The organism is Nostoc sp. CCY0012, assembly GCF_963920855.1.
Classification (GTDB): domain Bacteria; phylum Cyanobacteriota; class Cyanobacteriia; order Cyanobacteriales; family Nostocaceae; genus Cyanocohniella.
Window position 1 is genome coordinate 1 of the sequence record NZ_CAWUDM010000033.1, and the last position, 57,671, is coordinate 57,671.

General features: G+C 40.0%; 48 protein-coding genes and 1 pseudogene (1 of these 49 running past the window's edge). 19 read left to right on the forward strand and 30 right to left on the reverse strand.

Annotation, left to right across the window (positions count from 1 at the left end; genetic code table 11):
* Nucleotides 1-42 precede the first annotated feature (42 nt).
* Complete coding sequence (locus tag ACM0OS_RS11630; RefSeq protein ID WP_414543344.1) at nt 43-1,410, reverse strand: NAD-dependent succinate-semialdehyde dehydrogenase; 1,368 nt, start codon at nt 1,408-1,410, stop codon at nt 43-45.
* A 222-nt stretch (nt 1,411-1,632) separates the two neighbouring features.
* Nucleotides 1,633-1,728 carry a cytochrome b6-f complex subunit PetL gene (gene petL, locus ACM0OS_RS11635; RefSeq protein ID WP_414543345.1) on the reverse strand — a complete coding sequence of 32 codons (96 nt, stop codon included), beginning with the start codon at nt 1,726-1,728 and terminating at the stop codon, nt 1,633-1,635.
* A gap of 200 nt (nt 1,729-1,928) precedes the next feature.
* Here petL and aroB point away from each other — a divergent pair, with 200 nt between their 5' ends.
* From aroB to ACM0OS_RS11655, 4 genes are all read left to right on the forward strand, one after another.
* On the forward strand, nt 1,929-3,026 hold the full coding sequence (gene aroB / locus ACM0OS_RS11640; RefSeq protein ID WP_414543346.1) for a 3-dehydroquinate synthase: 1,098 nt from the start codon (nt 1,929-1,931) through the stop codon (nt 3,024-3,026).
* A gap of 265 nt (nt 3,027-3,291) precedes the next feature.
* Nucleotides 3,292-4,359, forward strand: coding sequence for an NADPH dehydrogenase NamA (gene namA / locus ACM0OS_RS11645; RefSeq protein ID WP_414543347.1), 1,068 nt, complete (start codon nt 3,292-3,294; stop codon nt 4,357-4,359).
* Between the two features lie 156 nt (nt 4,360-4,515).
* On the forward strand, nt 4,516-4,734 hold the full coding sequence (psb35, locus tag ACM0OS_RS11650) for a photosystem II assembly protein Psb35 (RefSeq protein ID WP_414543348.1): 219 nt from the start codon (nt 4,516-4,518) through the stop codon (nt 4,732-4,734).
* A 313-nt stretch (nt 4,735-5,047) separates the two neighbouring features.
* Complete coding sequence (locus ACM0OS_RS11655; protein WP_414542875.1) at nt 5,048-5,350, forward strand: hypothetical protein; 303 nt, start codon at nt 5,048-5,050, stop codon at nt 5,348-5,350.
* Nucleotides 5,351-5,524: 174 nt separating this feature from the next.
* On the opposite strand, the gene ACM0OS_RS11660 is transcribed toward ACM0OS_RS11655, so the two are convergent.
* From ACM0OS_RS11660 to ACM0OS_RS11705, 10 genes and pseudogenes are all read right to left on the reverse strand, one after another.
* A complete protein-coding gene (locus tag ACM0OS_RS11660; RefSeq protein ID WP_414543349.1) occupies nt 5,525-5,947 on the reverse strand; it encodes a TerB family tellurite resistance protein in 423 nt (140 codons plus the stop codon).
* Nucleotides 5,948-6,005: 58 nt separating this feature from the next.
* Nucleotides 6,006-7,355: a 16S rRNA (cytosine(967)-C(5))-methyltransferase gene (locus tag ACM0OS_RS11665; protein ID WP_414543350.1), complete on the reverse strand. Its 1,350-nt coding sequence runs from the start codon at nt 7,353-7,355 to the stop codon at nt 6,006-6,008.
* A 141-nt stretch (nt 7,356-7,496) separates the two neighbouring features.
* Nucleotides 7,497-9,089 carry an HlyD family efflux transporter periplasmic adaptor subunit gene (locus ACM0OS_RS11670; protein ID WP_414543351.1) on the reverse strand — a complete coding sequence of 531 codons (1,593 nt, stop codon included), beginning with the start codon at nt 9,087-9,089 and terminating at the stop codon, nt 7,497-7,499.
* A 36-nt stretch (nt 9,090-9,125) separates the two neighbouring features.
* Entirely contained in the window at nt 9,126-12,119 is a 2,994-nt protein-coding gene (locus ACM0OS_RS11675) for a peptidase domain-containing ABC transporter (RefSeq protein WP_414543352.1), read from the reverse strand.
* Nucleotides 12,120-12,178: 59 nt separating this feature from the next.
* Entirely contained in the window at nt 12,179-12,925 is a 747-nt protein-coding gene (locus ACM0OS_RS11680; protein WP_414543390.1) for a peptidylprolyl isomerase, read from the reverse strand.
* Nucleotides 12,926-13,403: 478 nt separating this feature from the next.
* Complete coding sequence (locus ACM0OS_RS11685) at nt 13,404-13,589, reverse strand: hypothetical protein (protein ID WP_414543353.1); 186 nt, start codon at nt 13,587-13,589, stop codon at nt 13,404-13,406.
* 91 nt (nt 13,590-13,680) lie between these two features.
* Nucleotides 13,681-14,013 (reverse strand): DUF5615 family PIN-like protein, encoded by a 333-nt coding sequence (locus ACM0OS_RS11690; protein ID WP_414543354.1) that lies wholly within the window; start codon nt 14,011-14,013, stop codon nt 13,681-13,683.
* Nucleotides 14,010-14,234 (reverse strand): DUF433 domain-containing protein, encoded by a 225-nt coding sequence (locus tag ACM0OS_RS11695; protein WP_193908933.1) that lies wholly within the window; start codon nt 14,232-14,234, stop codon nt 14,010-14,012. The genes ACM0OS_RS11690 and ACM0OS_RS11695 overlap by 4 nt, the downstream gene beginning before the upstream one ends.
* Before the next feature lie 201 nt (nt 14,235-14,435).
* Nucleotides 14,436-23,762 carry a phytase gene (locus ACM0OS_RS11700; protein ID WP_414543355.1) on the reverse strand — a complete coding sequence of 3,109 codons (9,327 nt, stop codon included), beginning with the start codon at nt 23,760-23,762 and terminating at the stop codon, nt 14,436-14,438.
* 248 nt (nt 23,763-24,010) lie between these two features.
* Nucleotides 24,011-24,190, reverse strand: a pseudogene (locus tag ACM0OS_RS11705) (DUF4114 domain-containing protein); the annotation flags it as partial.
* Nucleotides 24,191-24,859: 669 nt separating this feature from the next.
* Here ACM0OS_RS11705 and ACM0OS_RS11710 point away from each other — a divergent pair.
* From ACM0OS_RS11710 to ACM0OS_RS11720, 3 genes are all read left to right on the forward strand, one after another.
* The gene (locus tag ACM0OS_RS11710) at nt 24,860-25,399 is read left to right on the forward strand and encodes a Dps family protein (RefSeq protein WP_414543356.1); all 540 of its coding nucleotides are present in this window, start codon (nt 24,860-24,862) and stop codon (nt 25,397-25,399) included.
* Between the two features lie 120 nt (nt 25,400-25,519).
* The gene (locus ACM0OS_RS11715; protein ID WP_414543357.1) at nt 25,520-26,287 is read left to right on the forward strand and encodes a ChaB family protein; all 768 of its coding nucleotides are present in this window, start codon (nt 25,520-25,522) and stop codon (nt 26,285-26,287) included.
* Nucleotides 26,288-26,447: 160 nt separating this feature from the next.
* On the forward strand, nt 26,448-26,630 hold the full coding sequence (locus ACM0OS_RS11720) for a CsbD family protein (RefSeq protein ID WP_414543358.1): 183 nt from the start codon (nt 26,448-26,450) through the stop codon (nt 26,628-26,630).
* A 148-nt stretch (nt 26,631-26,778) separates the two neighbouring features.
* Here the strand turns inward: ACM0OS_RS11720 and ACM0OS_RS11725 are convergent, their stop codons facing one another.
* On the reverse strand, nt 26,779-27,051 hold the full coding sequence (locus ACM0OS_RS11725; protein WP_414543359.1) for a GlsB/YeaQ/YmgE family stress response membrane protein: 273 nt from the start codon (nt 27,049-27,051) through the stop codon (nt 26,779-26,781).
* 653 nt (nt 27,052-27,704) lie between these two features.
* On the opposite strand from ACM0OS_RS11725, the gene ACM0OS_RS11730 reads away from it, so the two are divergent.
* Nucleotides 27,705-28,031 (forward strand): STAS domain-containing protein, encoded by a 327-nt coding sequence (locus tag ACM0OS_RS11730; protein ID WP_414543360.1) that lies wholly within the window; start codon nt 27,705-27,707, stop codon nt 28,029-28,031.
* On the opposite strand, the gene ACM0OS_RS11735 is transcribed toward ACM0OS_RS11730, so the two are convergent.
* From ACM0OS_RS11735 to ACM0OS_RS11750, 4 genes are all read right to left on the reverse strand, one after another.
* The gene (locus ACM0OS_RS11735; RefSeq protein ID WP_414543361.1) at nt 28,032-29,168 is read right to left on the reverse strand and encodes a PP2C family protein-serine/threonine phosphatase; all 1,137 of its coding nucleotides are present in this window, start codon (nt 29,166-29,168) and stop codon (nt 28,032-28,034) included. It abuts the gene before it with no gap.
* A 68-nt stretch (nt 29,169-29,236) separates the two neighbouring features.
* Nucleotides 29,237-30,004: a DUF1350 family protein gene (locus ACM0OS_RS11740; protein ID WP_414543362.1), complete on the reverse strand. Its 768-nt coding sequence runs from the start codon at nt 30,002-30,004 to the stop codon at nt 29,237-29,239.
* A gap of 138 nt (nt 30,005-30,142) precedes the next feature.
* The gene (locus ACM0OS_RS11745; protein ID WP_414543363.1) at nt 30,143-30,862 is read right to left on the reverse strand and encodes a hypothetical protein; all 720 of its coding nucleotides are present in this window, start codon (nt 30,860-30,862) and stop codon (nt 30,143-30,145) included.
* A gap of 252 nt (nt 30,863-31,114) precedes the next feature.
* The gene (locus ACM0OS_RS11750; protein WP_414543364.1) at nt 31,115-31,930 is read right to left on the reverse strand and encodes an MlaE family ABC transporter permease; all 816 of its coding nucleotides are present in this window, start codon (nt 31,928-31,930) and stop codon (nt 31,115-31,117) included.
* An 836-nt stretch (nt 31,931-32,766) separates the two neighbouring features.
* On the opposite strand from ACM0OS_RS11750, the gene ACM0OS_RS11755 reads away from it, so the two are divergent.
* Nucleotides 32,767-34,425 carry a fasciclin domain-containing protein gene (locus tag ACM0OS_RS11755; protein ID WP_414543365.1) on the forward strand — a complete coding sequence of 553 codons (1,659 nt, stop codon included), beginning with the start codon at nt 32,767-32,769 and terminating at the stop codon, nt 34,423-34,425.
* A gap of 76 nt (nt 34,426-34,501) precedes the next feature.
* Here the strand turns inward: ACM0OS_RS11755 and ACM0OS_RS11760 are convergent, their stop codons facing one another.
* Both ACM0OS_RS11760 and ACM0OS_RS11765 read right to left on the reverse strand, forming a co-directional pair.
* Nucleotides 34,502-34,798, reverse strand: a complete 297-nt coding sequence (locus tag ACM0OS_RS11760; RefSeq protein WP_414543366.1) for a hypothetical protein — start codon at nt 34,796-34,798, stop codon at nt 34,502-34,504.
* Between the two features lie 41 nt (nt 34,799-34,839).
* Nucleotides 34,840-35,106, reverse strand: a complete 267-nt coding sequence (locus ACM0OS_RS11765) for a hypothetical protein (RefSeq protein WP_414543367.1) — start codon at nt 35,104-35,106, stop codon at nt 34,840-34,842.
* Nucleotides 35,107-35,203: 97 nt separating this feature from the next.
* Between ACM0OS_RS11765 and ACM0OS_RS11770 the strand changes: the two genes are divergently transcribed.
* The gene (locus tag ACM0OS_RS11770) at nt 35,204-35,419 is read left to right on the forward strand and encodes a DUF2281 domain-containing protein (protein WP_414543391.1); all 216 of its coding nucleotides are present in this window, start codon (nt 35,204-35,206) and stop codon (nt 35,417-35,419) included.
* Between the two features lie 104 nt (nt 35,420-35,523).
* Here the strand turns inward: ACM0OS_RS11770 and ACM0OS_RS11775 are convergent, their stop codons facing one another.
* The 3 genes from ACM0OS_RS11775 to ACM0OS_RS11785 form a co-directional block, all read right to left on the reverse strand.
* On the reverse strand, nt 35,524-35,784 hold the full coding sequence (locus tag ACM0OS_RS11775) for a DUF2281 domain-containing protein (RefSeq protein WP_414543368.1): 261 nt from the start codon (nt 35,782-35,784) through the stop codon (nt 35,524-35,526).
* Nucleotides 35,785-36,022: 238 nt separating this feature from the next.
* Complete coding sequence (locus ACM0OS_RS11780) at nt 36,023-36,340, reverse strand: type II toxin-antitoxin system RelE/ParE family toxin (RefSeq protein WP_414543369.1); 318 nt, start codon at nt 36,338-36,340, stop codon at nt 36,023-36,025.
* Nucleotides 36,341-36,345: 5 nt separating this feature from the next.
* A complete protein-coding gene (locus tag ACM0OS_RS11785) occupies nt 36,346-36,609 on the reverse strand; it encodes a type II toxin-antitoxin system ParD family antitoxin (RefSeq protein ID WP_063872038.1) in 264 nt (87 codons plus the stop codon).
* Nucleotides 36,610-36,826: 217 nt separating this feature from the next.
* Here ACM0OS_RS11785 and ACM0OS_RS11790 point away from each other — a divergent pair, with 217 nt between their 5' ends.
* Nucleotides 36,827-37,042: an addiction module protein gene (locus ACM0OS_RS11790; RefSeq protein WP_414543370.1), complete on the forward strand. Its 216-nt coding sequence runs from the start codon at nt 36,827-36,829 to the stop codon at nt 37,040-37,042.
* A 275-nt stretch (nt 37,043-37,317) separates the two neighbouring features.
* On the opposite strand, the gene ACM0OS_RS11795 is transcribed toward ACM0OS_RS11790, so the two are convergent.
* Both ACM0OS_RS11795 and ACM0OS_RS11800 read right to left on the reverse strand, forming a co-directional pair.
* A complete protein-coding gene (locus tag ACM0OS_RS11795) occupies nt 37,318-38,223 on the reverse strand; it encodes a hypothetical protein (protein ID WP_414543371.1) in 906 nt (301 codons plus the stop codon).
* A 120-nt stretch (nt 38,224-38,343) separates the two neighbouring features.
* Entirely contained in the window at nt 38,344-40,557 is a 2,214-nt protein-coding gene (locus ACM0OS_RS11800; protein WP_414543372.1) for a phosphoketolase, read from the reverse strand.
* Nucleotides 40,558-40,862: 305 nt separating this feature from the next.
* On the opposite strand from ACM0OS_RS11800, the gene ACM0OS_RS11805 reads away from it, so the two are divergent.
* Together ACM0OS_RS11805 and ACM0OS_RS11810 are read left to right on the forward strand one after the other, a co-directional pair.
* Nucleotides 40,863-41,072, forward strand: coding sequence for a hypothetical protein (locus ACM0OS_RS11805; RefSeq protein ID WP_414543373.1), 210 nt, complete (start codon nt 40,863-40,865; stop codon nt 41,070-41,072).
* A gap of 367 nt (nt 41,073-41,439) precedes the next feature.
* Nucleotides 41,440-43,050, forward strand: a complete 1,611-nt coding sequence (locus ACM0OS_RS11810) for an FkbM family methyltransferase (protein WP_414543374.1) — start codon at nt 41,440-41,442, stop codon at nt 43,048-43,050.
* Between the two features lie 138 nt (nt 43,051-43,188).
* Here ACM0OS_RS11810 and ACM0OS_RS11815 read toward each other — a convergent pair whose 3' ends face one another.
* Nucleotides 43,189-43,647, reverse strand: a complete 459-nt coding sequence (locus ACM0OS_RS11815) for a DUF29 domain-containing protein (protein ID WP_414543375.1) — start codon at nt 43,645-43,647, stop codon at nt 43,189-43,191.
* Between the two features lie 229 nt (nt 43,648-43,876).
* Here ACM0OS_RS11815 and ACM0OS_RS11820 point away from each other — a divergent pair, with 229 nt between their 5' ends.
* Nucleotides 43,877-44,113, forward strand: coding sequence for a hypothetical protein (locus tag ACM0OS_RS11820; RefSeq protein WP_414543376.1), 237 nt, complete (start codon nt 43,877-43,879; stop codon nt 44,111-44,113).
* Nucleotides 44,110-44,865, forward strand: a complete 756-nt coding sequence (locus tag ACM0OS_RS11825) for a nucleotidyl transferase AbiEii/AbiGii toxin family protein (protein WP_414543377.1) — start codon at nt 44,110-44,112, stop codon at nt 44,863-44,865. Before ACM0OS_RS11820 ends, ACM0OS_RS11825 begins: the two co-directional genes overlap by 4 nt.
* A 195-nt stretch (nt 44,866-45,060) precedes the next feature.
* Here ACM0OS_RS11825 and ACM0OS_RS11830 read toward each other — a convergent pair whose 3' ends face one another.
* From ACM0OS_RS11830 to ACM0OS_RS11840, 3 genes are all read right to left on the reverse strand, one after another.
* Complete coding sequence (locus ACM0OS_RS11830) at nt 45,061-47,271, reverse strand: O-linked N-acetylglucosamine transferase, SPINDLY family protein (protein ID WP_414543378.1); 2,211 nt, start codon at nt 47,269-47,271, stop codon at nt 45,061-45,063.
* A 195-nt stretch (nt 47,272-47,466) separates the two neighbouring features.
* Nucleotides 47,467-48,060, reverse strand: a complete 594-nt coding sequence (locus tag ACM0OS_RS11835) for a type IV pilin-like G/H family protein (RefSeq protein WP_414543379.1) — start codon at nt 48,058-48,060, stop codon at nt 47,467-47,469.
* 98 nt (nt 48,061-48,158) lie between these two features.
* The gene (locus ACM0OS_RS11840) at nt 48,159-49,493 is read right to left on the reverse strand and encodes a class I SAM-dependent methyltransferase (RefSeq protein WP_414543380.1); all 1,335 of its coding nucleotides are present in this window, start codon (nt 49,491-49,493) and stop codon (nt 48,159-48,161) included.
* Nucleotides 49,494-50,276: 783 nt separating this feature from the next.
* Between ACM0OS_RS11840 and trxB the strand changes: the two genes are divergently transcribed.
* The 3 genes from trxB (at nt 50,277) to ACM0OS_RS11855 (ending at nt 52,210) form a co-directional block, all read left to right on the forward strand.
* The gene (gene trxB / locus ACM0OS_RS11845; protein ID WP_414543381.1) at nt 50,277-51,647 is read left to right on the forward strand and encodes a thioredoxin-disulfide reductase; all 1,371 of its coding nucleotides are present in this window, start codon (nt 50,277-50,279) and stop codon (nt 51,645-51,647) included.
* A gap of 186 nt (nt 51,648-51,833) precedes the next feature.
* Nucleotides 51,834-52,073 carry a type II toxin-antitoxin system HicB family antitoxin gene (locus tag ACM0OS_RS11850; protein WP_414543382.1) on the forward strand — a complete coding sequence of 80 codons (240 nt, stop codon included), beginning with the start codon at nt 51,834-51,836 and terminating at the stop codon, nt 52,071-52,073.
* A complete protein-coding gene (locus tag ACM0OS_RS11855; protein ID WP_414543383.1) occupies nt 52,070-52,210 on the forward strand; it encodes a type II toxin-antitoxin system HicA family toxin in 141 nt (46 codons plus the stop codon). The genes ACM0OS_RS11850 and ACM0OS_RS11855 overlap by 4 nt, the downstream gene beginning before the upstream one ends.
* Nucleotides 52,211-52,484: 274 nt before the next feature.
* Here ACM0OS_RS11855 and ACM0OS_RS11860 read toward each other — a convergent pair whose 3' ends face one another.
* Together ACM0OS_RS11860 and ACM0OS_RS11865 are read right to left on the reverse strand one after the other, a co-directional pair.
* Entirely contained in the window at nt 52,485-53,627 is a 1,143-nt protein-coding gene (locus ACM0OS_RS11860) for a glycosyltransferase (RefSeq protein WP_414543384.1), read from the reverse strand.
* A gap of 118 nt (nt 53,628-53,745) precedes the next feature.
* Nucleotides 53,746-54,915: a glycosyltransferase family 4 protein gene (locus ACM0OS_RS11865; protein ID WP_414543385.1), complete on the reverse strand. Its 1,170-nt coding sequence runs from the start codon at nt 54,913-54,915 to the stop codon at nt 53,746-53,748.
* A gap of 683 nt (nt 54,916-55,598) precedes the next feature.
* Between ACM0OS_RS11865 and ACM0OS_RS11870 the strand changes: the two genes are divergently transcribed.
* Nucleotides 55,599-57,671 carry the 5' portion of a hypothetical protein gene (locus ACM0OS_RS11870; protein ID WP_414543386.1) on the forward strand. The gene runs 162 nt beyond the window's last position, so the window shows 2,073 of its 2,235 coding nt (coding positions 1-2,073); its start codon is at nt 55,599-55,601; the stop codon falls past the right edge of the window.

Consider the following 57,671-nt stretch of genomic DNA (forward strand, 5'->3'; position numbering starts at 1 on the left):
CTCCCCATCTCCCCATCTCCCCATCCCCCCATCTCTTCCGCATTACTTCACCCAAACAGTTTTCACATTGACAAACTCATGTATGCCTTGAATACTCAGTTCTCTGCCGTATCCAGAACGTTTGATGCCACCAAAGGGTAGGCGGGGGTCAGATTTAACCATGCTGTTGATAAATACAGCACCGGCTTCGATTTCTGTTGTTAGGCGATCGCATTCTTGGTTATTGGTTGTCCAAGCACTAGCACCTAAACCAAATGGTGTAGCATTGGCAAGTTCAATAGCTGCATCAATATCCGGTACGCGGAATAATAATGCTACCGGGCCAAAAAATTCTTCTTGGGCAATTGGTTTGTCTAGGGGTATATCTGTGATGATCGTCGGTGGATAAAAGTTTCCTGGGCCATCGCTTAAAGGTTTTCCACCAGTGAGAACTTTACCGCCACTATTAACGGCGCTTTGTACTTGTTGGTGTAAATCTTGCAAAATATCAGAGGTTGCCAGTGGCCCTAAATCAATGTCTGGTTGCATAGGATCGCCGACTTTCAGCGCCAAAAATTTATCTAAAAGCAATTTTTCAAATTTGTCTGCGATCGCCTCAGCAATAATAAAGCGTTTCGCTGCTATACATGATTGCCCGTTATTTAACATCCGTGCTGTAGTCGCGGCGACAACTGCCGTCTCTATATCAGCACTTGGTAACACAATAAATGGGTCACTTCCTCCCAATTCCAAAACGGTTTTTTTAAGTTGTTTACCGGCGGCGGCGGCTAGAGAAGCACCGGCGGGTTCACTTCCAGTTAAGGTAGCGGCTTTTACTCGGTCATCGGCCATTAAATCAGCAACTTGAGCTGCACCAATTAACAGAGTTTGAAATGCACCTTGGGGAAAACCTGCACGATGCAGAATATCTTCAATTGCCAAAGCGCACTGCGGCACATTAGAAGCGTGTTTGAGTAAACCCACATTTCCTGCCATCAGCGCAGGTGCAGCGAACCGAAATACTTGCCAGAAAGGGAAATTCCACGGCATCACCGCGAGAATTGCCCCCAAAGGTTGGTAGCGCACAAAACTATGGCTGGCATCGGTTTTTACATCGACATCAGCCAAAAAACTAGGTGCGTATTCAGCGTAGTAGTTACAAACTAAGGCGCATTTTTCGACTTCTGCGATCGCAGCTTTGTAAGGCTTACCCATTTCCAGGGTCATTGTCTTAGCAAAGTCCGCTTTTTCTTGCTGTAATATAGTCGCAGCTTGTTTTAGCCATTGCGATCGCTCCGAAAAACTGGTCTTGCGGTAATTTGGAAAAACCCGACCTGCCAAATCAAGTTTAGCCGCAATTTCTGAATCATTAAGTGGCTCAAAAATTTTGAGCGTCTCCCCAGTGGCAGGATTAATACTGGCGATAGCCATTGCCTGACCTCCCGTGAAAAAATAGCTTGAGGTAGCTTCCTAGTGTTACACAGATCAATTGCGGACGCTACCATCCAAATTCTAGACTTTTGCTCAAAGTTAGGGAGAAGTTAGGGAGTGGGGAGTAGGGAGTGGGGAGTGGGGAATTAGGAAATAAATCGACATATTAATAGGGGTGCAAAACTTTACACCCCTACTTAAAACAGAACTGAGAAAGCTAAATTAAATCAGCTTAACGGCACGCAGACCAAATAGCAGACCTACAGCGACACCCATAAACAAACCCAAGAAGCCAATATAAGCTATTACTCCAAACATTGATTTTTCTCCATACTTCACTACATATATTGAATCATGGTCATTAGATTAAAGGGAACAGGGCAATAGGCAATGACACAGCCAAAAATATTTCCCCTCTGCACCCTGCACCCTGCCCCCCTGCCTCTTCTTCCCCCCCTACTCCCCACTCGTCAGATTGCGATAGAATACGACCCACGGCGCTTGTTGGGGTTTGGGATATGACTTCTGTAATTAATGTAAATCTACCGCAGCAGTCCTATGAGATTGCGATCGCACTTGGCAATTTAGATCAACTCGGTCAAAAGATGGCTGGTTTGCAGCTGGGTAAGAAGGTATTGGTGGTTTCTAATCCCACTATTTTTAAGCATTATGGGGAAAGAGCGATCGCATCGCTGGAATCTGCGGGATTTGTTGTATCTAGCTATTGTCTACCGGCTGGGGAACGCTATAAAACTCTCAACTCTATCCAGAAACTCTACGATATTGCCTTAGAAAACCGCCTAGAACGTTCTTCGACAATGGTGGCGTTGGGAGGAGGTGTGATTGGTGATATGACTGGCTTTGCTGCTGCTACCTGGCTACGGGGGATTAATGTTGTGCAAGTGCCTACCACTCTGTTAGCAATGGTAGACTCGGCAATTGGCGGCAAAACTGGCGTGAATCATCCCCACGGAAAAAATCTCATTGGTGCCTTTCATCAGCCGCGGTTGGTGTTAATTGACCCAGAGGTTTTGAAAACCTTACCCATGCGGGAATTTCGCGCAGGTATGGCAGAAGTAATTAAGTATGGTGTGAATTGGGATGCTGAATTATTTGCCCAAATGGAAGCGAGTAAACATCTCAATCAACTTCGTTATATTAAACCAGAACTAATTGACTACATATTAACGCGTTCTTGTCAAGCTAAAGCCGAAGTAGTCAGCAAAGACGAGAAAGAAGCCGGACTACGGGCGATTCTCAATTATGGACACACCATTGGTCATGCAGTGGAAAGCCTGACTGGTTATCGTTTACTGACACATGGTGAAGGAGTGGCTATTGGGATGGTGGCGGCTGGACAAATAGCTGTAGAACTGGGAATGTGGCAAAAAGAAGATAGCGATCGTCAAGATGCTTTAATTGAAAAAGCTGGTTTACCGACAAAGTTACCAGAAGGCGTTGATATTGAGGCGATTATTGAGGCACTGCAACTAGATAAGAAAGTCAAAGCCGGTAAGGTGAGGTTTGTTTTGCCAACACAAATTGGTGTAGTGACTGTGACTGATGAAGTACCCTCAGATACTATCAGGCAAGTCTTACAAAGAATGCAAGGCTAAACTACGCCTACTAGATGGGCTTTGCTCAAGTGGAGCGACTGCGGGCGAAAATCCAACTACAGCAGAAGGAAAGATTTTAAGATTCCATTTTCAGGGAATACGAGAAAATAAGTTATCCCCTCTTGTGAATGTCATGGGTAATTAGCAAGCAAAATGCCCGCACCACAAGAAATTTTGGGATATTTTTTGATTTGCCAGGTTCGTAATCCAGCTTGTAAATCCATCTCAGATTTATTTGACTTTGCAAGAGAAGGAATTAATCCCAATGGCACACTTGTTTGAAGCATTCACGATTCGTGAAGTTACCTTTCGCAACCGCATCGCTGTTTCACCCATGTGTCAATATTCCAGTACAGATGGATATGCTAACGACTGGCATTTGGTTCATCTGGCTTCGCGGGCTGTTGGTGGTGCTGGTTTAGTCATCACAGAAGCTGCGGCTGTAGAACCACGAGGACGCATTACTCCCCAAGATTTAGGTATTTGGTCAGACGCACACATAGAAACTTTAGCCAAAATCGTGTCGCTAATTCATCAATTTGGTAGTGTTGCAGGAATTCAACTGGCCCATGCAGGGAGAAAAGCCAGCACAGCCAAACCGAGTAAGGGAGGAAAAGTGTTGAATGAATCTCAAGAAGGTTGGCGGCCTGTGGTTTCTAGTAGTGCGATCGCCTTCAGTAAAGAAAGTCCAGTACCCCAAGCCTTAAGTATTGCCGAAATTCAACAAGTTATTCAAGCCTTTGTTCAAGCTACCAAACGTTCCTTACAAGCAGGTTTTAAAGTCATTGAGATTCATGCAGCTCATGGCTATCTCATACATCAGTTTCTTTCACCCCTGGCTAACCATCGTCAAGATGATTACGGCGGTAGCTTTGCCAACCGGATTCGTCTATTAATAGAAATTGTGGAGCAAGTACGAGAAGTATGGCCCCAAAAATACCCTTTATTTGTCCGCATCTCTGCTACTGATTGGGTAGATAAAGGATGGAACATTGAGGAAAGTATAGCTTTAAGCAAGCAACTCAAGTTACTGGGTGTAGATTTAATTGATAGCTCCTCCGGAGGGATTATACCAGGCATCAATATCCCAGTGAAACTCGGTTATCAAACTCAGTTTGCCGAACGTATTCGCCAGGAAGCAAATATTCCTACAGGCGCAGTGGGTTTAATTAAATCTCCAGAACAAGCTGACCAAATTATTAGCTCAGGAGTAGCCGATTTAGTTTTATTAGGGCGTGAATTACTCCGCAATCCTTACTGGCCACACCAAGCAGCCAAACAACTAGGACACGATAAAATTTGGCCAATTCAATATGACCGAGCTTGGCTTTAATAGTAACAACCAAGTTTCTCTGCTGTTTAAATTAGGTGTTCTTATTCCTGATCTCCTCTAAATATCAACAACTAGTTCAAACTTGGGGTGGATGTAAGTGATACGCTCTTTTTATAGTGTCTTAAGTAGTGTTGGTTAAATTAGGAGAATATACTCATGAATTTATTAATGCAAACAGCAACAGGAGAAGCCTCCCATTTTCCTTTAGCTTTTACTTTGGTGTATGTAGTTGGTTTTATTGCTGCTGTCACCATTGGTTCCATCGCTTGGTACAACTCTAAACGTCCCGCTGGTTGGGAAAGCAAAGAGCGTCCTGACTTTGTACCTAAAGTAGACAAAGAAGAAACCCCCGGTGTGGGTGAACCAAAGTCCTAAGGAATATGAATTAAATAATATGCAAGTCTAGTTTTTGACCTCACCCCGCCTTTGACTTGCGTCAAAGTCTCCCCTCTCCTTGGTAAGGAGAGGGGTTGGGGGTGAGGTTCTGTATTTTATTAAATCCACATTCCTAATTGTTGGAGTTTAGACTAAACGGGCAACAAACCCAGAAAAATAGAGGGTGTGCTTGAACACAGACCCCCTATTAGCAGAACCTGAGAGAAGAACGACCAACTCTCATCTGCCAATATGAAACGTGCCTTATTAGAAGAATTTCGTCAAGCAGCGTACAGATATCTAGGTAGAGCGCATGACGCAACTTTTGAACTGTGACCTGATGCCTCTAATGACTTGGGAATTGTGGTTAGCCCGTGATATCGTTGCGGATAACCCTCTCCCTTGGCAAAAGTCCCTGGATAAATTGACCCCTGGAAGAGTCGCCCAAGCTATGGGAGGAGTTTTTGCGGCGATTGGTACTCCAGCCCAACCACCCAAACCTCGCGGAAAGTCTCCAGGCTGGAAGGCTGATCAACCACGTAAACGTAGAATTCGCTATCCCATAGTTAAAAAAACTACAACGAAGCCCCGCAAAGAGCAATCAAAATCTGCTTAGTACTATAGATTTTCATATCTGAACTCTGTTTCTTTTCAACTCAGCGTTGCTGAGTCTTTTCTTGCTGCCTAGTCTAAACTCCAGTAATTGGTTTTGAGTCGAATTACCAGACGCTATTTATCGCGTCTGGTCAACTTATTAATTATCTCCACTATCTGGGAGTGCAACTAAATATTAATTTTGCACCTCAACCCAGCGACGATAAAGCTTTTGAATTTGTTTGAGCAAAGCCTGATAAGCAGGTTGCGGAGAATCATTAAGTTTTGTTATTTCCTGTAATTTGGTCAGAAGTCGTGCTTCTTCTACAGCCACTTCCCCATCGCTATAAATCAAGCCACTAATGGCTTCAATGAGATTTTCACAATCTTCCAGACTGGGGCGATCGCCTAAATAGTCTTGCACCCAGTTATAACATTCTTGCGGTTGCACAGGAACGAGTTCATACAGCCAAGGCTTAATTTCTGGATCGGTAGCCAAACCTTTTGCTTGAGCTATTTCCCGCAGATATTGCCGTTCTTCTGGCTGGATTTTGCCATCGATCCAGGCAGCTCCAATCAGGATTTTAACTAAATTTTTCACATGAGAATCAGTAACCATCGCTGCCTCCTCCGGTAGATTCGGGGCCTCCACAAAATAGTACAATCCCAAACAGTATTCATTCGGAATCGTTGGTTTTTCTTAAGCGCACCATGAAAAAGCCATCCATATGTTGTCGATGAGGCCAGACTTTAAGCCAGCCTTGGGGTGTGGAATCGGCAAAATAAGGGGAATCCATGCTGGGAGCCTCAATTTGCCAATGGGGATGATTAGCTAAGAAAGCAGAAATCACACCTTCATTTTCGGCTGGATGCAGGGTACAGGTAGCATAAACCAGTACACCACCGAATTTGACAAATTTAGATGTTTGTGCTAATAGTTCTGATTGCAATATTGAAAGTTGCTGGACAGATTCTGGTGTTTGTCGCCAGCGCGCATCAGCGTGACGGTGCAAAGTTCCCAAACCAGAGCATGGTGCATCTAGTAAGACGCGATCGCCTGTATGATGAAATTGCGGTAAATTGCGGCTATCACCCGTGTAAATTTGAATAGATTGTAAATGTAGCCGTTGAGCATTTTCTTTGAGTTTACGCAATCGGGAAGGAGTGCGATCGCCAGCCCAGATTGTTCCTGTATCGCCCATCAACTCAGCAATATGAGTTGTTTTCCCCCCTGGTGCAGCACAAGCATCAATTATCTCCTCACCCGGTTGGGGGTCGAGTAAATGACTCACAAGTTGGGCGCTACTATCTTGTACAGACCACCAGCCCTCACTGAAACCGGGGAGATTTTGGATTGCACCGACACTACCAATTAATCGTAAAGCTTGGGGTAAATTAGGAATCCGCTTCACCAACACACCAGCCGCATCAAAAGCCGTCTCCACCTCCTCAATTGTCGTCAGCAGCGGATTAATTCGCAGGTCAATTGTCGGTGTTTGGTTCATCCAATCACACAGTAGTTCTGTCTCCGCCAAACCCAATTCATCGAACCACACCTGAATAATCCAATCAGGGAAACTGTGTAAAATTCCCAAACGTTCCACCGGATTTTCTGGTAGTAATAAAGGCTCTGGTGATTTGTCCGCCAGACGGATATATTGCCGTAATAGACCATTGACGAACCCCGTCAAACCAGAAAAGCCATTTTCCTTAGCCAGTTGGACAGTGGTATTCACAGCCGCCGAAGCCGGAATCCGTTCTTGATAACGCAGTTGGTATAAACCCAGATGTAGAATGCTGCGGAGGTCTTTAGGTTGTTGGTGAGATTTCTTGGTGGCCAGTTGATCTATCAAAGCGTCAAGGGTACGTTGCCTTCTGACACTGCCATATACTAATTCTGTCAACAAACGGCGGTCATTACCTGGTAAATTAACCTTTTGTAGCACTCGGTCTAAAGCGACATCAGCATAAGCCCCTTTGTGAACATCTCGCAAAGCGACAACAGCTATTTGACGGGGGTTTGTCATCGAAAAATTTAAATCAGGGATGGGCAATATTTACCATTATCGCTTTATCGCTAGCTCTTGTTTGAGGACTAAAGTCCTCACTACAAACCTTTAATTATTTACCAGCCAGTGCGTTGGGGAGACAGCGCCGTGACACCATAGCTAACGTACCTCTTTCAAACTGTCTACTTGCTTGGTAAACATCTCAGTGAATAAACTCATAACTGTACGTTCTTCACGTATCTTAATATTGGCAACAATTGACATTCCTGACTGCAAAGAGATATTTCTTCCCTGAATATCTAGGTGTTGTTTATCCAAACTAATGGTAGCGGGGAAGCGATAAAACTTATGTGTTTCATCTGGTGGTAATGCGTCTGAGCCGATGCTGATTACTTGTCCTTTAATATCTCCAAATTGGCTAAAAGGAAAAGAATCAATTCTCACATCAGTTTTCATACCTTCACGAACAAAACCAATATCTTTATTGGTAATAAATACTTCAGCAATGAATTTATCGTGGGGGACAATTTGTAGCAGTTTTTGACTAGAGTTGGCCACAAATCCACTATGTCTGGCTTGTAAATCAAATATCACTCCCGCCACAGGAGCATGAATTTCTTGATATTGTAAATTCAATTGAGCTTGAGAAATTTTACTATTTAAATCTGCTAAATTTTGCTCGTTGTTCAGCACAATTTTCATAAATTGGCTATCAATTTCGGCAATACGTCTTTTATTATCAGATATCCTTTCTAAGATATTTTTACCGGAAACAGCCACTGTATTTTTTAATTCCTGCTGTCCTTTTTCAATATCCAATTGTAGACGCTGATGTTCTTCATCTAATTGTGCTATTTCGGCCGCGAGATTTTGTACCTGTTGTTGCTGATTAAGATATTGAAGTTGAGAAATACCACCTTCTTCAGCTAAAACGGTGAGTTTATCTAAAATGTGCTGCTGAATAGCTAAACTCGCTTTGGTATCATTACTTTTTACCTGGGCTTGAGCCAGTTGTTTTTTGGTTTTTTCTACTTCTAACTGAGCCGCAGCAGACCGAGAATCTAATTCATTTTTAGCTATTTGCAGACGTTGTTGTTCGTCAATTCCTAAATTTAAAGCTTGATTAGAGTTTTTTAATTCGGCACGTAACAATTCATTTTCTTGAATTAATGCCGTTCTACTTCTTAAAAGAAAGCTGGCATCTGGTGGTAATTGATTTGCCAAAAATCTCACTTCTGATGCTGTAGTAGAATTATCTGCCATGATTCGCCGATAAATCTGGTTTTCTTCACTTAATGCGGCGCGAATTTTGTTTAAGGAATCTAGTTGAGCATTGCTAGCAACGGTTTCAAATGTTAGCAACAAATCTCCCGGTTGGACTTGTTGACCATCTTTAACGTGAATTGTTTTCACAACTCCACTAACTGGTGCTTGAACTTCTTTGATTGTTCCTTCGGGCTTTAATTGACCAGTAGCCGGGACAACTTGCTCAATTTTCGCAAAACAAGCCCAAGTAATGCCAAAACAAGCCAAGCCAACTAAGGTCATCATAATTGTGCGTGACCAAATGGGAGATTGGCGGAGTACAACTGATTGATCAAAATTAGTATAGTTAGCACGATTGAAAGAGGCTGGAGAAGTTTTGGCAGCAGATGACAGTGTTTGTGCATCTACTGTTGTGATTTTTTGATCATGCTTACCGTTACCGTTACCGTTATGGCCATTGCGGCTATTGCCATTAAGTAGAGTCATAATAATTGATGTTAGGGATAAAAAATTACGTATCAGTTACAAACTAACTTCTTGTTGTTGATACAGATAAAAATAATGACCTTTGGCAGCCATTAATTCTTGATGACTTCCTTGTTCTATGACTCTGCCACCATCCATGACAACAATCATATCTGCATGGCTGACAGTGTTGAGTCGGTGGGTAATAAAGAAGACTGTATTGCCTTGAAAACCTTTAGCTAAGTTCAAACAAACTTGTCTTTCTGTAGGATAGTCTAAGGCGCTGGTGGCTTCGTCCAAAACTAATAACTTTGGTCGTTGTAAAACAGAACGGGCGATGGCAATTCTTTGTCTTTGTCCACCTGAAAGCGCTGCACCCCGTTCTCCTACCCTAGTATTGTAGCCGTTGGGTAAGGACATAATAAACTCGTGAGCCGCCGCAATACGAGCAGCTTCGATAATTTCGTCGGTGGTAGCGTCAGGATTTGTCAGGGCAATATTTTCCTGAACAGTACCGTCAAATAATAAGGTTTCTTGGGGAACTACACCCACCTGTCGCCGCAGCGAATATAGTTCAACTTTGGCAATATCGTAACCATCAATTAAAATTCTGCCTGACTCGACTTCGTAAAGTCTCAGCAGTAACTTCATCATGGTACTTTTACCTGATCCACTTTGTCCCACAATGCCAATAAATTTTCCAGGAGCAAAATCCAGGTTGACATTAGAAAGTTGCAAGGGGCCACTAGCAGCAAATCTAAAGGAAACATTGTCAAACTTAACTGCGCCGTCAATTGCAGGTAAGGGAATATTTTGACGGTCAATTTCTGCTTCTTGTGGTGTATCGACAATATCGCTTAAACGTTCTAACGATAAAGCTGTTTCTTGGAAGCTTTGCCAAAGTTGTGCCAAGCGTAATATGGGACTAGTAACGTAACCGGAAATAATTCTAAAGGCAATCAATTCACCTAAAGTTAGTTCTCCTTGCAGTACTAAATAAGAACCCAGCCACAAAACTAACAAACTACTGAGTTTATTCAAAAAGTTACTTGTAGAGTTAGCCAGGGTGGAAGTAATCACGGTTTTAAAACCAGCCGCTACATACCGAGAATAACGCTCTTGCCAGGAAAAACGCGATTGCAGTTCAATATTTTGCGCTTTTACTGTTTGAATACCCGACATCACTTCAACTAAATATGATTGAGTATGGGAATTACGTTCGGCTTTGGTTCGTAATTGTTTGCTAATAGTTGGAGAAGCAATTAAGGTAATAACAACAAATATAGGAATTGTGCCTAAACCTACTAAAGTTAGCTGCCAACTATAAAACAGCATGACAACAATATAGATTACCGAAAATACTGCATCTAATACTACTGTTAAGGCAGTACCAGTCAGAAACTGACGGATATTTTCTAATTCGTTGATGCGAGTAGCCAATTCACCCACTGGTCGGCGTTCAAAATATCGCAGTGGCAGACGTAGTAAGTGGTCGATAATTTTTGACCCCAAACTCATATCAATGCGGTTGGTGGTATCAACAAACAAGTAAGTTCGTAATGTAGTCAGTAAAGCTTCAAATATACCTACTGCTAATAGCAAAACTCCTAAAACATTCAGAGTACTAATGCTATTTTGGACGATAACTTTATCAATAATTAACTGAATGACTAGGGGGTTAGCTAGCTGGGCTAACTGCACAAAAAACGAAGCGATAAAAACTTCTATTAAAACTCGGCGATGCTGGGATAGATAGGGAACAAACCATTGGATACCAAAGCGTTCTTGTGGTGTTTCTTTGGTAGTGTTTAGTAATAATACCTTGATTTGTGGCGGCAGATTATTTTCATCAACATCTAATCGAGCAACAAATTCCCCTGGTTTACAGCGAATAATTCCTTGGGATGGAACGCCGGCAACAATAGTATGAGCATCGGCTGCATATAAAACTGCATAACTATCACCATAGTGAATGAGTGCCGGTGTAGGAATGCGTGTGATAGCCGCAGCAGGTAAATCTACTAACTGAGTTTTGAGTCCGATTAACTCTCCTATATAAGCACAAGCGGGGAAAGATATAGTACCCTGGCGTTTAATTTGCTCATTTAATATGCGTCGAACTACCTCTCGCCGAAAGGGAATTTGCAGATGTTTTGCTACCATTTGCAAACAAGCAAAGGTTGAGTTTACTTCCCCTTTCCCACGAAAAAATGGGTAGTTTTGATGTTTATATTGGTTTTTTGGTGTGGGACTTTCGGAGGGAAAAACTTCTGTCTCAGATGCGTAGGGAATCTCTAACTCATCTGTAAAAGTTGTTTGATGATTTACAGCAGGCGGCTCTGGCTGAGTATCTAAAAAGCATAAATCTGCTGGAGATAAACCAAGCAAACGAGCAGGCTTTGTACCCTTAACCTCAAACGATTCACCCAATATTAAACGAGAACCAGGGGCAAAATTTTTGACTGTACCACCGCCACTAACAAACCAAATACTTTGATTATCCAGTTGATTATATGAGGTGATGCCTGGATTGAGGTAATGTATTTTGGCGTTTAATAAAGCTTGTTCAGTCAGTTCTTTCAAGTTATTGATGGTATTAGCTTGTTTTTGAATGTGAGAACTCAAAACATCAAAAACTTCCATCAAATGACTATGGTTGAGGCGTGCATTGGCGAACTCTGGATAAGCAACCAACAGGCGGAGATATTCAGTTTGATTTATGCTTAAACATATCACTTCGGTAGAAGCGATCGCAGTTTCACAGGCAACATCCCGTAATACACTGATTTCGCCAATAATTTCCCCTGGTTGCAGCAATTTTAAGGTATTGGGTATTTGCGTTTGGGGGTCATATCCCAATAACCGCACTTTTCCTTCATAAAGAATGGTTATGTGTTCGGGGAGTTTATCTTTGCCAATGATTTTTTGACCTATACGGTAGCGCCAAGCTTGCAATTGTTTAGATAAATTAGTTATTTCAGCAGTTGGTAGATGCTCAAATCCCTCTAGGTTGGCAATAAATTCTTGAAAGGAACTTGTAATATAAGTCATTCCCTGATTGGTAGATATAAAGTTAGATTTATTTGTGAGTTATTTCAAACTTAATATGCTTATACAGTTGCATATTCTAGATATTTAATTTGGCAATTCTGCTCGGAAATTTGTGCTTGTAGCCAACTATTAAAACGTTCATTGAGTAAACGTTGACGTAGGGCATTATCCAACTGTGTTAGCAGCAATTTTTCGAGGCGGACAATGACTATCCAGTTTTCTAATTGAGTTGGTGGTAACAGTTGCTGTGGCTGGCTGCTAGCCAATATTCTGCCTAAAACGGGATGGATGGATTGTAATTCCACCGGGCCGACTAAACCATTTGTTTGTGCTTCTGGCCCTTGAGAATATTCTCTGGCTAATTCAGCAAAGGATTGTTCCCCAGCTTGCAGACGGAAATAGATTTCTTGAGCAATGCCAATGTCAGTAGTTCTAATGAGAGAATAAACAACACGCTCTAATTGGGGTTTACGCTGTAAAAAGTAAGCATCTAAATCTTCACCCCAAGTGAGTTGCTTGAATTTTTCGATTTTAAATTGGCGAATAGCGATCGCGTCAAATTCCTCTGCACTCACATTATTCTGCTCCAGCCAACGCTGATGCATCTCACTAGAAGTGATTTGATATTGTTGCGCTAACTGTTCACAAGCAAATTTCTCTTCTTGTGGCGTACATTGAATTGGTGCGATCGCTTGGTCTAGCACTACCTCTTTGATTAACATCGGCAGCATTTGGTATTTTGCCAGCAATGGTAAAACTTCTGTAGCCGTCAGCTGGCGATCGCCTACTTGCAGGACTGGCATCATATTACTTGTAGTTTGTATTGCCACGATAGTTATTTCTCTCAAGAAGATAGGGTAATTTTTTTGAAAAAAGATTATGGATTGGTTAAATTTAGGAAGTTGTATGTTATTTTATTTTTTGCATTTAATATCACATACTATTTTTTTTTATACTCGGTTTACGTAATTATAAATGAACATCTTCAACTTTTTGGCTGATTGTTCTTGATAATTTTTTCGCAATCCAGACTAAAATTTATTGATTTTATATTTATGTTTGCCAATTTATCTCTGTGATTATACTTAGAATAATCACAATTTTCACTATAAATAAACAAAATATAACAATCCTTAATTATTAAAGATACTAACGGTGATACTAGTAAATACCACAAATAGTCAGCAATAATTTACACAGCAATAAAATGAGGACTAGTAGATCAGGCGATCGCACTTGCGGCGTTCCAGTGCAGCGACTTGTTAGCACTCGTCACTAACAATCTCAAGCTTTTGAAGCATTACGGATACGTTGCTGAAAACGGGCAACAATCTCAGGGGTTAGTTCTTCTTCTGGCTGAACCATTTCTCGTTTATCCAAGACTGCCTTCACCTCAGACGGTGATGCTTGTCCCAACTCTTCTAGTAAAGCTTGAAAAGCTTGCTGCTGTATAATATCAGGAGTTCGCATTGGCGCAATACATAACTATGGTAATGAGCATTATGGTTCCACATTGTTGATCAAAATGAGTCAAGGTCTAACATTATGTGGCGGCTCCACGCTACGTCAACATCAAAAGACTTTCCATTTCGCTACTTTCAAATTGAATGAGCGTGTCCAAATTATCTCTCAAGATTTTAATAATTTTTGATGTTGGGCAATTACCAACCCGTAGATAAATAAACTTGGGTGGATAACTGTAAAGTAAACTGCGCTGGTGAAAGTCAGAATCTTTGGAAACAAGCACAAATCCATTTGTTTTTGCAAATTCCCAGATTACAGCATCATCCGTGTTGATCAGTCCTAATGTCTTGATATGCTCAGAATTTGGATATAGATCGACAATTCTATGAATAATTCGGTCTGATAGGTTTTCATCCAACAGCAGTTTCACAGCGATGCCACAAATAACTTTTTCTCACGATCAGCTGCAAACGCAAGACAAGCTTTGATGTCTTCCGAAGTGAGTTCAGAAAAGTCTTCCAGAATTTCTGCCTCGGTCATCCCACCTGCTAAATATTCTAAAATATCGTACACTGTAATCCGCATTCCTCGAATACACGGCTTGCCACTGCGCTTTCCAGGCTCAATAGTGATAATGTGTTGATAGTCCATAAAAGTGGCATGAAAGAGAATTATTGCTTACATTATACCGGGAAGTTTTGCTGCTGAAAGACCGAGAATATTGCTAAATCTGATATGGCTTTTGATTTTGTCAATGCTGGCTGGAGATTGCTCTACCCACCTCAAAAAAAAATCAGAGCCACACCATCATAGGTATTGACTCTGATTACTATTTATCCAGTCAACTGTAGATTAAGCAACAGTCAAATTAACTCGGACAATCATGTCGTTGTAATCTTTATTTCGATTATTTTGGAAATCTTCAAAGCCAAAGACATTATTGCCTAACAAAGTAATGTGGTCTGCCTGTGTAGAATTAGCGCCTAAGAAGGGGAAGTAGACAGGCTGATCATTAATTGTGGCTGGAGTGCCATTAGCAATGATGAATGGTGCAAATAATGAACCTGGTTCTAAGGTGGCTGTGTAAGTTGATGTGCGGCGGTTATTGGTTGTTAAATCAACACTAGGGATACGCGCATTCACCGCAGCTTGGGTATAACCATTTTCACCAGGAAGGATATCTGCGTTGCCGTCGTCGTTGATGTCGATACCGCCATTTTCATCAGTGACTCGATAGAAACTGACGTAGTTGTTGGCGGATGCTTCTCGGTTGACGATAAATTCGGCTTGAACTGATTGTGTGATATTGCGTAAGTCGATTAATTCGGATTGTGATCCACCTTGTAAATTTGTACCTACAGGTAATGTTTGCTCAGTTGCTTGAATTTTTACCTCTAAATCTTGGAAGGTGGAATTTCTTTGCGATCGCACTTGCCAAGCTAAAGAAAATTCGTTGTTGCCTAAATCAGTAACTCTTTGAGTTGCAGCATCGGCAAATAGTACGTCGTCAATGGAAACAACTCCCGCCCGGACTTCATCGGTTGTACCATTGGGGACTACATAAAATCTCAAGTTATCACCAGAGTTAAACTCTAGTAAGCGGGTAATGTTATCTCTGCTAAAGCCACTAGGTAATCTATGAACCGCCGAGAAAATTGCTTGGGCGCGTTCTAAAGCAGCTTCAGCATATCCGGCTTCTCCTGGGGCAATACCATTGATAGTACCTGCGGCATCATCTACTGTAAATACACCCAGTTCATTCACTTGATTTGGTCTGGTGCTGGTGAGGCTGACTTGCAGTTGTGTGGTGTCACTTGTACCGCGAATTGTAAAGGTGTTGTTTTCAGGGTTACTTACTAGTGGCACATCGTTGTCGGCAATGGTGACAGTAGCAATAGTAGATAAACCTAAGTCATAGTCAGCTTCATCTACAAGTTTGAGAATGACGGTTTCATCACCTTCTACCAAATCATCGTCTACTGGGACGACCTCGATATCTGCGAAGGTTTGACCAGCAAGGATAGTAGCAACGCCAGTCAAATTGTTGTAATCAACGCCATTTGTCGCTGTACCTTCGATGGTGTAGTTCACCGTCAGGGATTGGCTGGTGTTACCTACGCGGGAAATGCGGAAGACTCCCGGCTGATTTCCTGCTTCTGCTGCGTCGGGAACCTTAGCCGCAATACTGACTACGGGAGTACCTAAATTCAGTGGCTTATCTAAGCCTAAAAGAATGATTTCGTTGTTGTCTATTTGAGGTGGTCTGCCGACTGAGAAGGGATAGTTATTATCGTTAGTTAGTAGGAGTGTGTTTTCGTCTATGACTACCACAGCTTCAATGGTAACGAAGGGGAAGGTAAACTTAGTGTTGCCATCTTGATTCAAATCATTGGGGTCACTGATATTCAGTAAATCAACGATTTCTTCTTTGGGAACAAAACCATTGGCATCTTTTTGTGATAAGTCAATTTTGAATACCTTCTTGAACTGCGCGTCGGGGCCTTGACGTCCATCACGTTCAATTACCAGATATTCATTTTCGTTGACTACCGTTAACGCACCGATGGCATGATTAGATTCTTCCATGCGATAGTAGCCGGCTAAACCTTGATATTCCTTGGATTCGGCATCAAATTCGTAAATGCGTAAGGAATTTGGTGGATCGCCTAAAACAGTACCTTCCAGCATGGGATAAATGGTTTTCTTATCCAAACTAATAGCCATGCCTTCAAATCCGCGAGAACCTCCCAAGTTGGAAAACACTGGGTCACCGATGAATTGTTGCAGGACTAGGCTATTGGTACCAGGAAAATCGCTAAAGAAACCATCAACACCTAACTCAAGAAATTGTTCATATTCTGCTTTGGGGTCGCCTTCATAGTTGGGTGCGAGGAAGACATCTTCATCACGGAAGGTGTAAGGATGTAAGAGTAAGCCAGCTGCATGGGCATCTTCTACCAAGGTTGTGGGTTCTTGGAGTACTCCACCTGCACCAGCCGGAACAATTAGGCGCTTATTGGGGCCAATACCTGTTGCGTAGGTGGCGATCGCAGCTAGTTCTGTGGGTTTGGTTAAGTCGCCATAGGTACGGGGGTCACCACTAACAGTAAAGTCATAAGGTCTGCCGTTAGCACCACCTAGTAACTGAATTAAGGGGATATCAATTCCCGCTGCTGGCATGATGAACTGTTTCAGTTCCTGGAGATTACCCACCTCGAAGGACTGAATAAATGTCCGGTTGGGGTCAGTGAACTCCTTGGCTACCAAGGTATCAACAATCATCTGACCTAAATTCATGTTGATGGGTGAACCATCTAAAAGTGCGCCTTCACTGGCGAAGAAGGTGGGATGTTTAGTTTCGGGATAAATGCCAATTATCCGCCCGGTTTCGGCTTCTACCTGCTTGACCAAATCAATGATTTCTTCTAGAGTGGGAACTTTCAGCCCATCATTATTGAAGTTGGTTCCCCGCAATTCTGGTAAACGTTCAATAGAGTTGAGAGTTTTTATTTCTTCTAGGGTGAAGTCTTCGCTAAACCAACCTCTGATAGTGCGACCATCAATGACTTTGGTGGTAAAACGGTCAGCAAATTCTTGACGTTCATTAACATCAGTGCTAGTGTCTGTTCTGTTTACCGAACCATCTTCATTGAGAATTGCCAAGGCATTTTCGTGACGGGCGATTAAATATCCATCTTTGGTGGGTACTAAATCAGGTTCAATGAAATCTGCACCATCGGCGATCGCTAGTTTGTATGCTTCTAAGGTGTGTTCTGGACGTGAACCGCTAGCCCCGCGATGCCCAATTACTAAAGGTGCAGAACCATCCAAGGTGGCAAATTCAGGGGGTAGTAAAGCTGGGTTATCAGGGGAAATGACCAACTCACCAGTTAATTGGTCGCGGACTTGGTTTCCTGTACCGGGGAAGTCTGTAAAGTAGCCATCAATACCTAAATTGATGAATTGTATGTATTCTAAGGCTGGATTGTTGTTGTAGTCGGCGGCTAGAAAACTTTCTTCGTTGCGGAAAGTATAAGGATGTACCACCAAGCCTGAGGCGTGGGCATCTTGTACTAAACTTGTGGGTGCAGTCAGGGTTTTATCGGCATCGTTGACAACGCCGTCACCATTGACATCATCAGCTTGACCATCACCATTTAAATCCACACCCTCAACGGAAACAATCATCCGCTTCCAGGGGCCAATACCTGCTGCGTAGCTGGCAATTTCTTGTAAACCTTCTGGTGTCCGCAGGTCAGCATAGGTGCGGGTATCGCCACTGACAACGAAATCATAAGGTTGAGTTTCAATCAGTGAACCATCGAGATTGATACCACCAGCATCCAATAATTGAACCAGAGGAATGTCTGTAAGTTCGCTGAGTTTCTGGAGGTTAGCAACTTCAAAGGATTGGATATAAATCCTTGAAGGATCGGTGAATCCAGTTTTTTCTAAAGTTTCTAGTAATGGTTCTTCCAGTGAAAGACCAAGTTCATCGTGGAAAGTGGGGTGTTTCGTTTCTGGGTAAATGCCGATTTTCTTGCCTGTATGGGCTTCGATGTCCTGAACTAGCTGAATGATTTCTTCAAAAGTAGGAATTTCGTACAGACCGTTAAACGCTTGCGTCCGGAAGTCTTGCGGCATCACCGCCCGGATAGTTTTGATTTCCTCTAGGGTGAAGTCAGAAACAAAGAAACCTTCTTCGGCTACGCCATCAATGATTTTCGTGGTGAAGCGATCGCTAAATTCTGGACGTGAGGCTACATCAGTGGTATTGATAATATTGGGTTCATGACGGGCAATTAATACACCATCTTTCGTCGCTACCAAATCAGGCTCGATAAAATCAGCACCTCGTTCAATTGCGAGTTTATACGCTCCTAAAGTATGTTCTGGTAGTTCTCCACTGGCTCCCCGGTGTCCGATGACAATGGGGGCTTTGCCATCAAGAGTATTTAAAGTTACATAATTTGGTGTATCGATGGGAGCTTCTATGAGCTTACCAGTGGCATCAAAATGTAACAAGTAAGGGCCAAACTCCTCGCCAATCCAGAACGTACCATCTTCTGCCACTACTAAAGATTCAACATCAAAGTCTGAACCTGTTAACAAACGCTCAGAAGTATTTTCGTTGATAATCTCAAAGGGAATCTTCTTGTCTGGGTCAGATAGTTGCACAAAATCCAACACATTGACAGTAGCATCACCACCCTCAGCACTGCGGAAGTTGGGGTCAACACGATAAATCCGCAGTAAATAATCAGGACTATTAGCTTTGCTACCAAACCCATTGTCAGATAAGAACCACAAGGAATTGTCATCAGCAACCTGAACGGCACTAAATCCTTGAATTGGCTGTTTGGCAAAGGGTACATTGCGTCCATTAGTATTACCTGTAATGGCACTACCCGATGGTGGCCCTTCGGCAAAGGTATCGGCGGGGAGGGAAGCAAAACCTACGAGTGTTACTTGAGGGGTAACGGGTAGGTTATTAGGTAATTCGATGATGCCGAGTTTTGTAGGAATTGGCGTCGGAGAAAAATCAATAGTGATCGAACCGTCAGGATTGTTGGTACTGCCTACGAGATTAAAGTCATTATCATTCAGCACAGCCAAAACGTTAGGCGCAACCAAGGCCAAACCTTCTGGTTTATCAACTCCTGTGTAGCCCAGGTCAGAAGCATTGGCAATTAAGCTCTTGCTCACAGGTACGATATTGGCAGTAGCTAAATCGTCAATTGTTAGCTGTTCGATAGTCTTACCTGCTGGCAATCCTGTTAAGTTTGCTGGGTTATTGATGTTGGTCGCCCCTGCCAAATCAATTGTAAACAGCAGTTTGTTAGAATCGGCATCGCGGCTACTGTCTCGCTCAATTAAAGCAAATTTGCCATTACCTAGTGCAACTGCATCACCAATTTTGTCAGTTCCCGGTAGTCCGGAGAGAACATACAAATACTCACCTGTCACTTGCTTAGTAAGGGTGTCAAACTCCAAAATTCGCAGGTTTTGAGCGCTCCGGGAAACTGTATCTTCCTCATCATCTGGGTTATCAATGGGACTTTGAATGAAGGCATACAGTTTGCTGCCTTCCAAAGCAATAGCCTCAAAGCCTCGATTAGCACGCCGTTGAGCGTAAACCTCTGGTAAAACAGGCGTGCCAAAAAAGATACCGCCATTTTGGGTAGAATCTGTGGCATCACCTTGAGGGATAAATCGATCAAGCAGCTTACCGTTGCTATCAAAGTGATAAATTGCTGGACGGTACTCATCTACCATCCAAAAGTCGCCATTAGCAGTGACTACAATACCTTCTAAGTCAGCGCCCAAAGGATCGAGAGCTTGCACATTATCATTAAGATCAACTGCAACTTCATCAGTATAGGCAGTACCTTGTACTCCTGCTTGGAGGTTGGGGAGTCCAGTTAACGGCGTTGTTCCATCCTGGCGAAATAAGCCAGTTCTCTTGGTAATAGTAATTTTGCCTGTGGACTGATTAAGTTCAAAACTGACAATTTCTGGCTGGAAATCAGGTAAGGGAAAGACCTTGCCACCAGATACACTGTTGTCACCATTGGGGCCGCGGTCTGTGTGGGTGACGAACTTCAAGTTGCCATTGTCTGCAACTCCTTGGAAGTACAACCCAGAAAAACCTCCCAATAAAATATCTTGATCAGTGGAGGTGGTTCCTAATACTGGTAGGTTGTCAAATTCGTAGATAGATAGTTTGGGTTGTGTCATGGGATTTCGGGGATTGTAACTAGTGGTATCAATGTCGAGTGGATTGGGAAAAGCATTAGCAATGTTTTCCCAAGGCACAAACTTAAAGTTGGTGTTGACGTTTTCTAGTTCGCCGTCATCTTCAACTAATTTGGCTGGGTCGTTACTACCATCCTGGGTAACAAATAGGCCATAGGGGAAGTTAGCACCCAAGGGGACGTTAATGACATCTGCACCGTCTGACTCTTGCACGCTGTCAATGGCACCATTACTACCAACGGCAAAGCGTCCTAAGTATTCGTTATTACCTTGGCGGTTATAGACGGCAAAAGTGTTATCACCTTGACTGGATGCTAGGAGGTAGCCTGTACCATTGGCACCGTAGTAGATGGTCAGTCCTTCTACATCAGCGGTGAGATTGCTACCACCCAAAGCTTTCACTCGATCAATAAGTGTGCCTGTGGGTTCACCGTCGGGTTCTGCTTGGAACTTCCAAATACCAACATTTTCCTGGCCGATGTAGAGGAAGCCGGTTTCTTGGTCTACCACCATACCCTCGGTTTGCGGGTCAAATCCTGTTGTGGTGGGGATGGTGAACTCCCGGACTCTTTCCACCCCAATTTTGCCGTTACCTTGATCAATCAGTTGGAACTGTGCCACTTCTCCAGTTTCGGCACGATTGGCGAAGACATAGTAATCATTGGTGATGGGGCTGCGGTACATGGCTAGCCCGTAAGCACTACGTTCGTCTGTTGAGTAAGGGGGGCTAAAGGGTGCAGATTGAAACAAAGTACCCAGATTAACATCAGTGATGTTTTCTAAGTATTCTCCCAGTGTTGTGGGCTGGGGATTAATTTGGAAAAATACCAGTGTATCGTTTTGGCGATCGCTTGCTACAGCAATATCAACAGATTCCCCACCTAATTGAAAGCCATATTGTAAGTCAACGTTGTTGTAGCGGATGCCACCAGGGTTGATTTCTTGTAATAAATTTCCGCCTAAGTTGTAAACTCGTAATCCTCCATGTTTCACGGCTGTGAGGATTAAACTATCGGCAGAGTTGTGGGGATTAACGTAAATGGCGGGATCATCGGCATCAGGACGCTGATCTATTGGTAATGCGGGGTTATCCAATAAGTCGGGACGAGTTTGGACTGTGGGTGCAACTGTGGGGATGAGGTCTGCACTCAAAGTAAGAATTTGGGTGAATTGTGCCTGATTAAAGTTGTTATCACTCACCAAGACAATGGATTGACGACCATCTTCTAGTGTGGGGCCAAAAGCTAAACCTTCGATGTTATCTAATCCAGTCTCTAGATTTAAATCATCGAGATTTAACAACAACCGTTTTTGGGCGGGTTGAATAGCGGCTAATTGTTCCTCACTTAAATCATTCAGGGAATCGTAGAAGCTAATATCAGTTGCACCTTGCAAACTAATTTCGTAGATTTTGATAGTGTTACCCACACCCACAGCAAAAGAGCGTTCTAATGCTAATAAAGTGCCGCGGTTATCGATGGCGAGTAAGTCTACTAAACCATTGTCACTAAAGCCAGTTGCCGGTATGGGTGGTACAGCCACCGGGTCTGTGATGTAGAGATATTCCTTTTCTGGCTGACTGGACAACAAGTTGTATTGTAAAATCCGAGAAGGGCTACTGCTACTCACCGAAGCGCGATCGCCATCTTGAATCAAGGCGTTTTCGGTAGCAGTGTATAGAGTTTTTTGGTCTGGTGTGATGGTCAGACTTTCAAAAGCCAAATTATTCCGTACCCCAAAAATTTGGGTATCGCCAGCATCGATCATGCCGTTACCATTGGTGTCTTCAATGACTGGTAAAAACTTGCTGGGTACAGGTAAAGCGCGGATTTTCTCGCCTGTTAAAGAGAACTCTTTAATGAAGGGGTCACTGATACGACCTGCATTAATATTGGCTTCACCTTCCGAGGAAACAAAAATTGTGCCATCTTGAGTTAAAGCAATACCTTCAGGGTCAATAGTTAAGGCTGCAAAGAAGTTACCATCAGCATCTTGCAGAGGAGTCACATCAGTAAACGTCACCCCAGATGTTTCAGGATCTAAAGTAAAAGTATAGAAACGGGCAGGGCCATTTTGCGAGCGATCGTCTGAAATAGAGTAGTAAAGATTATTCGCCGCATCATAAGTTACACCAGACAATCCCCCCATTGGTGTGGCTACACCGTTTACCGTTCCTGCTGCACCAGGGGGAATAAAGCCTGTGGTAAAGGTAGTTTGTCCTGCAAATTTGACTTCCCGGAGAGTTTTACCGCCTGCTGTTGGGCCAGCCTGCACATCTACCCACACTAAACGATGGTCAGAACTAGGGAAGGGAAAAGTCCCGACTAAGGAGAAATTGGGGTCAGTGTTTACAGGCCAGAAAACGCCTGAGTTGCTAATTTGTAAATCAGCACCAGGTAACACATAGTCAGCCCGCAAATTACCAGGGTTAGTATCAGCAAAATCCGCAGTATCAAAAGCCGGGTTGCCTTGATGGAGAAGGTTAGCACCTCCTTGTAAATCCGACTGCTGCACACCACCAGCACTGCTGGGGATGAAATTAGTATTAACGTCGGGATTCTGTAGTAACTGAAGTATGGCATGATCAAAACTATCACCATCAAAAGGATCGGCGTTCTGGTCACCCATAATCACAAAGCGGGAACCAGGGTTTAAACCACCGAGTTGACCTAGATCATCATAGATATAATCGCCTTGTTCTGGTGTAATGTAGTCTACCCAAAAGCGGATTTCATCATGGTTACGTTTACCGTTGCGGTCTTCTGGCCCATCAAATACCGGGGGTGTGGGATGGCTAGCCAAGACGTGAATGATTTCTCCGTTGACTTGAATTGGTATATCCCAATGACTTTTAGAAGATAGACGTAATATTTTTTGTTCTTCAGGTGAATACCAAGGAGTATCAGAATCAGGCAGGGCGATCGCAGATAATAAAGAATCTGGCATATCCTTCCAGAGAAAGTTTTGGAAGGTACGGACATTCTCGGTGTCAATGGGATATTTGGATAGTAATAACATCCCGAATTGACCGGGGTAATCTCCAAATCCCAAGGCATCATTACCGTATCCTGATGCGCCTGGGGTGGTAACGACAACGCCATTATTATCTAAATCAAACCCAGAGGGAATACCTGTGTTGGAGGGTGCAATATAAAAGTAAGGATATTCTACGGGAGTGACACCGTTTTGACTCACAGCTAGGTAGTTTTCTAGGAATAATTGAACAGCTTGGGTGGGATTTTCCTCAAAGTAATCAAACTCATTGATGAGTAGGACATCTGGGTTATGGCGCTGAATGATTTCTGCAACAGCTTGGGCTTGAAGATTATTAGGGGTAGATAAATCACTCACCAACTGGCCATCAGCGTTGCGGTTGAGGGAAGCATTGAATTGGGAAAAGCGAATTGTACTGGTAGTGACCATTAGTTAATTGTGGTAGATGAGAGTGCCTGCCAATATGCACAAGAGGCAGTAACTTGACTTATGCAGATATACACAAGCTATCTTGGTAATATTAAGAAACAGCTAGCAAATGGTTAAAACCAAAAATCCAAAATTGTGTAACAATCCCACGGTTAACTTCTGTCTCCGTAGGATTGTCAGGAATAACACTTAATAAACTACGCAATCATAGTCTGACTGCTACTAGTGAGGGATGCTTGATTAAATAACTAGGCTATTTGAACTTTTGCTGTACTATCAGGAATGCTCAAATTAACGCGAACAATCATGTTGTTGTAATCTAAGTCACCACCACCTGGTAAGTCTTCAAAGCCAAAGGTATTGTCACCTAGTAAGCGGATATGATCAACCCCACCAGGATTTGCACCGAGGTAGGGAAAGTAAACTAGGCTAGCCGTCTGAGGGGTAGTTCCCGCAGCATCAATGCCAGCTTCAAAGTCCGAGGCGTGGAGGATTTGGAGTGTAAATGTCATAGTTCTGGAAATTACAATAATTTCATATGCAAAGATGTACTTGACAGCCGGGGCGCATAATGAATCTGAGTATGTACCAAGGAACGGTTACATACTTAATTGACTCAATATTAATTCGGTTATAATGCCGTTAAGCGTACCCCAAATACATTAAGAAATAGCTAGGAAAAGGTTAAATTAACGAATAAAAGTATTTTAGGACTTATGCAAGAACTCTCTAAAACTCTTATTTCTTTGTGTCCTAGCCTGCAAGAAGCCGCTAACACATCTATGCGTCCTTTGCGGTTTGTTCTCTCATGAGTTTGCGTAGGTCATGTATTTAAATCTTGGGTAATAGTGCCTTGATTTCATTCTATTTATTCAACATGAATAGCAATTATTAATTTAGGCTTAAGAATTTCAAATAATATCATATTTTTAATCATTAATTATTAATATAAATTTGGTTTTATCTATTAAGAGACACAAATAAAACTCACCTTAGGTTGTAAATTATTGATTAGCAATAATCATTCCTATGGCTGATGTTTATAAAGTCTATCTTTTAGAAACTTAATAAAGAGGTTCGCTTATGGATGGAAAATTATGCGTGCAATCAATATTGGTTTAACAGAAGAACAGCGTCAAGGTGTAATGGAACTGTTGAATCGGGATTTAGCAGATTCATACATTTTGATAGTAAAAACCAAAAAATACCATTGGGATGTTGTCGGCCCACAATTCCGTAGCTTACACCAAATTTGGGAAGAACAATACGAAAAGCTAACTCTAAATATTGATGCTTTAGCAGAGAGAGTACGGGCTTTGGGTGGTTACCCGGTGGGTACTATGGAAGGCTTTTTGAAGATTGCCACTCTCAAAGAATATGGTGAGCATATCCCCTTAGCTACAGAGATGGTAGCTCGTTTAGTAGAAGATCACGAACAAGTGATTCGCAACTTGAGAGATCATGTGGATCAGTGTAGTGAGCAGTTTCATGATGAAGGAACTTCTGATTTTCTGACTGGACTGATGGAAGACCATGAAGAAATGGCTTGGATGCTGCGTTCATTTATTGAAGGGCAGTCTTTACAGCCAAATGGCACACAACCAGCGGGCGAAACTAAGGCCCCAATAGGTGTGTAGATATTAGCAGATATATCTAACCTAAATAACGCGTGAGTTGAAGGAAAACTTAAAGTTTTTCTTTGCATGTAGCTCATGCGTTTACCTCACAAAAACAAACAAAATTTAAGGAGTATTCAAATGCCAGAAGTATATCAGGCAGAACGTACCATATCAGCTGTATTAAAAGAACAGAAACAGGTTGATCAAGTTATTCGACGTTTGCTTGACCGGGGTGTGCCGAGAGATCATATTTCGATTATGGGCAGAAATTTCCAATCGGAAACGCGAATTTCTGGCTTCATCACTAAAAAAGATGTGATTCTAGGGGGATTGAGAACCGGGGCAATTTTTGGTTCCTTGTTTGGTTCATTTCTCAGCTTGCTGACTGGTGTCGGTGTACTATTAATTCCTTTTGTTGGCCCCATTGTGGCGGCTGGCCCCATTAGTGCTTTACTACTAGGTGCTGCTAGTGGTGCGATCGCAGGTAGTGCTGGTGCTGGTTTAGTCTCCGCTTTGACTGCTTGGGGAATGCCAGAAGAGAAAGCTGCCATCTACCAAACTCGCTTACAAGCTGGTGAATTTTTATTGATGACAGAAGTACCAAGCGATCGCGTGGGAGAATTTCAATTGTTGCTAGAAAGTGCTGGTGCAGAAGAAATTCACACCACGGATAAAACCTTGAGTCATCCTTGTTCTGGGCCTTGCAATAGTCCCGATGACTTGTCTCCTGAAGTCCGCGCTCATCTTTCTCCAGAAGCTCAACGCACGTTTATTGAGCGCTACAACGCTGTTTTAGATGAAACAAGTGACGAGTTCACATCTGAACAGGCTGCTTGGGAATCCGTACATCAGAAGTACGACGAAGATGACAAAGGCGTTTGGTCAAAAGCTAAGGTGAACGTTTAGGAATTAATTTTTTGCTTAATTCACCACACCACAAGGGGTACAGTATTGCTGTACCCTTAAGACTTAAATTCTATCTGACGATAGACAGGAAAATCAACTCATAGTGGTAGTCTATTGACTATGTTTTCATAAATTTAGTCATTTAAAGGTGCCAAAAAATATGAGTATCGAAAAAAGAGTAGAAGCTACTGCTAAAAATATTGAAGGTAAGGTGCAAGAGGTAGTTGGTGAAGTAACTGGTAACCCAGCAGATAAAGCAGAAGGCCAATCAAAGCAAGCTGAATCCCAAGTTATCCACACTACAGAAAATATCAAAGATGAAATCAAAAAAGTTATAGATTAGCTGATTGCTTCATCTAGAACTTGATTTGTTTTTAATTTTAAATACTCCACTCTTTCATCAGCAGTGGAGTATTTTTTAGTTTTCTTACAGCAGCAGTTTTACCTGTCACTAAATTCAACTCCCTCATTAATTTTGTCTTTATAATTACCTAATAACTGCTACGCCCAGTTAATAATCCCCATAGGAAAATGGCAATTATTGCACCAATAATAGCAACAATTAGACCGGGAATACTCAACGCTGCCGTAGTTAATTGTAATCTTCCTGTTTGTAAGAGAGTAAATACAGTACCCCCAATTAAAGCACCGATAATACCTAAAGCCATAGTTGCAATGATGCCACCGCCTTGATGTCCAGGGTAAATAGCTTTAGCGATCGCTCCAGCAATCAGACCAAGAATGATCCACGCAATAATGTTCATGATTTAATTTATCAAAAGTCTTATCAGTAATTTATTTATTAGTATCTAGTTTTACTTCTACCGGAAGATATAGCTATTAAGTATTAATGAAAATCTATCCCTATAGCTATAGCCATCCAAATTGAATCGTGAGAATATACAGAGGCTAAACTTAATTATGCACGTGTTGTGATTGAAATTACTATGTCTTATCCAAAATACAACATTTGAGTGAAGTTACACAAAACATACATATTTATGTGTTGCATTTTTTTAAATAATGCGTATTTGTACTGTATTAATGCCAAAATTTTATTGTCAATGTACCACCTTAATTATCAAAGAATGGCTTCATTAATTGAATTTTGATGCAACTGATACTAATTTTAATTGAGCTTAAAAATTATATTTATATCTTTTCGCATCCTGAGAGGAAATCGGAAAATGTGTTCGTAGTTACTATCTAGCTTTTTTTGGTCGCAGACAATAGATAAAATTTTTCTAAATGAAATCTTTGATACTTTATTATTTTCAAATAAGGATTTATTATGTACCACTAGAGATTAATAACTAATATTCCATTTTGCTGGTTTTTTGCAAAAAAGACCTCTTGAGATATAATACTATCTAGCAAAATAATTAAATTCTCTTAACACAATCCAGGCATAAATATTATGAATGAACAAGTGAAAGTCATTAAACTCAGTGGAATTGTCAATACTACAAACTCACAAGAATTACGACAACATATTACTCATCTTTTAGATAGTGGTGCAAAAATTGTGTTAGTTGATTGTCAAGATGTGACATTTATGGATAGTTCGGCCTTAGGAGCTTTAGTTTTAGCTTTTAAAACTTTAAGAGCAGCAGATACTAGACTAGTTCTTTGCTCTATTAATGAACAGATTAGAATATTATTTGAATTAACCGGTATGGATAAAGTATTTGAGATATTCCCTAATCAAGATGAGTTTAATCAAGTTGTACTTTCTCATACTTAATTAATCAAAGTTAATTTGCAGGATTGATAAATCATCATCAAAAGCCTCTTTGGAGTTCAAAGCGATGAGATAATTCAATACTTGATCGAGTTGTCGATCTATAGTATGTTGTAAGCTCACAAGTATTTGAATAAAAGCATCTAAACTCCAAAGTGTGCCATCAACTTTAGTAATTTCGTAAGCACCATCACTAAAAATATAAAGGCTACTATATTTTTCAATATGGCAACACTCATCCACATATTTGGATTCGGGAAACATCCCGACTGGCATACCAGGAGTTCTCAATAGTTGTATTTTAGTATTTTTAGCAGTTGTGCCAGATACTAATATTGCTGGTGGATGTCCAGCACTGGCATAAACTAATTTCCTGGTAACTCGGTTATAAACACCATACCAAATAGTAAAGTATTTATCATTTTGGTAATTCATCTGGAAGGTTTCGTTTAAAGCCTCAAGGACATGACTAGGTTGATAGTAATTTAGTCCTTTTAAGGCCCGAGAACGTAAGAGATTCAGCACAGAAATCGATGGGAGAGCAGCCTTGAGTCCGTGTCCAGCGGTATCTAGTAGGTAGATTGCCAAGTAGTCGGAATCTAGCCAGTAGTAATCGAAACAGTCGCCACCGAGTTGGCGAGAGGGAATGAATCGGGAATTGATGCTGAAAGGTTCACTAACTGGCTCAGGTAGCAGCGATCGCACATATTCTGCTGCTTCGGTTAATTCGTTTTCTAACAGCAGCTTTTGGGTTTGCAAGTCTCGACTTAATTGATGTAAGCGCAAGCCTGCTCTGACTCTAGCTTGCAGTTCATTTTTTTCAATGGGTTTGGCAATAAAATCATCAGCACCCGCATCTAGTCCTTGGACACGATCAGCGATGGAATCCAAAGATGTTAAAAAAATAAAGAATGTTGTAGATAAATTAGGATCGGTTTTAATCCGTTTACAGACTTCTAAGCCATTCAATCCAGGCATAATCCAATCACAAATAATCAGTGCTGGATTGTAAGCGATCGCTTGAGCAATGCCTTCATCTCCATTACAAGCAGCAATTATTTGATAACCCTCTTTTTCTAGCATTCTTTTTAGGAGTGTTAGTATAGAAATATCATCATCAATTACTAGTATTTGAAACATATAATTTTATCGAACAGTCTAATTAAGAATTTTTATTTAAAAGTTATTAAACCCTAAAAATAAAAACATTATGGTGGAGAAAGCGGGTTGATCCATAAAAGAATTACACGTTTTAACTCATTTAAATCGCGGTAAACTTCTTGTCTAAACCATTGTCCTAAAGCATCCAAGGGCGTAAATGATGCTCCTGATTGCCATTTGATATCTTGACCCAAGGGTGTGGTGTGAGTTCCCGGTAAGGTTTGTGTAGTCACCATTTCCGGAAAACGGGCTTGTAAGATTTTAGTTAAAGCGGTTGATTGGTCGATGGTATCGTTAGTAAATTTGATCAATAAGTTGCGACGGATTTGATAACGTTCTTGCACCAATTGGTTAGTTTCCAGTGGTGAGGGGGTGAACTCTATCATCAAAGTAGAGTTAAATTGTTCTACTAAGGGGATCGCCTCTTTAGCCGCGTAGTTATTAAACGAGATTAAAATATTGCCGGCACGTTCTACAGGCAAAAGACTACCTATAAGTAAGTGCAGCTTACAACCCATACTATGCCCCAGCCCGTAGGTAGGGAGGTAAAGTTTGCGTAATGTCCCACTATCTTGTAGACGTTCTATGGTGCGCTCAAAGTTAAGTAGTACAGTTTTGGCGATCGCAATATGGTCTAAAGTATTGACAAATGGCGTAGCAATAATCACATATCCCTTACTGGCTAGTTGTTCTAATAACCAACGGTAAGTCAAATGGGGCGCAGTCGCAACAAAGGCACCTCCCAAGAAATGGATAATCCCAATGGGATTGCGGGGAATGAGTACCCAGTTACCTCGAATTTCTTTCCAGTCCATACCCACAGGCGATCGTTAAATTCACACCTCTTTATGTTAGACCTTGGATTGCAACGCTGGGGTGCTTGGCGATGGAAAAAGCTACAATTACAGCTAGTTTATTCTTGACCTCATGCGACACTCATCAAAAAATGTATCCTAACGCTGGGCTTGCAACCTTGACATTTCCAGTTGTACATCCAATGCAATCTGCAATGCTTCATTGAGTAACCTACCATGTTCAGTGGCCCGTTCTGTAACTTGCATCGCTGTTAAAGTTGCTAAATTGTTAACAAATAGCTCTGTATTGCTCAGGATAAAATTCTTATTTTCTCGCAAAATTCTTTCTGTCTTTAAAGCCCGAATTAAATCGCTCTTGGTGAGTTTGAGCGCGGCAATTACTTTTTCCCTTTCTTTGATGGTTACTTCTGGATTGCCAGCTTCTTCTATTTGGTCGTTGATATGTATTGCCTTGATAACTGAATTATATCTATCAACATCATTTAAAAGTATTTCTAAAGAGTTGGTCATATTATCATGAAGAATTTGTAATCTTCTCCACCATAAATAATATAAAGTAATTTGTGTGATGCCTCCACCCCAAAAACATAACATGATTAACACAATCCACGAAGGAATAGTGACCCATGCAGCAAACAACTTAATAAAAATATCAAAAACTAAATAGCTAAAAACAAATATAGAACAGCTAATAAAAACTACAGTAGCTCCTTCGGAACCTTTAAGTTTGTTTACAATTTTCTTGATTAGATTTTTTAAAGGATTGCTAATAATAATGAGTTCGTCTTTCACAGGTAAATTAGTCAATTTTTGTAATTCTCTTTGACTAATCTCTAAGCCATGTAAATCATTACGCACAGCTTTCCCATCCTCACCTAAATAGTTATTTAGTCCAATATAGCAATCAAATTTCTTGATTGCTCGTCAATTCACCATATTATCCAAATTTTCTTTTATTTAAATTAATTGCTACAATGCAGAGATGATTTTTGTGTACAATAAGTTACTCTGACACCGAAATAACTAGTACTAATACGCGCTTGTTTATGATTTTTGGATCTGACTTTTTCACAGGTAATATGATCCCACTAGTTACCATACTCTAATATTTTAAAGGGTAGGCTTACCAAACATAGCTAACGAAAGAAAAAAGTCCATCATAAAAATTGATACCCAAGTTGTAACAACTGCCTTTGTCGCTGATTCTCCGACTTCTTTTGCGCCTCCTTTAGTAGTTAAACCCCAACTACAGCCAATGACAGCAACTATAACCCCAAAAACCAACCCTTTGACTAAAATCATAAGTAAATCTGATGGCTCTAAAAAAGTCCTCACTGACTCTAAAAAAGCCTCTGGATCAATATTGTAAAACTGTGCTGCGGCAAAAACTCCACCACTGATGCCTGTAACTAAAGCAAAAATCATCATAATTGGCATCATCAAAACGCAAGCAATGACTCTAGGAAGTACTAAATAATCGATGGGATTTGTTTTCAGCATATAAAGTGCATCAATTTGTTCTGTCACCCGCATCGCCCCTATTTCGGCGGCAAAAGCAGAACCTACTTGTCCAGCAATAATACTAGCTGTTAAAAGAGGAGCCAATTCTCGACAAAAAGCTAATGCAAAAGCACCACCTACTGCACCAACAGCACCAAATCTGATTAATTCTCTAGCAGTTTGAATGGTAAAAATCATACCTGCAAACCCACTTACAAGCAGAACTGGCGAGATAGAACCAGGCCCGGTGGTCACCATATGTTGCAAAATCTTACGGTAGCAGGTTTTTCCTTGGAGCAAATGTAGCAACACTTGACCAAAGAGTAGCACTGCGGCAAAACAGCGTACAACCCACAATTGATCTAAATTTTCTCTTGTTTGCAATTTTACCGCCCTTAAGACTAAATTATTGAGTACCTGAGTCATTGTACTTTCTACACTGGGAAGCATTTGCTACTACCCCTGGCAGTACAGTAGGCATAAACTTAGCTTCGTCATCAGCTTACCGGAAACTGTGTTTTGTCTCAAGTTATTTCTTTAGTATGGAAGCTAGCAATTTATCTGGCTATTAATATATTCAAGTTGAGATTTTTTTTGAATATTTTTACTTATTTATAATTGTTTTTTATTTACTGAATATTTTTAAGTAAACATAGCAATTTTATATAATTCATATAAATCAATTAACCATCTTATAGAAAAATATGCCAGTAGTAACTTTAGTCTCACAGAAAAAAATAAAACTATTCACGTATTTTATAGTCTCAATTAACACTGGCAATACTGTTTATTTAAAATAAGAAATATTGATTTTTTAGGATTTTGCTAATATTCAAAATTAATGTTCGCCTTTAAAAAATACTTTTTGTGATTCAGTCAACTATCTAAAGGAAGATAAAAAAAACACAGGTTTGACCTTAAGCTAGTTGTGCAATTTAGCCAAATCTGAGAAGATTATTCATAAGATTTGGAAAAACTCCATTTTTTTAATATTATTTAAGAGTTCTGATTGAGTAGGTTTGGTGATGTGAGCTATTTTCGTTCATTTCAGCGAAATAGTTATCAAATGTCCTTCTCTTACTTATTGCCCGTGGTTAAGAAATAATGATTGTTTTCTCATGATTTTTGATTTTTAAGAGTTAACATTTCCCATTTATACTTTCGGACTTTGGAGATAGATATTAACCTCATACTCATGTGTCTACCCTTGGCTAACCAAAATTTCTTGCAGTGTTTTACAGTTTTTTGTGGAGGATATTTTCATGATTAGTTTCTTACGTTGGTCATCAGCAAGCACCACTTTGCTAGCTTTAGGAGTAACCTTAGCCGCAGTAAATCCCATGATAATTTCTGGGACAGCCTCAGCTCAAACTCCCACTCCTACTACTCCTGCACCCACTTCGACTGTTAATTTATCGGATATTGGTTCAGATTATTGGGCGCGTCCATTTATTCAAGCACTAGCTGAAAGAAACGTTGTTTCTGGCTTCCCCGATGGGACTTTCAGACCAAATCAACCTGTAAGCCGGGCTGAATTTGCCGCCATGATTCAAAGGGCTTTCGACAGACAATCAGTGCGACAACTCAGTCCAGGTGGGTTTACAGATGTTCCCGCGGGTTTTTGGGCAGCTTCAGCAATTCAAGAAGCCTACGAAACAGGCTTTATGTCAGGTTATCCGGGGAATGTGTTTTTGCCAAATCAGCAAATTCCCAAGGTTGAGGCGATCGTTGCTTTAACAAATGGTTTGGGTTTGCAAGCTGGGGAAAATCCCTCAGGTATTCTTAACACTTACTTTACAGATGCTTCGTCCATCCCCAATTATGCTGTCAATAGTGTCGCGGCTGCGACACAAGCCAATATTGTCGTCAACTATCCGAATGTCAATCGACTTAATCCATTACAACCTTTGACTCGCGCCGAAGCAACGGCAATTTTGTATCAAGCTTTAGTCAGACAAGGACAAATGCAGGCTCTAGCGACCAATATTCCAGCCGCTAATTATATAGTTAGGGGTGGTGGTGACACTCAAACTGCTCAAGATATTGTTTCTCTAGCAGCAGCAAGTGAGTCTTTTACTAGCCTAACTGCCTTATTGCAAACAGCAGGTCTAGCAAGTATTCTCCAACAACCAGGCCCTTATACAGTTTTTGCTCCCACCGATGAAGCATTTGCCGCTTTACCCCCTGGTACTTTAGAAGAGTTACAGCAACCAGAGAACCGAGAATTACTGATTAAGATTTTGCGATATCATGTGGTTCCTGGTCAATTAACTGCTAATCAACTCTCAGCCGGAGAATTGAAAACCTTTGAGGAAGTACCTGTAAATATTCAAATTGACAGCGCTACAAATCAAATTGCCGTCAACGAAGCCAATGTGATTCAGCCGAATGTCCAAGCCAGCAATGGTGTCATTCATGTAATTAACGAAGTCCTGATTCCACCTAATCTGGGAGTTACTCAACAACCCCCAGCAGAACAACCCACGCCTGGGGTAGAGCCAGGGACAGCTACCCGTGGTGGTTCTAGTTATGTTGGGGTTGCTGGTAACATTGGTATTGCTGGCGATAGGACACTCAGTGAAAGTAATTTTGCCGTCATTAGCAAAGTTGGACTGACAAATACTATCTCGGTGCGGCCATCGGTAATATTTGGCGACGATACGATGTTTTTGGTTCCCGTAACTTTAGATTTTTCTCCCCGTGCTACCGATGCCTTGGGTGGACAACAATTTGCTATATCGCCTTACGTGGGTGCAGGTGTAGCTATTGAGACTGGAGATGGTTCTGATGTTGGTTTATTGCTAACAGGTGGTGTAGATGTGCCTTTAGGCGATCGCTTTACAGTCACAGGTGGAGTAAATGCAGCTTTTCTAGATAGCACGGATGTCGGTCTGTTGTTGGGGATTGGTTACAACTTTTAATTAACGCCGACACATAAACTTAGCTTGCTTAGGCAAAGATAAAACCCCTTTTCGCCAGCCAGCGAGGAGGGGAATATTATTTATTGATGAGTAAAAATAGAGAATAGCCAGTAATAGCAAAAATCCAGGCGATCGCAGCTGGAAAAATCACCACATCCCGCACAATAAATAAAATCCAATCTTTTCGTAGTTCTTGTTTAAACTTAAGTTCTCGCAGCTTGCGTTCTAATTCTGCATCTGCTTGTGATTGTACATTTATTGTTGATATAACTGACTTTTTATCTGTATCCATTTTTTTACACTCTGCACAAGTTAAATTTTCTGCTATTTGTTGATAATTATAAGCACCAACATATATATAATTCAGCAACATTTAAATAATTAATTTAAAGATTTTATCTGTTAATACCCGTTTCAACTATATTTCTCCTCTAGGTAATTAACATAACTTTCTTCTGGATTTTGTGATTCTAAGCGAATTGCACCTATTAGGCTTTGTGTCCAGGGGTCAAGCTCAGATAAATATTCTAAGGTTTCGTGAGGAGAAATAGAAGTATGATTTTCTAATTGTGTTGGTGGGTAACGCTTTTTGAGTAACTGAATAAAATCCAGTAGTAATATTTGAGCTTCTTCTGGTAAATTATCAATATCTCTATATATTTCTTCAAATTTTATTACCATAATTAACTACTATAGGTAGTAAAATTTTCAGTATTATTTTATTATAACTGAGGTATATCGGATAATCATAAATAAAATAAGTATTGAAGAAATCATCATAGACAAGGTAAGAATATTACCTCCTGATAAGCAACAAGAGGCGCTGGATTTTGTAGAATTTTTACTAGCGAAAATCCATAGAGAAGGGTTATCAAATCAACCCCAAAATTCAGGTATTTCGGCTTTGATTATGGCTCAAGAATATATTGGTTGTGTGGAAGCAGCAAATAATTTGTCTACCAATAAATATTATTTGGATGGTTACGGTTCCTGATGAGGGCATTAGTTTCAACTCATCAGTTAGAACGGTATATACACAGTTTAGCAATTTCGTGGTAATTGTCTTTTTTATCAATCAGAGCTAACCAAAATCCTGTATCAACGATGATCATATTTAGTCGATAACGTATTAGATAAAACTTCTTTATAAGTAGTTGATAAATCTTCTTCAACAGAACAACAACCAATTAATCCCATTTCTTCAAACTTTTCATAGAGATTTTTCTCTTGACTATCATTTTCTAATTCTGTTTGTGGGTAACGCTTTTTGAGTAACTGAATAAAATCAAGTAGTAAGGTTTGAGCTTCTTCTGGTAAAGTATCAATATCTCTATATATTTCTTCAAATTTTATTACCATGATTAACCCCTATAGTTAGTAAAATTTTCGGTATTATTTTATTATAACTAAGGCGCACCGGATAATCTGGTAAACATGATTATTCACCTTTGCAACCTAAAGAAACAAAGGATGTAGGGTGGGTTAGGCGCAGAGAATAATATGTTCAAAGTGAAGATTTTTGTTTGCGCTATAAACCACCATTTTAGGTTAGGTTATTGGTTTGGTGGGTTAACTTTCCCCGGTGTATCAGTCATAGTTATAAATCCTCATCTAATATTCCTTCAATGTCTCTAGCACCATGAATTACGCGCAAAATATCAACTTCTGATTCAGTGAGACGATAAAAAATGAGATATTTTCTAAATCCTTTGATAGATTGTTGTCGAATGTCTGCTAAATTAGGATGGGAAAATTGACAGAGTTTTCCCATAGCTGGAGTTTTTGCTAATTGTTTAAATGTTGCTTCTGCTGCAATTAAAAAGCGGGCGGAAACGTCTAAACTATCCTCGGCTATGTAGGTTGCTAAATCTATTAAGTCGCAGATAACTTGAGGTCTTTTTTTAAGTTCAAACATCACGGCTAAATTGCGCTTTGACGTTTGTTAATTCTTTCGCTGACTGTTTGACGGATATCTTCCCAATCTTGAGCAGTCATTTCTGTTGCATTTCCAGAGTTTAATCCTTCTAAGAGCATGGTTTGTAGACGTTCATTTGCTTTCTGTTTTTGATCTTGTCGCACTAATTCCCGAAAATATTCACTGACGCTGCTGTAAGCACCTTGAGCTACCTGTTCTTCTATATAAGTTCGCATAGTATCAGGTAAGGAAATATTCATACTTTTCATAAGGATTAGTTCGGTGAATCTGCTTTTTTATATTATGGCAGTTTTTGTCATTTTATGCCATTGATACTTAGGTTATTGGTTTGGTGGGTTACGCTGTTGCTAACCCACCCTACTGGACTGGTGATGGTAGGGTAGTTTGGGTTTTGCTTTTGAGCCTAACCTACTTGCTAATGATGAGTTAAAATAAAAAACATTGTCTACTCAAGTGAGAAAAGTTATGGAAAATTTACTACCTCACAAAATTTTACAATTAAGTATTGCTGAAAGAATCCAATTAGTCCAAGATATTTGGGATAGTATCACTATAGATGCTGATGATGTAAATATTAGTGATGCTCAAAAACAGGAATTAGAAAGACGTTTAAAACTTTATGATCAAAATCCTCATCAAGTGTCTACCTGGGAGGAAATAAAACAAAAATTTAATTGTTAGTCTGCTTAAAAACAGGTGTTCTCTTTTACTATATTCTTAATTTTTATTTTTTCCGTTTTTTCATGAACATCTCTTATTGGTTTAGTAATCAATAGGACTTACGCAACTGGCATATTGTTTTAAGTTTGTAGTGAGGACTTTAGTCCTCAAGATAAGGGCTGAAGCCCTTACTACGAGCAAAAAATTTTTATTTTTTGTGACACTTGCGTCAGTCCTGATTAAAATACAGACATATTTAGCTTGACTTAGATTAGCTTTATAAAATTAATTTTGGATTACAATATTCCGCGTTCTTCCTTGCGATGTAAAAATGCTGCAATTTGTGCGAGTGATTTCAACTTTACAATCTGCTTACATTGAAAATGTGGACATTGTAGATAAAACATATCTAGAACGATGTTGGAGTGGTTAGATTTATCTTTTTCTCGCAAAACCATAGGCACATGATGTATTGGGCAGAGTATATCCTTATCTTCCTCTCTCAAATGTTGTCTAAGACGAACAACGGTTTTTTGAATTAATGGACGTGTAAAACTTTGACTGAGTTCGGTATTTGATAACTGAAGTTCAAGTATATTTGCTTTGTGCATTAACCCGATATCTTGTGTTTGAAATGACTGTGTACCTCTACATTGATTATTGTAATAACCAACACACGACCAAAAAAAATCACTCAATAGAAATATACTACCGTCAGCACGATTTCTATGCTGTAAAATCATTGGTCTACCGCACACACATCGTTTTTCCAGGACGACTTGCCCCATCTGAAACTGAAGGATGTGAACTTTATCATTATTCAAAAATGATGTTTCATAGGTATCAGGATTTGTTGCTTGTTCAGTGACGACTTCCTGCGTTTTAGCCTTTTGCCACTGCTCAAACTTATCTTCACGTTGCTTTTTTAATTCTTCTAATTTCTCTATATCACTTTGCTTGAGAGAACCATCACGCGACCACTTTTTCTCAAGATCTGTTTCTTCAATTCCAATATTTTTGATATCAATTTGAATATTGACAGTAACAGGAGTTGGATTTGATGCAGGCTGGTTTTCTGCAACTCTCTCTTGTAAAACTTCATCAACAAGTCCAGCAATATAATTTCTTACCAGTTGTTGAGCAGTGCGGATTCTCTTTATAACAGTAGCACTAGCCCCAAAAATTGCTTCGATAAATCCCATATTCCTAATTTTTGAATAGGTTTTTGATCGCAAGCTTATATTTTAATGTTTCAAAACAAAACCGCAAATATACGCAATATAACGCCCATTTATCTGCGTACACCTGCGGTTTAAAAATCCTTAATGCACTAACGCGATCGCCCGCTTTGTTAACGCCTCAGCAGTCAACCCATTAAACGCCATCAACTCACCTGCACTCGCTGTAGTTTCCCCACGCTTCCAGGCGAAAGTATCACGTTTACAATTACTGCGTAACATAATTGGTTCTAACATTGCGGCTGCACCACCAGTTACACCAATTAAGGCATTACCAGCAAATAATTCGGCAAATTTGGCATCATCCATAAACCCACCATCGGGTTCTGAACAAGTTTCCCAAGCGGTATCATCAGGACGATATAAACGGCGAGGATTAATAATAGAAACTATCTTCACGCCAATACCTTCTGTTTCTAAAAATGCAGCAGCTTCAAATACTGGCATTAATGTCATATCGCCAATGACTGCAAACACAACTTGTTGATCACCAGGAACTTCATGCAACAATACTGCACCATCGCGTAAACCTTGATGAGTTTGGGCAAAAGTTGTGCGAATTGGTAACGGTGATTTACTGGCTGTAATCACAACTCCCTTATTCTTAGTTTTTAATGCCCAGTCATAACAAGCTTGGATACTGTTAGCATCGGGGGGAAATAATGGGAAAACATTACCATTTCGCATCAACGAAGCAAAGTAAGCTTCTATTTCTGGACGTTGGTGTGTCCAACCGTTACGCCCTTGTTCTAATGCGCCGGCAGTAAATAATGTAATAGTTGAAGGTGTAGGACGGCGTAATTCTGCCATTGCTTGGGTGACTGTTTGCCAAATTGGTAACCCGTTGATGGCAAAAGATTCGTAAGAACACCAAAGGCTTCTTGAACCCATTAACGCTAAACCAGCGGCTAAACCTGCACAAGCATCTTCACTTAAAGGTTCGTAAACTTGTCCGTCTGGTGCTTGGTTATATAAATCATCAACCGTGGGGTGAATGACTTTGAGTGCTTGATTGATATTGCCAATTCCTGAGGCTTCGTTACCGTCGGCGTTGGTGACTAAGAATTTACTATCTTTGTTACCAACAATTCCTACTAATTTACCCATTGCGGTTGTGGAAACTTTGGGATCACCACCAACTGCATATTCTTCTAATGGCAAATCGCCTAAGTCTGGTAATGGTAATTCAAATTCTGTAACTACTGTTTTAGCGGCTGGGCCTCCGCCTGCACGTTCGGCGTTGGTGCGGACTAATTGCCAAGCTTCCACAGGTAAAGCACGGGTTTGTAATGCACTGATCATATGAGGTGCATCTAGCGTATCTTTGGGATAAAGGTTGTGAGATTTGGAACCCCGCGCGTGGACTCCGGCACCTTTGAGTTGTTTAATGATGAAGACAGTTAGCTGGCCGTTGAGGGCTGAATGGGCTGCTTTATCCATACCCAAGAGTACAGCTTTGGTAAAGGCTAGGCGTTGCTCAAAGGAAAAGGCGGTACTATCAACGTAATCTCCTGGTTGGTTTTGATCATCAAAGTCTTTGGCATCGACTAATACCACCTCTGCAAAACCGTTACCATGCCAGTATGCTTTCATCTGGTCGTTGGTTTTCAACGAAACCATACTATGGTGTTCTTGGCTGTAACCGTTCCATACCAACACAGGTAAGAAGTTGGTGACACTGGGATAAGCAGTGTTGAAATGTGCCATTGCACTCATGATGTAGGGTTCGCCCAATCCACCATCGCCTACGGTGAAGGGAAATAATTTATCTCTGTGTAACAAGGCGGCGGACATGGCAAAGTGTTGTCCTTGTCCCAGGGGTCCCGCTGGTGCCAGAATACCGGGAATATAACCAGAGAGGTGTCCTAACAGACCGTGTTTTTCGCGGAAGCGATCGCGCAATTGTTGGACGGTAAAAATTCCCATGTCCTCTAAAGAACGATCCAAAAACATGGCACTATAGAATCCAGGGGCATGGTGTCCCACTTCGGTAATGATGTTTTTATGACCCAGCATGACCAGCGCTGCATAGGCTTCTGTTTGACTGGCAAAACCACCAGGGTGTCCAGAGGCTTTACTACCAGTAACTTGTAGGGTCAGGTAGCGGAGGGCATCGGCAGCCAGCAAAGTTTGATAGACGGCTGCGGGATCTGTGGGATCGGCGATCGCTCCTTTGCCCAATTCTATGGCAGGTGTTGCACCATAAGTGTCAAAACTGGGTAACGCCTCACCAAAATATTGAATCCCTTCACAAAAATTAGGAAGCGCTGAAGATGCCTTTGATGTCATTGCGGTCATGCTGAATACCTTATAAAAAGAGGGCAAACTGTAGATGCTTGATGAATTTAACAAAAATTTTACATCTTTGCGGTTGTCAGAGTTGATTGCTTTTTCACAACTTGAGGATAAGTACTTTCAATCGTTGCCTAGCAAAAACTGAAAATTATCAGTTACTCTGAGTATAAATAATCTTGACATAATATTTTTCTTTCGATATAATCCTAAGCTTTATTTTTATGGTATACTGAATACATATTACTAACTGTGTAAGCAAATCAGGCGTAGCAGTATATTTTTCTTACATTGATGAGGTTGAAGAGAAATTGAAAATTAAAGCGTTGGATATTAAGGCAGGCGATCGCATCGTTGCCTACTGCAAAAACAAAATGCAAATCTGCAAAGTCAAGCAGATTATAGATCCGGGCCAGACCAATATTACGTTTTCAGTATTCACAACTGAATATTACCGTGGCTGCTCAGTTTCCTGCGTAGTCCGCTTTCACTTTGATGCTTTAGTTGAATTAGTCAGCTAAAGAGGAAAACTAAATTTTCTCATTAAGACGAGCGATCGCTTGATTCTCAAAGACAGTGATTATTGCCACATTTTTATGGCGAATTAAAAAATATTGCTAAAATTATTTCTCCGCCTCCTCTGCGCCTACAGCCCTTACGGGCATCGCTGCGCGCGGGCGGTTAGATTCTTGACTCTAAACTGAAGTTTTTCAGTATAAATGTACTGATGTCGCCTCACATCACCTTCGTTTTTAGTCAGCATTTAAATTGTGTGAAAAATTTGTAACCCAAATGATAGTTCCTGTGATGTTGTGGGTATTCTCTTTACTAGAGGCTTACATTATCTAAGTATTTTCCACATTTAGATGCTTTTAATCTTGTTTAAATATGAACTTTGACGCTGCTATTGATCATGTATATTTGCAATATATTCAAAAATTAATTCCGTCAATTGCAACTGATACTTTATCCAAGATTGCTGCAATTCTAGAAAATACTTCGTGGGATGATCCTCAATCGTCTGCTGATTGGAATAACTTAGCAGTAGTCGCCTTGAGTGAAGCTGAACAATGCCATGACAATCTAGTTATGCGTTCAGTTTATTTAGAAATGGCTGTTGAAGCCTTAAATAATGGATTGAATATAGATTATCATCCCATTTGTGCCGCCCATCTTGCATTAATTCATAGCATGATTGGAGAAAAAACGAAAGCAGTAGAGATATCATTTAATACTTTAATTAACACTCTTCAGTCTGCTTATGTATCCTGTGAAAATCAGAGTGATTTTTTAATATATATTTTTGAAAAAAATAAAAATATTTCCAAAAACGAGCAACAATGTTTAGAAAAGAAGTTGTTATCTGTCAATAGCTACCAACAAGCATTATTTTTATTAAGTGAAATCATATGTCACTCACAGATAGCTTTTTACACTGGGGTGAGTCGTCGTTTCTTACATATAGTTGCTCAACTTTCAGAAAATTCAGTTAATGCTAGTCTGAAGTTAGGAATATCTAGTTTAATGGCTGGAGAACAAGAAGGAATTTTATATTTACATCAAGCTAGAGAATTAGTAACCGATTCTGCACCTATTCTGCAAGCGCTTTACTTGGCTTATCAGAATTTAAACAATACAGCAGTGGCAGATTATTGGCAAGAAGTATCAGGTAAATTTTATCAGTCAAATTCCCTAACTCCCGAATGGTCTTGGACTCAATTACCAATAAATAGTTCATTCACTTATGTAGCTTTTGAAAGTGATATAATCATGGCAGTTGAGCCAAACTTACGTAGTATTGCAACCAGTGTTTTAATTACTGAGCAAGACTGGTTTGAAAAAGAAATGGAGTTTTGGCGCAATAGTATTAAACCCGGTATGACGGTTATTGATGTTGGCGCTAATATTGGTGTATATACTTTTAGCGCTGCTGCAAAAGTTGGTTCTGAGGGACGAGTTTTCGCTGTGGAACCGTTCTCTGTTTGTGTAAATTCGTTACGGGAAACCTGTAGAATTAATCAATTTGAGTGGGTAAATGTTTGTGCTGGGGCTGCAAGCGATCGCAATGGTACAGTAAAATTATTATTACACTCTGCTAATGAACTTAATCAGTTAGTTTCTAGCGATGAAGCAGATAAAATGGCTGGATATGCTTTTGAAGAAGTCAGATGTTTTACTTTAGATAGTTTAATTGAGCAAGAAAACATTGATAAAGTAGATTTCCTCAAACTAGATGCAGAAGGTCATGAAATTTCTGTTCTGCTTGGTAGTGAGAAGTTAATTGCTGAGTTTGCCCCAGTGATTTTATATGAAAATATTGCCGGCAGTCAAGGCAGTAACATTGAAGTGGCACAGTATTTAAACAAAATAGGATATGAACTATTTCACTATCAACCTTATATTCAAAAACTAATCCCAGTAAATTCTGATAAAGATTTTCAGGAACAATTAAATTTCATTGCTTTACCACCTGAAAAAATGTTCATGTTTGATATTTAATTCAATATAGTACTCATATTTGATTTATGAAACACACCCTACATATACTTAGATTTTTTCAATAATCCAATCGGATTCCTCTAGATTACTAAGTAAATTTTATTTAACTCTATAGTTAAAGATTATTTAAAACAGTTATTATTTAAGATACCAGTTATCATCTAATAATTGTTCTAAAGAATAGGGACAACAGGTAGGAAATAGATTTTGAGACAATCCTGTTTTTGTACTGACAATTTTAACAGCAACATTGTAAATAGACTCTAATCCTTGAACTAGCTTATTTTTTAATGTTGTGGTTAAGCTATTGTTTAAATCATCTCGAAAAGCAATTATTTCACCTTGCCAATGCCGATAATTGCGTTCATATTCTTCCTGCCAATATTCTAACAATAGAAGATGAATAATAATTTGTTTTAAAAGACTTCTAACTTTGTTTAAATCATTTCTTCCCAAACTTTCTAACTCCTCAATCAAATTATCTATGTCCAAATTTTCTAAGTCTTTGGTTTTTAGAAGTTTAATAGTTTCTTCCAGCCAAAGATAATCGTCAATTTCATGCAGTTGTTGTAGGTAATTTTGTGTTATGTTTAACATAATATACATTCCTCTTTGTTAGTAGTTGTCATTTATAATGATGTATTTGTCATCACATAATACTAATAATCGCCCTTAATTTAAAGATTAACATAATTCATGGCGTAAGTCCTATTATTATATTTTCTGGTTGGCTTTCCCTACTACGAGCTTTTAAGCAGTTATTGTTTACGATAATTTTCTCTACTGCTGCGTGAATTCTTCTATATCAGACATAAAATTTAAAGTTATGACAACCTCAAGACCAACAATTAATGATGTTATTGTCCCAAAAAGACTACCCTTTTTGGAATCAATCTGTTGGCAAACAGCAGATGTATATCGGTTTACTCTAGAAGAAATGCTAAGTCGTTACGAGCGTGGTTGGACATATCGTACACTGTTTAACAACCTTGAAGGTGAGGAACTTGCTTTCCTCAAAAAGCTTGCTATAAGGTATAAATCCTGGTTGCAAGTTGATTTATGACATTCAGACTAGAACACCATAATAAAATTCTCACGATTCTTGAATGTTTAGACTCTGAAGTACTTCTTGAGGGTTCTGCTTACTTCGGTGGTGGAACTCTTCTTGCTCTTGATTTTGAAGAATACAGATGGAGTAACGACATTGATTTTATTGCTTCTGTTGGTACAGAAGGCTACAAATACCTCCGTAAAGTAGTATTTGATGGTGGGTATGAAGCATTATTTCGTGATTTGAGTAAAATCAAAATTGGGCGTGGTACTACTAACCAATATGGAATCAGGATGATAGTTTTTGTAGATGATGTGCCTATCAAAACAGAAATTATTGCGGAAACTCGTTTCCAACCTGACCCGCCAAGATATCCCAAGTGGTCGCCTGTTCCTTGCTTAAGTCTCTATGACTGTTTTACTTCTAAACTACTGTCAAATTCCGACCGCTTCATGGATGACAGCGTTGAGGCGAGAGATTTAATTGATCTAGCAGTTCTCAGATTACAATCTCCAATCCCTCCAATATCAATTAATAAAGCCGAGAAAGCCTATGAGGTAATGCGTCCTTTGTTCATAGCAATACAACGCTTTCAGTCAAGACCAAATTATAGAGAAAAATTCTTTGTGGGACTACAAGTTGATAAAGCTCAGATCCCCAAAATTATTGACGGTATTGATTTATTAGCAGAAGATTTAGGTTTATCCCACACTCTAAGGCTTTTTCAAGAACAGCACGATATATTTAAGGATTTAGAATCATAAATGTCCTGAGATTAGATCGGCATAGTTCCAAATCAGCCTATACATCACCCATTGCAGAACGAATCATTCAAAGTCACGACCGTATCTTTGATGATAAAACCTGTGTTGAGGGTTTAGAAGTTTTCGTAGTAAGCACTTCAGTGCTTCCGAAAAGCTAAAGTCCTCTCTACGAGACGCTACGCGAACACTACGAGCTTATTTCTTATATATTTCCCACATTTGCTGATAAGCTTTCTCCATCTCCAGGGTAAATTGTTTACCATTCCATAACGGTGCTGTTTGTCTCGACTGTCGCAATTTCCCAGCAACTTGTTGTCTTAAAACTGCATCTTTACCCAAGCGTACACCCCACTCTATATACTCTGCATCTTTCCAAGCTATACCTTCTGTAACGCCTACATTCATCATCATGGTGTAGCTGTTACGTGCTGCAAATTGTTCACCCACTCTAGTGACTAAGGGTATACCCATCCAGAGGGTTTCTAGGGTTGTGGTTGCGCCGTTGTAGGGGTAAGTGTCTAATACTACATCAGCAATGGCTAAATTGGCTCGGTGCGTAGCTTCGGTGGGGTCTTGGGGTAAAAATCGCAGCCGGGAAATATCTACACCCTCTTCTTCGGCTATTTGGTAGAAAAACTGTTTAATTGCTTCTTCTTCAGCATCACCTTTAATTAAGAAGTAGCTATTGGGTACTTCTTTGATGATTTTCATTTGCCATCTTGTAGTTTCAGGATGACGTTTATATCCTCGTTGGGCGCTGAGATAGATAACAGCATCACTAGGAATATTTAATTCGTCTCGGCGTAGTGTGGGTATACCAACTTCAAAGCCATCAACGGCTATATATGTCTGGGGTAATCGCCATATTTTTTCTGTATAATATTCCTGTGCTGATTCTGGTAATACGTAAGGGTCGGCAATAAAATAATCAATTGCAGGTATACCGGAAGCATCCCAACCCAGCCACGTAACTTGAATTGGTGCGGGTTTGAGTGCCATGACTTCAGTGGTAATATCTAGGGTGATGCTATCTAAATCTACTAAAATATCAATTTCATCTGCATGAATTTGTTCGGCAATTTCCAAGGCGTTCATCTCTAATTTATGAGCATGACAGGCTTGGTTGACATAATATGTTTGTAAGAAATCATCTACTAGTTTGTAGTTGACGAAATAAGCAGAAATTTCAAATTTATCTCGATTATGATGCTGAAATAGCCAACGAGCTAACCAACCTACTGAATGCTTTCTTAATGCATAGGATATATATCCTATTTTTAAGGGTTTTGTAGAAGTTATTGACCCTGGATGCTTGATGATACGCTGAGTATAACGCTCTGCGGCTTCAGGAAACACAGCTTGAATATTATTTTGAAATATTTGCGCTATTTGATTATGAATTTTTCTAAATTCTGTTGGGGTATCTTTAATATGAGGTATGGCGAAAGATGGAGTTAGTAAACGTAGCGTTCTGACTTCATCTAGTGGAAGTGGCTGTGCTTGAATAAATTCTTGCAGTATACTTTCTAACTCTTGGCTGGTTGAGCAGATTTCTTGCCAATATCCACCCGCAGTCATTAAGCCACGCAGAATTAAATGAAGTGCAAATATTTTATCGGCTACATTTTTTGATAAGGAATAACATAATTTAGCTTTTTCTATTCCCAATTCATAGTTTTGAGAGTTTTGATAAAAAATAGCTAGATGTCTTAACGTTTCTACTTCTTCTGGTTCTATGCGTAAATATAATTCTAAAATCTGTGCTGCTAGTTGAGGTTGTTTGAATGTATGTCCGATTTTAATAGCAGCAGGTAGAAGTATATTAAAGGCTTGTTGTGGGTTGGTAAAGTAAGGTAGACAAGCTTCTACTAAATTTAAAGAATATGGGTGTAAGGGTATAGTGTCGAGAACTTGTTGTAATACTTGGGTTAATAATTTTAAGTTTAAATCTATAATTTCTTGTGAATTTAATAATTCAATAATACCCCAATCATTAAAATGCGTTTCATCAAAATTATTTAGTTTGATTGATAGTTGAAGAACATTTAATAGGTTATTAATATCATCAGGATTAATTTCTCGGATATGCTGACGTATAAGCCAAGATGTAGAAAATTCTTCTATATGTTCTTGTCGTTCTGCTTCTATTTGTAAAACTTCAATCAGTTTTGCTGTGTAAAATGGAGTTTTTTCATCTTCAATTTCTGCTATTGCTAGCATCCAAGTCATTTGTGCTTCGGCTTCTTTCCCTTGTAATAGTAAAGTGAGTCCTAAATACCAATAATGGGATAAGTTATCAGGGTTACTGGAAATTGCTTTTTCGTATAAATCAGTTGCTTTTGTATATTCAGATGCTAATAAATATTCATAAGCTATTTTTTCATAACTCATCATCTCGTTTTTCATAAAAGGCAATTTGAAAAATCTTGGTTTTGAAAGTTTGTAGTGAGGACTTGAGTCCTCAATAAAGGGCTAAAGCCCTTACTACGAGCTTATTTTATTATTCCTACCCATTTACTTAAATAAATTAAAGTGGATAGAAAATTCTATCCACTCTGAGGTAATTAACTGAATCAAATTTATTATTGATAAGTTAATTCGTTATTTGGATAAAGATACATAGCCTGTAGGACATACCGCAGCAGTAGATCCGTCAGTACTAATCTCAGTCGTAGTAAAGACATCTGTACCATCTTTGGCATCAGCAACGTTTCCGGGTAATTCAGATTCACACAACAGAGCTATAGTAGTTGCCTCACTTGTATCAGAAACCACAGAAACACCTACTCCACCAATATAGACTTTAAGAGGAGCATCTGCCGTTACGAGTTGAGATTGGCTTGTTGTAAGATTGGTACCACCCTTAATCAAATACTTATAATTTTCAGTTTCTGTTCTGACACCTAGACCTAACTTACCAAAAGTTGCTTGACTCTCTGCCTCATCACTTGCCTCGGCAAACTTGCCATTTTCTAAATAGTAAGCTTGCTGCGCTCTGTTCATTGAACCAACAATTGTTTTTGCTTCAGACTGTTTAGCTTTATTAGCTTGGTTCAAGAAAGAAGGTAATGCAATAGCAGACAAAATACCGATAATGATGATTACTACAAGTAGTTCAATCAGTGTAAAACCTTGTTCGTCTTTCTTTTTGTCGAGAATGTGTTGAAGGAATTTGGCTTTTAATTCGGTTTTCATAGGTGTTTTCCCTGTGTGATTAATTGGTGTCCCGTTCTAGATATAACTTACCCACCACTGATCAGTTTCATATCACCCCACCCAAAGAAATTTTTTGCTCAAATATCAAATTGACGCTCTAGCATTACGTAACCAAGACTTTCTAGCCTCAATAACAACTGTTGCACTATATTGAAGGCTTGCTCTTCATCTGTAGGCGTTAAGGTGACAGGATCTATTGGTCTAAATTGTTTCCAACGCTCTACCAGAGACATAATCGGCTGGGGTTGCTCTAATAAAGGTATCAAGCAACTTGCCATTGAGCTTTCTATTTCAATTAATCCTTCTGTCGGCGCTAGATATTGACTGATGGGGAATGGTCGAATTTCTCTAACACTGGCTATGAGGTCTTCTTGAAATTTGGCAGTTTTTAACTCAGAACACAAATGCACCTGCACTTTTTGCCAATCCGAGTCAGTCCATTCTGCAACTAACGTAAAATTCTGTGCTTGGTGAGGATGACCACACCAAAAGTCAAGCAGCCGATGAATAGGATGTAGCAGTTCAAATAACTGTAAGCGCTCTTCTATGGAAATATCTGGTAAGCTCATGGCCAGAAAAGATGGTAGATTATCTGGCTCTTTAAATAAATCTAGTAGTTCCCACTGTCGCCAGTTAACCATACTGATAAACTCTAGATCAGAATCACGCAAAGCAGTAAACATATCAGTTATGGTGTAACCCTTGTCTCCTTGAAACAAGTAATTCATTAAAATTCTTTCTTTGCCGTCTTCCCCTTCATAATTGGGATTCCAGGTATTAGCTTTCAGCTTGACGATATCTTTCAAAGCTTTCATAGTTTCTACTACAATTCCCATTTCCATGTCTTCTGGGTTTCCTTCCATTAATCCCATCATGGTGAAGACTTGTTGAGCGCGGAAATAATGAAATCTCTGAATTGAACTATGTAGATTGCTCCGAATAATGCCATCTGGCTTTAAAACTGCTTTCATTGCTCGTAACGCAATAGTCAAGTCAGGAAAGAGATACAGTAATTCATCACAATTAATATAATCAAATTGATAATCTAGAGTTGGTAAATCTTCAAGAGGCAATACATGAAACTCTGCATTATCAAATCCATGATGTTCTAAGCGTTGTCGAGCCAATTTAATTGATTCTGCGGAAATATCAACGCCGACAATTTTTGCACCTGGATTAGCTTCTGCTAAGACTAAAGACTTATAGCCAGTACCACATCCGGCATCTAAAATTACTTTGCCTTTGGTTTCTGTAACCTTTTGGTTTCTTAAATAGTAAGGTGTAACTAAGTTATGAATATAAATTAAATTAGGACGATCTTTAGGAGATTGCTCTAAAGGGATTCGGGGATAAGGACAACTATCAAATTGTTGACGAATTTTTTCTAATAAATCAGATGCTACACTTACCATTGCAATTGCTCCTGATACTAAGTTGGGGTAAATTTAACTTTTTGCCGGGGCTAGGTGCTTACACAAGGTTTAGTATTCCCAACTTTTCAGATTTCTAACACAGCACAAAGGAAAGTGCTAGCATCTATCCAAGCAATTGGATTTTATAAGTTTCCAATCTTGCTGTGGAGGAAATTGAAGCCATGATGGATTGAGATGAGTTCAAAAATACTCGACTGTACGAAAGTATCTTGGAAAAGACTAAGCCGCAAACTGAACTAGAAACCAAATTAAAATTAACCTCAAAATGTGTTGAGAGAGGAATGAGCATTCAAGAAACGGCAGAGTTTTTAGAACTAGATGCCGAAATCATTAGAAAACATATACAACAACAGTCTTAGAAATATCAATTAAACAACATACAAATCTGGGTTTTGACCTCGCCCCTCTTTTTACCAAGGCTACTGTGTACACACATCTTTGTGCTGCGTACAAAATGTGGCTTGATCCCCCTAAATCCCCCTTAAAAAGGGGGACTTTAAGAAAATTTCCCCCCTTTTCAAGCTACGGTGTACACACATCTCTGTGCTGCGTACTTCTCAAGGGGGGACTTTGATTCTTTTCCCCCCTTTTTCAAGGGGGGTTAGGGGGGATCGAAACGCTGTTAGGCAACTTGATAAGACTTATGTATACACCGTAGCATTGGGAAGGAGAGGTGTTGAGGTGAGGTTCTTTATTAAATCCGCATTCTTTAGCTAATTATGCTATATTAAACGTAGTCGTTATGAGTTTGCTTAACTGTTTATGACTAACCCGACTGTAGAAAACTTAGTAATTATTGGTTCTGGGCCAGCAGGATACACAGCCGCTATCTATGCAGGAAGAGCGAATTTAAAACCGGTGGTCTTTGAAGGCTTTGAAATGGGTGGTTTACCCGGTGGTCAATTGATGACAACGACGGAGGTGGAAAACTTTCCGGGGTTTCCCCAAGGGATTACAGGGCCGGAACTGATGGATCAAATGAAGGCGCAAGCTGAACGCTGGGGGGCTGAGTTATATACTGAGGATGTGATCTCAGTTGACTTGAGTCAGCGTCCTTTTACGGTGCGATCGCCAGAACGGGAAATAAAAACCCATAGTATAGTTATAGCTACTGGTGCAACTGCCAAGCGTTTGGGTTTACCTAGCGAACATCAATTCTGGAGTCGGGGTATCTCTGCTTGTGCAATTTGCGATGGTGCAACACCCATTTTTCACGGTGCGGAATTAGCTGTTATTGGTGCTGGCGACTCGGCGGCGGAAGAGTCAATTTATTTAACTAAATACGGTTCTAAAGTCAATCTGCTGGTGCGTTCTGATAAGATGCGCGCATCTAAAGCCATGCAAGACCGGGTTTTGAGTAATCCCAAAATTCAAGTGCATTGGAACACTGAAGCTGTGGATATCTTCGGTGATGGTCACATGACAGGGGTGAAAGTCCGCAATAATCAAACTGGCGTAGAAAGTGAACTCCATGCGAAAGGTTTATTTTACGCCATTGGTCACACTCCTAATACTGTGTTATTTAAAGGACAACTAGAACTGGATGATGTGGGTTATGTTGTCACCAAAAACAATTCTGTAGAAACCAGTGTAGAGGGTGTGTTTGCGGCTGGCGACGTGCAAGACCATGAGTTTCGTCAAGCAATTACCGCTGCGGGTACTGGCTGTATGGCGGCCATGTTAGCAGAACGCTGGTTGTCGGCTCATGCTTTAATTCAGGAATTTCATCAACAGCCGGAAACTCCAGACAATGAGTTGGAACATCGGCCAGCTAAGAAAACTGAAGCGGAAGAAGAAGCAGGATTTAACTTACAGGCTACCCGTCATCAAGGAGGTTACGCCTTAAGAAAATTATTTCATGAAAGCGATCGCCTGGTGATGGTGAAATACGTCGCCCCTGGTTGTGGCCCTTGTCATACCCTGAAGCCCATATTAAATAAGGTAGTAGACGAGTTTGACGGTAATATTCACTTTGTAGAAATTGACATCGACCAAGACCGAGATATTGCTGAAAATGCCAATGTCACGGGGACACCGACAATTCAATTCTTTAAAGATAAGGAATTATTGAAGGAAGTCAAAGGTGTGAAGCAAAAGAGTGAGTATCGCCAGATGATTGAAAGTTATCTTTAGTGGCTAGCGCTCTTTTATGCCTCTGGTGAGAAAAAATATGGTGATTTACTGCTAACTCCGTAAAACTTTAGTAATCACCTACTTCCGCCAGGAGGCGCACACTAAGTTTGAATTGAAACTGTGAAAGTTTTTGGATAGAAACAGTCTAAGCTAAAAGTTACTAGCTTTCAAAAAAGGTAAAGATATATGGAAAATAACAGTAAGCAAGTTTACAACTATACGGTACTTCTAGAAAAAGAAGCAGATGGTGGCTATCACGCCTTTTGTCCTGTTCTCAAGGGCTGTCATTCTCAAGGCGACACTTTTGAAGAAGCTATTGAGAATATTACAGAGGCTATTGAATTATATCTTGAAAGTTTAATGGCTGATCATCAACCTATTCCTAAAGAAGATTTAATTGTTAAGCCATTAAGTATCTTAATATGAGTAATTTTCCTAGTGTTAAAGCTAAAGACTTTATTAAAATTATCGAAAAATTAGGTTTTTATCTTGATCGTCAAAAGGGTAGTCATGCCATTTACAAGAATGTTCACGGGAATCGAGTTGTCGTTCCCATTCATTAGGGAAAAGACCTCAAACAAGGTACTCTAATGGGAATGATTCAAGATATTGGCATTGATAAAGAAATATTCTTCGAGTTGTTACAAAAATAATATATGAACCGCAAATCAAGCATAGAATTGATCATCTAAATTGCTCTTATTTTCCACAAATACAGCAGATTTCATAGTGAGGTAGACAATGGCGGGCAAGACTTGTACTGAGCTTGCCGAAGTATGCCCACCCTACAAGATTTACAATATATAAGATTACGAATTACGAATTACGAATTACGAATTATCCCCACCTCTGAGTTAACAGGCTGGCAATTTGCTGATTAATGGCTGTGACATCAAAACGCTGACGAGCGATCGCCTGGGCGTTTTTTGCTATAGTTGCAGTAATTTCTGTCTCTTGTAGGCAGGTATGAATTATTTGTACAAGTTCTTGGGGTTCTCCTGGGGTTACTAGAAAACCATTGCTTCCATGTTCTACTAATTCCATTGCACCGCCGGCTTTGGCTGCAACTACGGGTGTACCGCATAGCATGGCTTCAACGATGACTCTACCAAAGGGTTCTGGGGAAGTGGAGGTATGGGCTACTAAGTCACAAGCTGTCATTAATTGGGGTATATCTGTGCGAAATCCTAGAAATTTGACCCGGTGTTCTAAACCCATTGTGGCAACTTGCTGATGCAATTTTTGGACATAATCTTGTTCACCAAATAAGGCATCACCTACTAAAATTACTGTGACTTCTGGAGGACACTGGGTAAGGGCTTCAATTAAAATATGTTGACCCTTCCAAGGTGCTAACCTGCTGAAATGTCCTACGACAAATTTACCTTCTAGTTCTAATTGTTGCTGTAATTTTTTAACTTCAGATTCAGCAGGTTGATAATTTTCTGGTGCAAAGCCATTGTAAACAATTTCTGTTAGTTCTGGGCGACCTCCGGCGGCGACAAAGGCTGTTTGACTGGCTTGGGAATTAGCAATTACTAATGATGCGAAACCATTGGCTAAAGTTACAGCTACGCGGAGGTTTGTTTGGCTGAAATGTTCTGGTGACAGAATATCGTGTAAATGATAAACCAAGGGGCGATGGGCGATGAAACTGGCTAGTGCGCCAATTACTAATGCTTTTTGGGTGTTGGCGTAGATAACATCATATTTTTTGGCTGTTTGGACTACCTTAGCCAGTAGCGGGGTTAGTTGACCTAAACTTGTCGCAGCTTGGAGTAAGTTACTTTGTTTGCGGACGCTAATCGGCTTGGTTGCTAATACTTCTACTGGTATTTGATGTTGTTGTAATAACTTTTTAAATGGGCCATCTGTGAATAATCCTACTAAGGCGCGATCGCCATAGGGTTTGGCAATATCTATTAAACACAGTTCGGCTCCTCCTGGTTTGCCGCTTTGGTCTAAAAATAGAATTTTCATATAATATTTTTAATGAATTACAAAGACGCTAACAACACGAATTAGTCAATTGGAGAAAGGATTTTGCACCGATTTTGTCTATTTGTGCAAATAAGAGCTAAATATGTTGTGTTCTTAATCAAGATAAGAGAATTTGCCGCACTTGCTGGGCTATTTGCTGCCAGTTAAAATTATTCACTGCATATTGGCGACAGTCTTGTCTAGAAGGGATGGGTAAGTTTCCTAAAAGTATTTCTGCTAATTTTTCAGCAATAGATGTAGCTTCGATAGAAGTGGTTATTAATTCTGGTGAAAAAGGGGATAAAATTTCTGGCATTCCGCCTACGGGAGTACACAAAACTGGTGTACCACAAGCTAAGGATTCAATAATTGCTAACCCAAATCCTTCAAAAGATTGGCTAGGCATCACTGTTAATTCGGCGGCTTGGTAAGCTATGGGTAATTGTGCATCAGGTAAAAAACCTAAGAATTTTATATTGTCTGTTAATCCCAATTCTCTAGCTTGTTGCTGTAGTGTAGCTTGCATATGTCCTTTACCTGCGATCGCTAGCCACACATCAGGCACTTGTGGTTTAATTATTGCTATTGCTTGTAATAATTTATCAATACCAACTCGCTGCACTAAACGGCGAGATGTAAATAAAATCCGGCGATTATCTGGCCAGCCTAACTGCTGGCGGGCTGCTTGGGGTGATAAGTTAGGCTGAAACGAATTAATGTTGACTCCACCGGGGATAATATTAATTTTGCTCCAAGGTATTTGATATTGATCATGTAAAATATTACCAAATGCTTTGCTAAGAACAATAAAGCGATCGCAACGGTTATAGGTATGTTGTTCTATCAGCCGTCGCTTAAGCAAAACACTCAATTGATTATTCACTTTTTCTTCTTGACTTTCAGCAGCCCAAGGGCCATGAAAGTTAAAAGTTATAGGTACTCCTTGGGGTAAAAGATCCAAAATTGGAAAGCTGTATAATGCAAAATGCAGATTAATCGCATCTGGTTTGCCTATTCTGGTTTTCTTGAAGTTATGACGAATAGACATTAATCGTTGCCAAATTGCTTTCTCTGGATAAGCTAAATTTGTCAGCTTGATGGGCAAATTTAATTCAGTTTCCGGTAAACCTACGCCACATAGTTCTACTTGGTCTTCATTGGCTGCTAATGTATGAGTTAGTTCATAAATATACCTTTCTAATCCTCCGGGTGTTTTGGGAAACCAGCCTATTCCCAATGTGAGAATAGATGCAGATGTTGAATCAAAATTTTCTTTTTTACCTTCCACCTACTTAGCTCCTATGATGTATTGAGCATTGATATTTGCACTTGTATACCAAGCTCAAGCACTGCTTTTGTACATGAGCAGTCAATTAATTGATGCTGCTAATACTTATATCCTGACATTATCTACAGAATCAGTACTTTTCACGTCTTACTATGTAGAGAGTTTACTCAAATTTTTCATCTACTATAATTGCTCAAGCATCAAGAGGATGTTTAAATAAAACACCAATTTATAATCTATTTATTGAGAACTGTCAATAAGTGTATTTTAAGTAACTTAAAGGTACTTACTCTCAGGTACACAGCCTGTGATGGTAGTTAAATATAGTCTTGGTTTCACAATTTCATTTGATTACTATCGGGGTAATTAAACATATTAGTAATCAACTTAATATGAGATTTTTGTATTAATATTTACCATGTATTTCGGCAACCAGTAAATATTAATACATTAAATAAATCTTAGATTTCAAAGTTTTTATTTTTTTGATGAATTTTTAGTAAACACGAAAAATTTAACATCAAATATTTGTTATTTATGGATGTGTGCTACCCAAATAAAAACTAGTAATTAGAACAGTTAAAGCTGCTTGCGTATATAGCATCACCAGGGTAACGAAAGACAATTTTAGTGCATCTTATACCAGTCAGTGAATGCCATGAATAGTAATGACTGAAAATAATATGCGAAATAGACTCACACCGCAGTTTGGCAAAATTTACCAAAAATTGCATCAATACATCAGAAATTTAGCTCACACTGGAAAATTACGGAAATTAAAATTTATCAATTTTATCCTCCTGATAGGTATCGGCATTATTTTTGCTGCTATCGGTACTACAACCGATTGGGCTACCAGTAAAACACCTGTAACCTCATACAAAACATCTTGGATTGGTAATACATTTGGTGGTGGCGACAAGTGGGTACAAAATAATATTGAGGCCATGTATGTTGCACCCAATGGCAAAGTCTATACCAATAGTATTTGGGATGAAGCTGGTAGAGAAGCCGGAATATATCAAGATGGTGATGTAATTGGTGCTTTGAAAGATACCCACGGTTGGGGTCGTGTCGGTGGTAAAGCTATAACGGCAAATAGTAAATATGTATACATTGCCATGCAGCAAGGCTCGGTGGGCCAAATAGATAAAGATTATCCTTCAGAAGGAACGAAGTGGTATTGCGTTAGACGCTATGACTTGGCTGGCGAACCTGCACCTTTTACCGCAGGACGTGGCTGGGATAAAAGTATGTTAATTGTCAGTAACCAAAATGCAGTTACAGGATTAGCCATTACTGACAAAGAATTATATGTGAGTGATGCGGCAGATAATCGTGTGCGAGTCTACAATACCGACACGATGAAGGAAATACGCAGCTTTAATGTTGCTAGACCACGGGGAATGACTGTTGATGGAAAAGGCAATCTGTGGATAATTCAAAGCAAAGTTGGTAATAGTCCAGCCAAGATTGTCCATTATTCCCCCACAGGAAAGCAATTACCCGCAGAAATTACAGATATTGTAGAACCAAGTGCAATCGCACTGGATCATCAAGGCAGACTGTTAATTGCCGACAATGGCCCCCGTCAGCAAATGTTAACTTACAACATTCAAGACCAACCAACACAAGTTGCGACTTTTGGTAGTCAGGGGGGAGTTTATGGAGGGGTTCCCGGTGAAGTTAAAGATTTGAAACTTTACGGTTTGACTGGAGTTGGTACAGATACCACAGGTAATATCTATATAAATAGTAATGGTTTCAATACATCAGGCACAGACTTACGCAAGTTTTCGCCATCAGGAAAACTAGTATGGCAATTACTGGGATTAATATTTGTCGATAATGCTGATGCTGACCCCAAAACTGACGGCATAGATTTGTTTACCAAACAAGAACAATTCTTGATGGATTATAGTAAGCCGGCTGGTAAGCAATGGACTTACAAAGCCTACACCGTCAATCCTTTCAAATATCCCCAAGACCCACGTTTGCATACATCCCCAGATGGTACCTGGGTACGGCGGATTCAAGGTAAGCCGTTTGTTTTCCTGACGGATATGTATGAAAGCTTTCTGCAAATTTATCGTTTTAATCCCGAAAAAGATGGCAAAATAGCCATTCCAGCGGGAATGTTTGTCGGGACGCGTGGCGGTGGCGGTCAATCAATCAAAGGAGACTGGCCACCTTATCAACCAGAAAAAGGAGAATGGATCTGGCGCGATCGCAATGGTAACGGTTTATTTGAAAAAAATGAATACGATCAAAGCGAAGATTATCCTTTCATCGGCGGCTGGTGGGTAGATAATCAAGGCGATGTCTGGAAAACCTTACGAACTCATGACGGTATTGGTATTAGGCATTATCCTTTGCAGGGACTAGATGATCATGGCAATCCCATCTACACCTACAGTTCCATGCAAAAGCAAAAAACTCCCAGCTTTTTTACCGATTTGCGGCGAGTTGAATATATTCCAGAAACAGACACCATGTATTTGTCAGGCTTTACCGTAGATCATCCTCCTGTGGGTGATGACACCAAAGTTGTGGGATCGGAAATTGCCCGATTTGATAACTGGAGTCAAGGAAATAGTAATCCCCGTTGGCGAGTTGTCATCCCTCACGACACCACAGGCAAGCGCGAAGTATTAACTGCATCCATGAGTGTAGCGGGAGACTATGTTTTTGCGGTGACAGTCAAAACCGCCGAAGTTTATGTTTATAATGCCAAGACAGGAGATTTTGTTATCAAT

Excerpts from the sequence above, each read along its gene's own strand:
- ACM0OS_RS11630 (WP_414543344.1), bottom strand. The coding sequence starts at position 1,410 with ATGGCTATCGCCAGTATTAATCCTGCCACTGGGGAGACGCTCAAAATT.
- petL (WP_414543345.1), bottom strand. The coding sequence starts at position 1,728 with ATGTTTGGAGTAATAGCTTATATTGGCTTCTTGGGTTTGTTTATGGGT.
- aroB (WP_414543346.1), top strand. The coding sequence starts at position 1,929 with ATGACTTCTGTAATTAATGTAAATCTACCGCAGCAGTCCTATGAGATT.
- namA (WP_414543347.1), top strand. The coding sequence starts at position 3,292 with ATGGCACACTTGTTTGAAGCATTCACGATTCGTGAAGTTACCTTTCGC.
- psb35 (WP_414543348.1), top strand. The coding sequence starts at position 4,516 with ATGAATTTATTAATGCAAACAGCAACAGGAGAAGCCTCCCATTTTCCT.
- ACM0OS_RS11655 (WP_414542875.1), top strand. The coding sequence starts at position 5,048 with ATGACGCAACTTTTGAACTGTGACCTGATGCCTCTAATGACTTGGGAA.
- ACM0OS_RS11660 (WP_414543349.1), bottom strand. The coding sequence starts at position 5,947 with ATGGTTACTGATTCTCATGTGAAAAATTTAGTTAAAATCCTGATTGGA.
- ACM0OS_RS11665 (WP_414543350.1), bottom strand. The coding sequence starts at position 7,355 with ATGACAAACCCCCGTCAAATAGCTGTTGTCGCTTTGCGAGATGTTCAC.
- ACM0OS_RS11670 (WP_414543351.1), bottom strand. The coding sequence starts at position 9,089 with ATGACTCTACTTAATGGCAATAGCCGCAATGGCCATAACGGTAACGGT.
- ACM0OS_RS11675 (WP_414543352.1), bottom strand. The coding sequence starts at position 12,119 with ATGACTTATATTACAAGTTCCTTTCAAGAATTTATTGCCAACCTAGAG.
- ACM0OS_RS11680 (WP_414543390.1), bottom strand. The coding sequence starts at position 12,925 with ATGATGCCAGTCCTGCAAGTAGGCGATCGCCAGCTGACGGCTACAGAA.
- ACM0OS_RS11685 (WP_414543353.1), bottom strand. The coding sequence starts at position 13,589 with ATGCGAACTCCTGATATTATACAGCAGCAAGCTTTTCAAGCTTTACTA.
- ACM0OS_RS11695 (WP_193908933.1), bottom strand. The coding sequence starts at position 14,234 with ATGGACTATCAACACATTATCACTATTGAGCCTGGAAAGCGCAGTGGC.
- ACM0OS_RS11700 (WP_414543355.1), bottom strand. The coding sequence starts at position 23,762 with ATGGTCACTACCAGTACAATTCGCTTTTCCCAATTCAATGCTTCCCTC.
- ACM0OS_RS11710 (WP_414543356.1), top strand. The coding sequence starts at position 24,860 with ATGCGTGCAATCAATATTGGTTTAACAGAAGAACAGCGTCAAGGTGTA.
- ACM0OS_RS11715 (WP_414543357.1), top strand. The coding sequence starts at position 25,520 with ATGCCAGAAGTATATCAGGCAGAACGTACCATATCAGCTGTATTAAAA.
- ACM0OS_RS11720 (WP_414543358.1), top strand. The coding sequence starts at position 26,448 with ATGAGTATCGAAAAAAGAGTAGAAGCTACTGCTAAAAATATTGAAGGT.
- ACM0OS_RS11725 (WP_414543359.1), bottom strand. The coding sequence starts at position 27,051 with ATGAACATTATTGCGTGGATCATTCTTGGTCTGATTGCTGGAGCGATC.
- ACM0OS_RS11730 (WP_414543360.1), top strand. The coding sequence starts at position 27,705 with ATGAATGAACAAGTGAAAGTCATTAAACTCAGTGGAATTGTCAATACT.
- ACM0OS_RS11735 (WP_414543361.1), bottom strand. The coding sequence starts at position 29,168 with ATGTTTCAAATACTAGTAATTGATGATGATATTTCTATACTAACACTC.
- ACM0OS_RS11740 (WP_414543362.1), bottom strand. The coding sequence starts at position 30,004 with ATGGACTGGAAAGAAATTCGAGGTAACTGGGTACTCATTCCCCGCAAT.
- ACM0OS_RS11750 (WP_414543364.1), bottom strand. The coding sequence starts at position 31,930 with ATGACTCAGGTACTCAATAATTTAGTCTTAAGGGCGGTAAAATTGCAA.
- ACM0OS_RS11755 (WP_414543365.1), top strand. The coding sequence starts at position 32,767 with ATGATTAGTTTCTTACGTTGGTCATCAGCAAGCACCACTTTGCTAGCT.
- ACM0OS_RS11760 (WP_414543366.1), bottom strand. The coding sequence starts at position 34,798 with ATGTTGCTGAATTATATATATGTTGGTGCTTATAATTATCAACAAATA.
- ACM0OS_RS11765 (WP_414543367.1), bottom strand. The coding sequence starts at position 35,106 with ATGGTAATAAAATTTGAAGAAATATATAGAGATATTGATAATTTACCA.
- ACM0OS_RS11775 (WP_414543368.1), bottom strand. The coding sequence starts at position 35,784 with ATGGTAATAAAATTTGAAGAAATATATAGAGATATTGATACTTTACCA.
- ACM0OS_RS11780 (WP_414543369.1), bottom strand. The coding sequence starts at position 36,340 with ATGTTTGAACTTAAAAAAAGACCTCAAGTTATCTGCGACTTAATAGAT.
- ACM0OS_RS11785 (WP_063872038.1), bottom strand. The coding sequence starts at position 36,609 with ATGAAAAGTATGAATATTTCCTTACCTGATACTATGCGAACTTATATA.
- ACM0OS_RS11790 (WP_414543370.1), top strand. The coding sequence starts at position 36,827 with ATGGAAAATTTACTACCTCACAAAATTTTACAATTAAGTATTGCTGAA.
- ACM0OS_RS11795 (WP_414543371.1), bottom strand. The coding sequence starts at position 38,223 with ATGGGATTTATCGAAGCAATTTTTGGGGCTAGTGCTACTGTTATAAAG.
- ACM0OS_RS11800 (WP_414543372.1), bottom strand. The coding sequence starts at position 40,557 with ATGACCGCAATGACATCAAAGGCATCTTCAGCGCTTCCTAATTTTTGT.
- ACM0OS_RS11810 (WP_414543374.1), top strand. The coding sequence starts at position 41,440 with ATGAACTTTGACGCTGCTATTGATCATGTATATTTGCAATATATTCAA.
- ACM0OS_RS11815 (WP_414543375.1), bottom strand. The coding sequence starts at position 43,647 with ATGTTAAACATAACACAAAATTACCTACAACAACTGCATGAAATTGAC.
- ACM0OS_RS11820 (WP_414543376.1), top strand. The coding sequence starts at position 43,877 with ATGACAACCTCAAGACCAACAATTAATGATGTTATTGTCCCAAAAAGA.
- ACM0OS_RS11825 (WP_414543377.1), top strand. The coding sequence starts at position 44,110 with ATGACATTCAGACTAGAACACCATAATAAAATTCTCACGATTCTTGAA.
- ACM0OS_RS11830 (WP_414543378.1), bottom strand. The coding sequence starts at position 47,271 with ATGAAAAACGAGATGATGAGTTATGAAAAAATAGCTTATGAATATTTA.
- ACM0OS_RS11835 (WP_414543379.1), bottom strand. The coding sequence starts at position 48,060 with ATGAAAACCGAATTAAAAGCCAAATTCCTTCAACACATTCTCGACAAA.
- ACM0OS_RS11840 (WP_414543380.1), bottom strand. The coding sequence starts at position 49,493 with ATGGTAAGTGTAGCATCTGATTTATTAGAAAAAATTCGTCAACAATTT.
- trxB (WP_414543381.1), top strand. The coding sequence starts at position 50,277 with ATGACTAACCCGACTGTAGAAAACTTAGTAATTATTGGTTCTGGGCCA.
- ACM0OS_RS11850 (WP_414543382.1), top strand. The coding sequence starts at position 51,834 with ATGGAAAATAACAGTAAGCAAGTTTACAACTATACGGTACTTCTAGAA.
- ACM0OS_RS11855 (WP_414543383.1), top strand. The coding sequence starts at position 52,070 with ATGAGTAATTTTCCTAGTGTTAAAGCTAAAGACTTTATTAAAATTATC.
- ACM0OS_RS11860 (WP_414543384.1), bottom strand. The coding sequence starts at position 53,627 with ATGAAAATTCTATTTTTAGACCAAAGCGGCAAACCAGGAGGAGCCGAA.